The following is a 57,671-nucleotide window of genomic DNA, read 5'->3' as shown; positions in this document are numbered from 1 at the left end:
GATCTACCGGATGCTCGAGCGCCTCGTCGCACGCCGCTACGTGATGCGTTCGACCGGCGGCGATCGCTACACGCTCGGCCTCAAGCTGTTCGCGCTCGCGCACCGGCATCCGCCGATGAACCGGCTGATCGCCGATGCGTTGCCGCCGATGCAACGCTTCGCCGATGCGGTCGAACAGTCGTGCCATCTGACCGTCTACGACCGCGGCAACCTGCTCGTGATCGCGCAGGTCGACGGCCCCGGCACGTGGGGTGTATCCGTGCGGCTAGGCTCCCGTATCGCGCTCGCCGATACCGCGTCGGGGCGCGTGATGCTGTCGTTCCAGGGCCCCGAGCAACGCGCGCACATGCTGGCCGAGCATCGCAAGGTCAAGGGCGAGGCGCCGCTGAACGAGCAGGAACTCGCGTATGCATGCCAGTCCATCCGGCAGTCCGGCTACCTGCGCCAGGACAGCCGTCAGGCCTATGGCGTGACCGATCTGAGCGTGCCGATCCTCGGGTCGTCCGACCATGCGATCGCGGTGCTGACCTGTCCGTACATGCGCCGGATCGACGCGCACATGGCGCCGACGGTCGACAAGGTCGTTGCGGCCTTGCTCCGCACGGCCGATCATCTGTCGATACCCCAAAACACCTCCTGCTGACGGGAAACCCTGCGCGGGAGCCCGGCATGGCGGAAGGTAAGTCGCTGCAAATATATTGCGCAACCTCCATAGGGTCACCTGACACGGCAAAGTACGCCCCCCGCCTACTTTCACACATAAAAATCTACCGCATTTTCAAGATTGAAATTCGACCATCACTTTCATCATAGCATTTACATAAAAAAACCCACCCCAAATCCGATTAAACCCTGGCATAGGGGCGGGGACAGAAAAACAGTAAATATACTAAAAAATAGTGTGTTTCCTCTGTGGAGGGTCGAGTATAAATTCGATTATTGTTCAGCGCCATCCAAGGAAATAGCGCTATCGCGCTCTAATTGCAGCAGCGCTGCGGCCACGCCGCCCCCGTATGCAGGGTCAGCCTTGGCACAATTCGCGATGTGGCGCTCTTTGACGACCGTGCTTGCGTCGCCCAAGGCTCGGGCAGTATTGTCAAATAGCTGTTGCTTCTGGTCCTCAGTCATCAACTGAAATAACGCGCGAGGCTGTTCATAGTGATCGTCGTCAACATAGTGATCGAAGCGTCCAGCTGGCCCATCGATCGATAACGGCGGCTCCGCGAATTCCGGCTGATCTCCCCACATTCCTTCAGTGCTCGGCTGGTACGCCGTCGTTCCACCAAGGTTTCCATCCGTTCGCATCGCACCGTCTCGATGGTAGCTATGAAAGGGGCACCGCGGTGCGTTGACCGGAATCTGATTGAAATTCACTCCAAGGCGATAGCGTTGAGCATCACCGTATGAGAACAGTCGAGCTTGTAACATACGATCCGGAGAGTATCCGATGCCAGGAATGATGTTGGCTGGTGAGAACGCGACCTGCTCGATCTCTGCGAAATAGTTTTCCGGATATCGGTTCAATTCCATTACACCGACCTCGATCAACGGATAGTCCGCCTTTGGCCATACCTTCGTAAGATCGAATGGATTGTGTTTGTGGTGTTGTGCCTGCTCCTCGGTCATGACTTGAATATAAAGTGTCCACTTCGGAAAGTCACCGCGCTCGATCGCGTTGAACAAATCGCGACCATGGCTTTCGCGATCAATCGCGATGACTGCCGCAGCCGCCTCATCGGTCAGGTTCTCAATGCCTTGCTGGGTACGAAAGTGAAACTTGACCCATACGCGCTCATTGACAGCATTAACCATGGAAAAGGTATGGCTGCCAAACACATGCATATGCCGAAAGCTTCTGGGAATTCCACGATCAGACATAACGATCGTCACCTGATGCAACGCTTCTGGCAGCAGTGACCAAAAATCCCAGTTACTATTGGCCGATCGGAGCCCCGTTCTGGGGTCACGCTTAATCGCATGATTCAGATCTGGGAAGCGCAACGGATCCCGGAAAAAGAAAACCGGGGTATTGTTGCCTACGATATCCCAATTGCCTTCTTCCGTATAAAACTTGACTGCGAAACCACGGATATCACGCTCAGCATCGGCGGCGCCGCGCTCCCCTGCCACGGTTGAGAAACGAACAACCAAGTCTGTTTTCTTCCCAACCTCCGAAAAAATCTTGGCTTTGGTATAACGTGTCACATCACGGGTAACGGTGAACGTCCCATAACATCCCCATCCCTTCGCATGCATGCGTCGCTCGGGGATGACTTCTCTGTCGAAGTGAGCGAGCTTTTCGATCAACCAGACATCTTCCAGAAGCGCTGGTCCACGCCGGCCGGCGGTCAAAATGTTGGTGTTATCTGCTACGGGCGCGCCAGTGGCGTTCGTGAAAACCTTCCTGCTACTCATAATCTGCTTTCCCTTACAGAGATCGAATGCATACGACACCGTGACACCCGTACATCAAGATTGACGACAGCTGCCATAGCGAACTACAGACCAACCACGGTGCCGGTCCTTGAGCAATGAGGACTCGCCCCGGACGCGCCATGATTGCAACGCCGCCTCAGCTACACCAGCGCCGCGCCGGGCACCGAAATACTGTGGCGGCGTCGGCATTACTTGGAATGAAGCGCGGTCTTAAGAGCATCGATCGCGAGCTTACGAGCGACATTCGCCGCTCTTGTGTCGCGCAAGCTATCGAGCAACATGAAGTCGTGCGTTGTGCCGGCAATACGGACTGCAGTCACGTCGACTCCCGCTTCGCGGAGTTTCGACGCGTAATGCTCGCCCTCGTCACGCAGCACGTCCGCTTCCGCCGTAATCACGAGCGTAGTCGGGAGTCCTTCGAGTTGCTGCAAGGTCGACTGAAGCGGTGCAGCGTGGTGCTCGGTTCGCTGTGCCGGATCGGAGTAGTGGTCCCAGAACCATTTCATGCCATCGCGAGCGAGATACCAGTGCTCGGCAAACTGAACGTACGACGCCGTCTCGAAATCGGCATTGGCGACGGGGTAGAGAAGTACCTGCGCCTTGAGTTTGAGCCCGCCGCGCTCTTTGTTCATCAACGCGAAAACAGCAGACATGCAGCCACCCACGGATTCCCCCGCTACTGCAACGCGCGACGTGTCCAGACCGTACTTCGCGCCATTCTGGGCAAGCCAGAGACCGACCGCATAGTTTTGCTCGACTTGCGTCGGATATCGAGCCTCGGGGGCGTTTGTGTAGACCGGGAATACGCCGGCCGCCCCCGCTCCGACAGCAAGCTCACGAAACAGTCGGTCATGCGTCTTGTCGTCGCCGAATACCCAACCAGCACCATGGATATAGAAGACAACAGGCAGCGGCGCGGTAGCGCCAATCGGTCGAATGATGCGAGTGGGCACTTTCCCCCACTTTCCGGCATCGATGGTAACCCATTGCTCTTCGACATCCGGTCGATCAACGTTTTTCCCGCTCTGCAGATCACGAAGAATTGCTCGGCCACGTTCGGGCGGCACTTCATAGATGCGGGGATGCGGATCCGTAGCGTCGCAGAGCGCACGAGCTGCGGACTCAAGATACGGTGTGGGCGGAAGAGGGATGGATTCCTGCTTGGTAGTACTCATTTTATGAACTCCTGAAACGACGTTCTGTATCCCTCACGCATCGGCGCAAGGATGACACCGCACTCGCCGAGCCGACCAAAATCGGTCGACAAGACCAACCAGACTTAGTCCAAGAGGAGGTAGAATCTTTGCGTCATGCTCGTCTACGCCCCGTCCACTTTGCTTCGTCACTCGGTGGGTCCAGGTAGAAAGAAGTCCGGTGTGGTGTCAAAAATTCTACGTGAGGGACATCAAGATGGGACGCGTTAATACTGCCAAAAATAGAGTCGAATCTGACAAAATGAGTGCTGCTCCTGAACAAGTGGCAGAAGTTGGTCTACTGATCTATGCGGACTGTCAGATGGCGGCAATTCACGGACTGACAGACCTGTTTAGGATCGCGACCGAGTGGTCCACCCACCTCGGCGCTGCGCTTCGCGGGCGATACATTCGGGTATCGCATTGGAAGTTCGATACGGCCCTGGGCACTGTTTCCTGCGTATGGGACAGCCACCCTGAGCAAGACCATCGGCTAACACACGTTATCCTTCCGCCGAGCGTTGTTATGCCCGACAGAATGCCCTTGACACCTGTAATCGCCTCATGGATGAAGGCCCGTCATGCTGAGGGAGTGACAGTGTGCTCCGTATGTGCCGGCGCCTTCGTTCTGGCACAAACCGGTCTACTGAATGGTCGAACAGCTACGACTCATTGGGCCTTTGTAGACTTGCTCTCAAGCCGCTTTCCTGAGATTGATCTCGTAACACACGATATGGTGATAGACGACGGTGACGTCATTACAGCTGGAGGCATCCTTGCCTGGACTGATCTTGGATTGGCGCTTGTCTCGAAATTGATGGGACCGGCCGTAATGCTTTCGACCGCACGCTTCCTATTGAGCGACGCACCGCGCCGAGACCAACTCGCGTTTCGCACATTCTCACCAAGGTTCGATCACGGCGACACGGAAATAGTCCGTGCACAACATCATATGCATGCCCATCCGGCACAAGATCATTCCATCCAAAATCTCGCTGCTCGAGTACATCTCACGGAGCGAACATTCATACGCCGCTTCACGAAGGCGGCCGGGATGCGTCCTACTGAATATATTCAGCAGATCCGCATCATGAAGGCGCGCGAGGAACTGGAGCTCACGAATAAAACAATCAACGATATTGCCTGGTCGATTGGATATTCAGATTCATCGGCCTTCAGGAAAATATTTCGGAAAATAACTGGAGTCCTTCCTAACATATATCGAGATAAGTTTCGACCACGATAAAGGCCGGGTGACCTGAGACGTTTCTTGTAGCCATCCAGCAAGTGAGTTCTCTTTTATCCCAGGGACGAGGAGGACTCGATGAAGAAGCGATTTATCGACGAGCAGATGCTGGTAATCGACGGCCTGCAGCCGCGCCGATGCCAGGATGCTCATCGAACGCTGGCGGCAGTTCTATAACGAGCGCAGGCCCCACCGCGCTCATCGCTACCAACCTCCGGCCACGGTCCGTCGAGCCTGGCTGGATTCCGACAATATCGACGCGAGACTCACTGCCTGATTGGCTACAAAATCCCGCCGCAGATCAACGTCCCCGCGCGTCTCGATGCCGCTACGTCGCCGACATGACAAACACATGTCATCAGTGAATTCGTTATTTACCTCTTGATCGCCCCCCTGCCCTGCTGGATAGAATACCCAGCCGCTCATAATGAAATACGGAACAGTTAGCACATTCACTAACAATTCGATTACATCAAAAGAAAAGGAGTCCATACATGAGAGACAAGGACACGGCGACACCCTTATCGGAGGAAGTCGCCGGGCTCGGTATCATCGAAAACATTGCGCGGCGCCATTTCCTGATGGGACTCAGTGCAACGCTTCTGGCAGGATGCGGCGGAGACAGTGAAAACGCGTTTGCCGAGGGCGTGCGCGCAGCGCCGGCCAGTAGCGGTCAGTCGTCGGGCACCGTGCCCGTATCGAACGGTAGCGAGGGCGGTACGCCGTCGACCGGCGCCGCTCGAATCCGCACCTTTTCCCATCCCGGCCTACTGCATACCGAAGCGGATTTCGCACGCATGCGCGCCAAGGTCGGCGCACATGCTTCCCCGTGGATCGACAGCTGGAACCTGCTTCTCTCCAACTTCCATACCCGCCTGACGAGCGTCCCGAACCCGCAGCCCGAGATCAGGCGCGGCGGGAGCAACGAGAACTACTGGATCCTCTACGGCGACATCGCCTTCGCCTATGGCCATGCACTGTGCTGGCGGGTATCGGGTGACAAGCGTCACGGCGACAAGGCGGTGGAGTACCTGGACAGGTGGTCGTCGACGCTCACGGCGCTCGGCGGCAACAGCAACGTGGCGTTGGCTGCCGGCATCTACGGCTACGAATTCGCGAACGTGGGCGAGATGATGCGCGGTTACGACGGCTGGAGTGCCGGCGGCCTCGCCGCGTTTCAGAAGATGATGCTCGACGTCTTCCATCCGATCAACCACGGGTTCCTGCACCGCCCCGTCGACCGCCAACGCACGCATTACTGGGCCAACTGGGAACTGTGCAACCTCGCGTCGATGCTGGCCATCGGCGTACTGTGCGACAACGCGGATATCGTCGACGATGCCGTCTCGTACTTCAAGAACGGCGCCGGCAACGGCAGTATCGGCATGGCCGTGTATTTCGTACACCCCGGTTACCTCGGCCAATGGCAGGAAGCCGGCCGCGACCAGGGCCATACCCAGCTCGGCATCGCGCTGACCGGCGCGATCTGCGAGATGGCGTGGAATCAGGGCATCGATCTGTACGGTTACGACAACAACCGCTTCCTGGCGGGCGCCGAATACGTGGCGAAGTCGAACCTCAAGCAGGCGGACGGCTCGTTCTTCCCCGTGCCGTTCGCCACCTACCAGAACGTGGACGTCACGCAAACGGCGTTCGCGACCGGTTCGCAAGGCGGCGGCCGCCCTTGCTGGGCCCTGGTGGCAAACCATTACATCAATCGAAAGGGTCTCGCGGCACCTTACACGCAACGCTTTGCCGAATTCGTTGCGCCGGAAGGCGGCGGCGGCAACTACGGCAGCGCCAGCGGCGGCTACGACCAGCTCGGCTACGGCACGCTCACGTGCACGCGCGATCCGGGCGCACCGGCCCCGACGCCGAGCGGCCTCACGGGCTACGTAAGCGCGAACAAGGTCGTGCTGTCCTGGTGGGGATGCAGCAATGCGAGCGGCTACAACGTCAAGCGCGCGACGCTCGCCGGGGGGCCGTACACCACCCTCCGCACCAGCGTAACCGATTGGCTGACGCACACCGATACGCCGCCCGGGCCCGGCACGTACTTCTATGTCGTCACGGCGCAAACGCCGGCGGGCGAATCGGACGCGTCGAACGAGGTGAAGGTGGCAACCTCGACGCTGTTGCTCGCGCACCTGACGTTCGATGAGGGCAGCGGCCTCACGGCCGCCGACCGGTCGGGCAACGGCCACCACGGCACGCTGAACGGGGCGACATGGGCCCCGGGACGCCGCACCCATGCGGTGTCGCTCAACGGAGCCGGCGCGTACGTCGAACTGGCGGGCGAGATTCTGTCCGACGTAGCGGATTTCACGATCGCGGTGTGGGTGTACTGGAACGACCGCGGGCAAAGCTGGGCGCCGATTCTCGACCTGAGCGGCCGCTTCGGCAGCTACGTCACGCTGATGCCGCGTACCGACTGGCGCACCGACAATCAGTCGATGCGCTTCGCGATCGCGGTGAACGGGTTCGGCGACCAGATGGTCGACGCACCGACGATGCCGGACAAGCAATGGGTGCACGTGGCGGTCACGCTCGCCGGCCCGACGGCGACGCTTTACATGAACGGCAAGCCGGTCGCCGGCAACACGGGCATGTTTCTCGCGCCGTTCCGGCTCGGCGGTCTCACGCATAACTGGCTCGGCAAATCGCAGTACCCCGTCTCGACCTTCAACGGCCTGCTCGAGGACCTGCGCATTTACCGCGGCGCGCTTGGCGCCGCGCAGATCGTGGCGCTGATGAACGGTTGAGGCCGGCCAGCGCACGCCGTCCGGCCACACGGCGGCACGATCGGTGCATCGAGAACCGGTCGTGCCGTTCGTGGCTGCCGTCCGGCGGTGACGTTCGGTCTCCAGGCACCGCCGAACACGCGCACTTCCCTACGCCGTGGACGGATGCGATGCACCGAACAACCGGATCACGACACCGCGCAGCCATCGATTGCCGGCCTCGTGGTGATAGCGCGCATGCCAATGCTGCCGAACCGCGAAGCCTTCGACCGGGATCGGGCAGGCATGAACCGCCAGATCGCTCGCCTGAGCCAGGGTCTGGCCGATATGGCGCGGTAACGTCGTGATCAGGTCGGTCGTCTGGACGATCGCACCCAAACCCAGGAAACCCGGCAACTCCAGCACGACGTCTCGCTCGATGCGCGCCTGCCGCAGCGCCTGTTCGAGCAGTTGCGCCCCCGTTCCCCCCGTAATGGCGACATGGCCTTCGGCACGGTACTGCTTCGCGCCGAGGCGGCCGCGAATCCTCGGATGATGCCGGTTGGCCAGACAGACCCAGTCCTGGTCGTACAGTTTCTGCTGATAAATACCGCCGCCCAGCCACGGCACGTAGCCGATCGCGAGATCGGCTTCGCCGGATTCGAGCGCGCGTTCCGTATTGCCGTCGATCCGTGCGGCTTCCAGCCGGACGCCGGGCGCCTGCGCGCGGACATGGGCCAGCAGCCGCGGGAGCAGCGTGACGTGACTCGCGTCGGTCATGCAGATGCGAAACCGTCGCTGGGCCGTCGCGGGATCGAACGCGATCTCCCACGCGGTGAAGCGCCGCAGGGATTCGAGAATTTCCCGGCAGGGCCCGATCAGCGCGTCGGCTTGCGGGGTCGGCGCCATGCCGCCGGGCGTGCGAATGAACAGCGGATCGTGCAGATGTTCCCGCAAGTGCCCGAGCCAGATGCTGACCGTCGGCTGGCTCTGACCCAGTTGCTCGGCGACGCGCGTGACGCTGCGCACGTCGTACAGGAGATCGAAAAGCTGAAGCAGCTTCAGGTCGGGCAGGTCGGCGGGCATCGTGGCGTTATTGTCCATGGCAATGACGACATTGTATCCATTGCATTGTCGGCATGAGCGGCGACTCCTATCGTGACGCCATACGTCAAGGAGAAGCCATTGAAAATAGCGATTCTGGGGGCCGGCGCACTGGGCTGCGCGATCGGCACCACCCTCACCCAAGGTGGCCACGAGACCTGGCTGATCGACCGCTCGCCCGCGCACGTCGATGCGATGCGCGATAACGGCCTGCGCGTCGACGATACCGGCGGCACCCGCCACGTACGGGTCCACGCGACGACGCGGGCTGCCGATGTCGGCGTGGCCGACCTGGTGGTCGTGCTGGTCAAGTCGTTCCACACCGATGCGGCCATCCGCGGCGCCCAGTCGCTGGTGGGGCCCGATACCGCCGTGCTGTCGCTGCAGAACGGCCTCGGACACGAGGACATCCTGATCGACGTCGTCGGCCGCGAGCGCGTCCTCGCGGGCAAGACCTACGTCGGCGGCGTGCTGCGCGGCGCGGGTCACATCGAATCCGGCGTGATCGGCAAATACACCTATATCGGCGAACTCGACGGCCGCATCACGCCGCGCGTCGAGGCAATCGCCGCCGCGTTCAATGCCGCGGGCCTCGCCACGACGATCAGCGACAACATCGTCGGCACGATGTGGGACAAGCTGCTGGTGAATGTCGCGACGGGCGCGCTGACCGGCCTGACCGGCCTCACCTACGGGCAGCTTTACGACGAGCCGCTGTTGAAGGCGACGTCGCTCGCGGCCGTGGCCGAGGCGATCGCGGCCGCCCAGGCGGCGGGCGTGAAGCTGTCGATGACCGATCCCGAGCAGGCATGGACGTTGGCCGCCGAGGGGCTGCCCGCGAGCTTCAAGACGTCGATGCTGCAAAGCCTCGAGAAGGGCTCGATCACCGAAATCGACTTCATCAACGGTTCGGTCGTGCGCTGGGGGCAGCGCTACGGCGTGCCGACCCCGGTCAATGCCACGCTCGTCGCCTGCATCAAGGGGCTGGAACGCGCGATGGCCGACCGCCAACGGAAGGAGACCGCGGCATGAGCGTCCCGAAAGCCTATCTCGAACACGTAGCGATCTGGGTGAAGGACATCCGCTGGCACATCCGTTTCTTCGAGGACGTGCTCGGCATGACCCTGCGCGAAGTGGACGGCACGCTCGACGCGCCGCGGCAGTACTGGACGCTCGGCGGCCTGCAGTTCATCCACGCGCCGGAACACGACGGCCCGGAAGGCCGCCTCGCCCATCTCGGCGTGATGTGCGAGGACCTGGAGGCCGCGCTGGCCGCGGCACAACGATTCGGCGTGACGGAAATGCCGCAGGGACGGAACTGGCTTCGCCTGCCCGACGGGCTGGCGGTCGAACTGATCCAGGCCAGGCCGGCTTCCTGCGTCGCGCAGGCACTGGCGATCAACCCGCGCGCGGAGGCATGACCATGACGATCGTCGAAAAATACTGGGACGACGCCCGCGAGGGCGACACGTGCACGAGCCCGACTTACACCGTGACCAAGGCGCGCATCCTCGCGTACGCCGACCTCACCGGCGACCATACGCCCGTCCACGTGGACGAGGAATACGCGAACGCCAGCCACTTCGGCTGCCTCGTCGCGCACGGGCTGTTCGGCCTGTCCATCGCCGACGGCCTGAAGACGCAGAGCGACTATCGCTTTCTGCCGGGCATGTCGCTCGGCTGGACCTGGGATTTCCTGCTGCCGATCAAGGTCGGCGACGTGCTTCACGTCAAGTTTCGCGTCGGCTCGATGCGGGCGAGCAAGAGTCGCCCGGGCTGGGGCATCGTCGTGCTGCCGTCGGAGCTGATCAATCAGGACGGTCAGGTCGTTCAACACGGCGAGCACCGCCTGATGGTGCCGCGCCGCCCGGAGGCACTGTAATGCAGGCTCGCCCACTCGAAGGCATTCGCGTCGTCGACTACAGCCACTTCCTTGCCGGGCCGTATGTCGGACGCTGTCTGGCGGCGCTCGGCGCCGAAGTCATCAAGGTCGAGCGCCCCGGGTCGGGCGACGCCGGACGGCAGCACGCGACCGTGCTCGACGACCAGCAAAGCGGCTACTTCCTGCAGCTCAACATGGGCAAGCGCGGCGTGAGCGTCAACATGAAGGACGCGCGCGGCAAGGCATTCATGCAGCGGCTGTGCGACTCCGCCGACGTGTTCATCGAGAACTATCGGCCGGGCGCGCTGGACAAGCTCGGGCTCGGTTATGACGAACTGTCGGCGCGCAATCCGGGACTCGTCTACTGTTCGATTTCAGCGTACGGGCATACCGGCCCCGATGCGCATCGCGCGGGCTTCGGGCTGATCGCCGAGGCCAAGAGCGGGATCATGCAGATGGTCGGCACGCCGGGCGAACGGCCGCCGCTGCTGCGCATCTCGCTCGGCGACATGTACACCGGCATCCATGCGGTCGCGGCCATCAACGCCGCGCTGCTGGGGCGCGTGAAGAGCGGCCGCGGGCAGCACATCGACATGGCGCTGTACGACACGCTGGTATCGATGCACGAATATGCGGTGCAGTGCTACACGCTGCAGGGCGTGCTGCCCGAGCAGACCGGGCACGACATGCCGACCTCGACGCTCTACGGCGTGTTCCGCGCGTCGGACGGCGATCTCGTGATCGCCGCGCAAGTCGACGACGCGTGGAAACGCTTCGCCGAGCTGATCGCGACGCACGGCGGGCCGGCGGATTTCGGCGCCGATACGCGCTTCCACGACAGCGTCGGGCGCAACGCGCACCGCGCGGAGATTCTGTCGGTCGTCGAGCCGTGGGTGGCCGCGCGCTCCGTCGCGTCGGTACTGGACCTGCTGGACGGCATCGACGTGCCGTGCGCGAAGGTGCAGCGCATCGACGAAGTGCTGAACGATCCGCAGATCCAGGCCAGAGGCATGGTCGTCGAGCAACAGCATCCGCGCTACGGGACGCTGCGCCTGCCCAACCTGCCGTTCCGGTTTTCCGATTGCGACACGACGATTCGCGACGTCGCGCCCGATCTCGGGCAGCACAACGCGGAAGTCGCGCGCGCCCTCGGGTTCGATTCGGCCGAGATCGACGCGATGCAGGCCGACGGCGTCCTCTATTCAAAAGCGAGCCAATGATGACCGACCAATACGCGGTGATCGGCAATCCGATCGGGCACACGAAATCCCCGTTGATTCACGGGCTGTTCGCGAAGGAGACGCGGCAGGACATCAGCTATACGGCGATCGAGGGGCCCGTCGCGCCGGCAGGCGCGTTCGCGGCCGCGGTTCGGGCGTTTTTCGAGGGTGGCGGCAAAGGCATCAACGTCACCGCGCCGTTCAAGCTCGACGCGTTCGCGATGTCGGACGAACGCAGCGAGCGGGCGCGGCTGGCGGGCGCGGCCAACGCGCTCAAGTTCGACGGCGGCCGCATCCTGGCGGACAACTTCGACGGCATCGGGCTGGTGCGCGACATCGAAGCGAACCTCAACCTGCCGATGGCCGGCAAGCGTGTACTGGTGCTCGGCGCAGGCGGCGCGGCGCGCGGCGCGCTGTTGCCGTTCCTCGAAGCGGGACCGGCCGAACTGGTCATCGCGAATCGCGACGTCGACAAGGCGCGCGCACTGGCGGAGCAGGTCGCCGGACGCGGTCCGCTCGTCGCCAGCGGCTACGCGGACCTCGCCCGGATGGGGCGTTTCGACCTGGTCGTCAACGCGACGTCGGCCAGCCTGACCGGCGACCTGCCGCCGGTCCCGCCGAGCGTGTTCAGCCCGGCCGGCACGGCCTACGAACTGGCATACGGCAAGCGTCTGACGCCGTTTCTGCGGCTCGCGAAAAACGCAGGGGTCCACGGGATCGCGGATGGCGTCGGCATGCTGGTCGAGCAGGCGGCCGAAGCATTCGCGTGGTGGCGCGGCGTACGCCCGCAGACCAGCGCGGTGATCGATCGCCTGGCCGTGCCCTTTGATTGAACCCGCGACGGAGATTCGCATGAAGAAGATCCTGATGCTGCACGGCATCAATCACAACATGTTCGGCAAGCGCGATCCCGCGCAGTACGGGACGATCACGCTCGCGCAGATCGATGCGCGGCTGCAAGCGCTGGCGACGGAACTGGGCGTGCAGGTGGAGTCGTTCCAGACCAACGGCGAAGGCGCGATGTGCGAGCGCATCCATCGCGCTTTCGAGGAACGCCAGGACGCGGTGCTGATCAACGCGGGCGCATGGACGCATTACAGCTACGGCATTCGCGATGCCCTGGCGATCCTCACGTGCCCGATCGTCGAGCTGCACATGTCCAACATTCATGCACGCGAGCCGTTCCGGCATCACTCCGTCCTGGCCGAGATCGTCAGCGGGCAGATTTGCGGGTTCGGGGTCCAAAGCTATCTGCTCGCACTGAGGGCCGCGGTTTCGGCGCTCGGCGACGAATAAGCCGATTCCCGCATCGGCTGCCGATGCGGGACCGACGCGCATGCGCAGCCGTCGCCAGCGCGCGGCGTTGCGCACCGCGCGTGCTCGCCGCGCGCCGTATCGACGGGCCGCGGTCTGGTCGCACGACGGAGTCGACACATCGGGCAGTGACGACGCCGCGCATCACCCGCCTTGCCCGGCACGCATATCAATATCCGGAGACGACGATGACCACGACCTTGCGAGACGAGCCCAGGGGCAGGCACCAATCGAGAAAAGCCGCCATCAGCGGCTGGATCGGATCGGTGCTCGAATACTACGATTTCTTCATCTACGCCACGGCATCGGCGCTGATCTTCCCGCAGATATTCTTTCCGCACGGTAGCCCCACCACCGCCATCATCGCGTCGCTGGCCACTTACGGCGTCGGCTACGTGTCCCGCCCGATCGGCGCGTTCGTGCTGGGCCACCTCGGCGATACGCGCGGACGGAAAACCGTCCTGCTGTTCTGCATGTTCCTGATGGGCATCTCGACCGTCGGCGTCGGCCTCCTGCCGACCTATCAGCAAGCCGGGCTGATCGCGCCCGCGTTGCTGGTGACGCTTCGCCTGCTGCAGGGTTTCGCCGTGGCCGGAGAGATCACCGGCGCGAGCTCGATGATCCTGGAGCACGCGCCGTTCGGCCGGCGCGGCTACTTCGTCAGCTTCACGCTGCAGGGCGTGCAGGCCGGGCAAGTGCTGGCCGCCGCCGTGTTCCTGCCGCTCGCCTACTACATGCCGTCCGCGCAATTCGACAGCTGGGGCTGGCGCATTCCGTTCCTGCTGAGTGCGCTGGTCATCGTCGCGGGCCTGATCATTCGCCGCGAGGTCGACGAGTCGCCGGCCTTCGACGAAGCGGTGCGCAACCGGTCGCAAGCCGGCTCGCCGGTGGCCGACGCTTTCAGGCACCACTTTCCCGACATGCTGCGCGTGGCCTGCATGTCGATGATGAACGTGATTCCGGTCGTCGCCACGATCTTCGGCGCGGCCTATGCGGTCCAGCCGGCGTATGGAATCGGATTCCAGAAGGATGTCTATCTCTGGATCACGGTGATGGGCAATATCGTTGCGATGATCGTGATCCCGTTCGTCGGCAACCTGTCCGACCGCGTCGGCCGCCGGCCGCCGATCATCGTCGGCTCGCTGGCCGCCGGGCTGCTCGCGTTCGCCTACCTGTATGCGATCAGCATCCGGAACGTGCCGCTCGCCTTCGTGATGTCGATGCTGATGTGGGGCGTGGTGTACCAGGGCTACAACGCGGTATTTCCCGCCTTTTACCCGGAACTCTTCCCGACCCGCACGCGCGTCTCGGCGATGGCCATCGCGCAGAACCTCGGTACCGCGGCCACGGCGATGCTGCCCGCGCTGTTCACCGCGGTCGCGCCGCCGGGTGCCCATCACGTCTGGCTGATCGTCGGTGCGATCGCGTTCGGCATCACCATGATCGCGTCGCTCGCGGCCTGGAGCGCACGCGAGACCAGTCGCGTCCATTTGAACGATTTGGGGCGAGCGAACGCGCAACCGGTCGGCAAGGCAGAATACGACCTGCTGCGCGCCGAGGCACTGTCGCACGATCGCGTCGTGCGCGAACCCGTGCCCGGATCCGTCGGCGGCTAACCGGCGTTCGGCGGGGCGTCGGGTTCGGCGCCCCTTCCGTCCAGCCATTTCAGCTCGCCGCGGCCGCCCTCGCCGCACGAGCAACCTTGCGTAACCGCTGCCCTTATTCGAAGCTCGATGCCCGATACCGTGTCGAAAACCGCCATGCCGGACACCACGCGACCCGCTCGCCTGAACTTCGCGCTCATGTTGCCGCTTCTGCTGGCGGCCCAGCCGGTGGCGACCGACAGTTACCTGCCGGCGCTGCCCGAAATCGCCGCCACGCTGGGCTCCGCCAGTGTCAGCCTCACGGTTTTCGCGCTGATATTCGGTGTCGGGCAATTGCCGATGGGCAGCCTTGCCGACCGGTTCGGCCGCCGCCCCGTGCTGCTGACCGGCCTTGCGCTCTATGCGCTGACCGCGCTGGCCGCTGCGCTGGCCTCGACCGCGGCGATGCTGGTGGCCGCTCGCGCGATGCAGGGGCTGGCCATGGCCGCGATACTGGTATGCGCGCGTGCGACGGTGCGCGACCGGTATTCGGCGGGCGACGGTCCGTACGTGATGGCGCGCGGTTTCATGGGGATGGGGATGATGGCGTTCCTCGCCCCGCTCCTCGGTGCGTATGTCGCCCAGCAAGCCGGATGGCGATGGGTGCTCGCCGGGATGAGCGTGTATGCGTTCGGGTTGCTCGTCATGTGCTGGTACGGCTTCGAGGAAAGCTTCGTGCGCAGCCCGCCGAGCCGGAACTCGACCCGGGAGGTGCGCGAGATACTCGGCAATGCCCCGTTCAGGGTATGGACGCTGCTGGCCGCGTCGACGTACACCGGCATGTTCTGCTTTCTGCTGCTGTCGCCGACGATCTACATCGGGCAGCTCGGCATCTCGCCCCAGCGTTATGGCTGGATACCGGCAACCGGGACGCTCGTCTACGTGCTGAGTACGTTTGGCTGCCGCGTGTTGCTGCGCCGCCAAAGCATGTTGCGAACGGTACGACAAGGCGCGACGTTGAGCCTGTCCGGCGCGGTGATCCAGGCATTGGGGTGCGCGCTGCTTCCCGGCAGCATCTGGCCGCTGCTCGTCGGGCATGGCGTGTATTGCCTCGGCCACGGCATCCATCAGCCGTGCGGGCAGGCCGGGGCGGTCAGCGGCCTGCCCCACCTTGCAGGCCGCGCCGTCTCCTGGTCCGGCTTCATCATGATGTTCTTCGCGTTCAGCGCGGGCCAGACGGCAGCGAGCTTCACCGATCCGCGCTATCACCTGGGCGCGTGGCCCATGGTGGTGCCGATGCTCGTGGTGGGCGTGACGCTGGTGACGATCGCGTTTGCATGGCTGCCCCGGATCAACCACGCAAGCGCGTGACCGCGTGACATGTCGCGGCACGCTCGCCGCTACTCGACGTTGTCCGAAACGTCCGTCATCCGGATCATGTGCGGCTTGACACCCTCGTCTTCCGCCGTGACGGCCTCCTTCGGATGGATCAGTGCCTCGAGCCGCGCTTTCGTCGCGATGAACTCGGGCGTATTGACCTGCGAGAGGTCGCGCGGCCGCGGCACCGGCACCTCGATCAGTTCCTGCACTCCGCCGGGGTTCGCTTTCAGCACCAGGATCCGGTCGGCCAGAAAAATCGCCTCGTCGAGGTCGTGCGTGATGAACAGGATCGTCACGTCGATGTTGCGCCAGATGTCGAGCAGGTGCGCCTGCATCCGCGCCCGCGTCTGCGCGTCGAGCGCACCGAACGGTTCGTCCATCAGCAGGATCCGCGGACGGTTCGCGAGCGCGCGGGCAATCGCCACACGCTGCTTCATGCCGCCCGACAACTGATGCGGATACACGTCGGCGAAACGCGTCAGCCCGACGAGATCGAGCCACTGCAGCGCCTCGCGCTCGGCCTCGCCGCTGCTGCTGCCGTTCATGCGCAGGCCGAACATCACGTTCTTCTTCACCGTGAGCCACGGAAACAGCGTATAGCCCTGGAACACCATCCCGCGATCGGCGCCCGGCCCCTGCACCGGCTTGCCGTCCAGCAGCACCTCGCCGCTCGACTGCGCCTCGAGCCCGGCCAGGATGCGGATCAACGTCGACTTGCCGCAGCCGGACGGGCCGATCACGCATACGAACTCGCGACGGTGCGTGCGGAAACTGATGTCGTCGAGCGCGATGCATTCGCCTTGCGGCGTCGCGAAACGCTTGCCGACGTGCCGCACGTCGAGTATCACGTCGCGGGCCTTCAGCCGCGCGAAGCGCTCGCGCACCGCGTCGGATTGAACCAGGTAATCGGGAACGGCCTGGGGGTTCTGCATGATGCCCTCTGCGAGAAACGGTCGATGGGGTTGCGTCAACGGATGTCACGCCTTGAGCGTGCGGTCCCACGGAAAGAACCGGCGGCCGAGCAGCCCAAGCACGATGTCGGTGCCGAGGCCGATGATCCCGATCATCAGGATCGCCGCATACACGTTGTCGAAATGCTGGTAGCGCGCCTGCTGGCTGATGTACCACGTGATGCCGGAACTGGTGCCGACGAGTTCGGCGACGATCAGGTAGGTCCATGCCCAGCCGAGCAGGATCCGCTGATCCCGATACAGGTCCGGCAGCACGCCCGGAATCACGACATGCGTGAGCAGCTTCAGCCTCTTCGTGCCGAGCGTCATCGCGGCCTCGAACAGCCCGTATTCGAGCTTGCGCGTGGTATTCGCGATGATCAGCACCTGCTGGAACAGCGTGCCGATCACGATGATCGCGATCTTCGGCGCATCGTAGATGCCGAGTATCGCGACCATCAGCGCGCCGAACGCCGGCGCCGGCAGGTAGCGGAAGAACTCCAGGAACGGCTCCTGCAGCCGCGCGAGCGCGCTGAAGGTGCCGCAGACGATGCCGAGCGGCACGCCGATCGCGGACGAGATCACGAAGCCCCAGAAGATGATGCGGATGCTGTGCCACAGGCTCTCGTGCAGCCATACGCCGTCGCGGGAGGCCGGCGGCGTCGTGAACGCCGTGTAGAACGCACGCAGCACCTGATGCGGCGCCGGCAGGTAGACCGGATTCGCGCGCACGCCTTCGGGCACCGCGGCGTGAGCGGCCCGCGCATGCGCGAGCTCGTCGTCGAACACGTCGCGATCGACCTGCATGCCGGTCTGGAAATAGTCGACGCTGCCCGGATTCGTCACGCGCATTTGCGGATGCCAGACGAACGGCACATAGCTGATCAGGCACCAGACGGCGAACGGCAGCAGGAACGACGCCAGCCCGAGGGTCCATTTGCCGCGCGTCGTCAGCTCGCGGCGCACCGCGAGCCAGCCGGTCGTGTTGCGGGTCGTTGTCATGGGAATCTCCATTTCGGTTTCGGGTACCGGTCGCGCGGCTGCCGCGGCAGCGCGCGACCGTGCAATCAGTGCAATGCGCCGCCGGACTGCGCGCGGTAGGCCCGCCAGCCGCCGAAGCGCGTGATGTCCTGCGCGTCGCCCAGCGCGACGCTCTCGCACAGGAAGCCCTGCACCCGCGAATCGTCGGCGAGCGTAAGCGTGCCGATACCGAGCGGCGCCGCGATGCCGGCGACGAAGCTGCCGTATGCCTCGACCGGCATCTCCCAGATCTCGACCGCGATCGGCGCGCCGCCGTCCGGCACGCGCACGAGGCCCGGCTTCGCCACGCCGCCGCTCGCCTCGGCGGAGAGCGCATAGAGGCGATAGGCGGGCGCCGTCGTGGTGGCGGCGACGAAGCGCGCGCCGCGTTCCGTGAGCTGCCCGTTCAACGGTTCGCCGCGAAGATGCGCGCCGACGACGGCCAGCCGCACGACGCCGGCCGATGCGGCACGCGGCGTGACCGCGGCTGCCGATGGCCGGAGGTCGCCGGCGCTCGCGGCGCCGTCGCCCCACGCGTGCGCGAGATCGAGCAGCCGCGCATCGTCGTGCGCGCGACCGACGAACGTGATGCCGAACGGCAAGCCCGCGTGCGGCCCGGTTTCGCACGTGCCCGCCGGCACCGCGATCGCCGACAGGTCGATCAGGTTCACGAAGTTCGTGTAGTAACCGAAGCGCGAATTGATCGCGATCGGATCGGCTTCGAGCGCGTCGACGGTGGCCGTCGTCGCCGAGGTCGGCATCACGATCGCGTCGAGGCCATCCCACGCGCGGGCCGCGTCGATCCGCAGCGCGGCGAGCCGGTCGAACGCGGTGAACGCATCGGCGGCGCTGAAGCGCGACGCGCCGCCGACGATTTCGCGGATCACCGGATGCAGCGCGTCGGGTTCGCGCGCGGCGAACGCGCCGATCGCGGCGAGCCGCTCGGCCACCCACGGGCCTTCGTACAGCAGCCGCGCGGCGGCCAGGAACGGGCCGAAGTCGATCTCGACGAGTTGCGCGCCGGTCGCGCGAAGCCGCTCGAGCGCCGCCGCCCAGGCCGCGCGATACGATGCGTCGCCGAAGAATTCGAGCTGATCGGCCCGCGGCGTGCCGAAACGCACTTGCCCGAGCGGCCGCGCCGCGTGCGCTCGCAGGCCGTCCGCGCCCAACAGCGGTTGCCACGCGCGCCCGTACGGGTCGCCTTCGGTCACGCCGTGCGCGGCGGCGAACACCGTGCGCGCATCGTCCGCCGAACGCGCGAACACCGATACGCAATCGAGCGACCGGCAGGCCGGCACCACGCCGAGCGTGCTCAGCACGCCGCGCGTCGGCTTGAGCCCGACCAGCCCGTGGAACGCGGCCGGCACGCGCCCCGAGCCGGCCGTGTCGGTGCCGAGCGAGAACGCTGCGACGCCGAGCGCGACCGCCACGGCCGATCCCGAGCTGGAGCCGCCCGACGCGTAGCGCGGATCGAGCGCATTGCGGCACGCGCCGTAAGGCGAGCGCTGCCCCGAGAGCCCGGTCGCGAACTGGTCGAGATTGGTCTTGCCGACGGGAATCGCGCCGGCCGCGATCAGCCGTTCGACGACGGGCGCGCTGCGTGCCGGCGTGTAGGCGTACGCGGGGCAGCCTGCCGTCGTCGGTATGCCGGCGAGGTCGATGTTGTCCTTGATCGCGAACGGCACGCCGTAAAGCGGCAGCGACGCCATGTCGCGACCGGCCAGCGCGTCGGCATACGACGACATCTCGTCGCGCGTCAGCGGCCGGATCCACGCATGGTGCGGATCGCCCGCGTCGAAATGCGCGGCAATCGCATCGACGAGCGCATGCGGCGTCAGGTCGCCCGCCGCGTAGCGCGCGCGCAGCGCGGCAATCGATTGCAGCCCCGGCAGGATCGAGTGCTCCGTCGTGCTCATGCCACCTCCTCGGCGGCACCCGCCTTCATCACCATCAGCCGCTGCCCGGCCACCACCGCCGCGCCGGGCGCGCAATCGATCGTCTCGATCGTGCCGTCTTCCGTTGCCGTCACCGCCACCTCCATCTTCATCGATTCGACGATCGCGACGACCTGCCCTTCGGTCACGCGCTCACCGGCTTCCACCAGCACCTTCCATACGCTGCCCGACACGTCCGCGGCGATCGCCCGCTGCGTATCGTCGAGCGTGGCTGCCGCCGGCGCCGCATGCGCGTCGTCCTGCTCCGTCTCGCCGACGTATTCCGCATGGCCGGCTGCCCGCCACCGCTCGCGTTCGGCGTCGAATGCGGCCTGCTGCGTCGCCTTGAACGCCGCGATCGAGTCGGCCTCGTCGTGCAGGAAGCCGTTGTAGGCGCGCAGATCGAACACGGAATCCTCGATCTTCAGCGTCGCGCGGCCCGCGATGAAATCCGCGCGCAACTCGCTCAATTCGGCCTCGCTGACTTCATAGAAACGGATCTCGTCGAAGAACCGCAGCAGCCACGGCTTGCCGGCTTCGAATTCGCGCGTGCTGCGGTGACGGTTCCACATCTGCACGGTACGGCCGACGAACTGATAGCCGCCGGGCCCTTCCATCCCGTACACGCACAGATACGCGCCGCCGATGCCGACCGCGTTCTCCGGCGTCCAGGTCCGCGCGGGGTTGTACTTGGTCGTCACGAGCCGGTGGCGCGGATCGATCGGCGTCGCGACGGGGGCGCCGAGATAGACGTCGCCGAGTCCCATCACCAGGTAGCGCGCGTCGAACACGATGCGCTTCACGTCGTCGATGCTCGCAAGGCCGTTGATGCGCCGGATGAACTCGATATTGCTCGGACACCACGGCGCGTCGGGCCGCACCGACTGCATGTAGCGCTCGATCGCGACGCGCGTCGACGGGTCGTCCCACGACAGCGGCAGATGCACGATGCGGTTCGGCACGCGCATGTCGGCCACGTCGGGCAATTCGCGCTCGGCGGCCTGCAGATGCTCGAGCAGTGTTTCGAGCGACAGCACGCTTGCATCGAACTGCACCTGAAGCGAACGGATGCCCGGCGTCAGGTCGAGCATGCCGGGCAACCGGTGCGCGTCGAGCCAGCACATGAGGGCGTGCACGCGAAAGCGCAGGTTCAGGTCGAGCACGAGCGGCCCGTATTCGACCAGCACGTTGCGATCGCCCGAGCGCCGATAGACGACGCCGACGCCGCCGGCCGACGGGTCGCGATGCAGCACGCATTCGCCGGGCGCCGCGCAGGCCGCAGCGGCGACGTCGCGCGTCGGCTGCACGATCGCGGCAGCCGGTTTCCCGGCCGACGCGCCCGCACGCACGAACTGCACGGTATCGCCCGGCCGCAACTGCCCGAGCTTCCACAACTCGTCGCGCACGACCGTCACCGGACACACGAAACCGCCGAGGCTCGGCCCGTCCGGGCCGAGAATCACCGGCATGTCGCCGGTGAAGTCGACGGCACCGATCGCATACGCGTTGTCGTGGATGTTCGACGGATGCAGCCCGGCCTCGCCGCCGTCCGCACGCGCCCACCGCGGCTTCGGCCCGATCAGCCGCACGCCGGTGCGGCTGGAGTTGTAGTGGACCGTCCATTGCGTGCCGTGGAGCATCGCGATGTCGTCCGGCGTGAAGAAATCCGGTGCACCGTGCGGGCCATCGAGCACGCCGAGCGTCCACGCATGCGTCAGCGCGGGAACGTCGGCCGCCGACAGCGCCGCGCCCGCGTCGCCGCGCCCGGCGTCCGCGTGCAGATGCAGCACGTCGCCCTTGCGCAGCGCGCGGCCCGCATGGCCGCCGAACTGGCCGAGCGTGAAGGTCGCCTTGCTGCCGAGATAGTCGGGCACCTGCAGCCCGCCCTTGACGACGAGACACGCACGCACGCCCGCGCCCGTCACGCCGCCGAGTTTCAGCACCGCGCCCGCCCGCGCGCGGACGACCTGCCAGAACGGCACGGGCTCGCCGTCGAGCGTGGCCGCGAGCGGCGCGCCGCCGAGCGCGAACAGCGTCGCGGTATTGAAGCGCAGCGTCGCGCCGACCATCGTGAACTCGAGCCCGGCCGCGTCGCGCGGGTTGCCGATCAGCGCGTTGGCGAGATCGAACGCGCGATCGTCCATCGGACCCGACGGCGGCACCCCGACACTCCAGTAGCCGACGCGCCCCGGGGACTGCTGCACGGTGGTCTGCACGCCGCCGTCGAGCACGTCGATCGTGTGCGGCGCGAACGCGAAGCGCGACAGAAAGGCGGTCGTCGGCGCGCCGCGCGCAAACGTGTCGGAGCCGGCCACGGCACGCAGGTAGTCGAGATTGGTCTCGATCCCGTACAGCTCGGTCTGTTCGAGCGCGGCCCGCAGCGCGGCCAGCGCGTCGCGCCGCGTGTCGCCGCGCACGATCAGCTTCGCGAGCAGCGGATCGTAAAACGCGCTGATCTCCGTGCCTGCCTCGATCCAGCCGTCGACCCGCACGTTTTCGGGAAACGCGACGTGCGTGAGCAGCCCGGCACTCGGCTGGAACTGCTTGTGCGGATCCTCCGCATAGAGCCGCACCTGAATGCTCGTGCCGCGCGGCGCAACGGCAAGCGTGTCGAGCGGCGGCAGGTCGCCTTCGGCCTGCAGGATCATCCATTCGACGAGATCGACGCCCGTCACCGCTTCGGTCACGCCATGCTCGACCTGCAGCCGCGTGTTCACCTCGAGGAAATAGAACCGCCGCGCGCTTGCGTCGAACACGAACTCGACCGTGCCGGCCGACGCGTAACCCACCGCGCGCGCCAGCCGCACCGCGCTCGCGTGCAACGCGTCGCGCTCGGCGTCGGTCAGGTCGGGCGCGGGCGTTTCCTCGATCACTTTCTGGTTGCGACGCTGCACCGAGCAATCGCGTTCGCCGAGCGAGATCGCGCCGCCACGGCCGTCGCCGAAGATCTGCACCTCGATGTGCCGCGCGTGTTCGACGAACTTCTCGAGATACACGCCCGCATGCGCGAAGTTCGCGGTGCCGAGCCGCACGACGGATTCGAACGCCGCGGCGAGCTGCGCGGCATCGCGGCACAGCGACATGCCGATGCCGCCGCCGCCGGCGGTGCTTTTCAGCATCACCGGGTAGCCGATCGTGTCGGCTTCGGCGAGCGCCGTCGCCACGTCGTCGAGCAGCCCGGTGCCCGGCAGCAGCGCGACGCCCTGTGCGGCGGCGAGTTCGCGCGCGGTGTGCTTGAGACCGAACGCGCGCATGTGATCGCCGCGCGGCCCGATGAAGCGCAGGCCGGCCGCTTCGCATGCGTCGGCGAAACCGGCATGCTCGGACAGGAAGCCGTAGCCGGGGTGCACCGCCTGCGCGCCGGTCTCGCGCGCGGCCGCGAGGATCGCCTCGACGTTCAGATAGCTGTCGGCTGCCGGTGCCGGCCCGACTCGCACGGCCTCGTCGGCGCGCGCCACGTGGCGCGCGTCGCGATCGGCGTCCGAATAGATCGCGACCGACGCGATGCCGAGGCGCTTCAGCGTGCGGATCACGCGGCAGGCGATTTCGCCGCGGTTCGCGACGAGTACTTTGGAGAATCTCATGCGGCCTCCCAGATCGTCAGCCGCACGGGCGTCGGGTTGTAGCCGTTGCACGGATTGTTGAGCTGCGGGCAGTTCGAGATCAGCACCGTAACGTCCATCTCCGCGCGCATCTCGACGTATTTGCCGGGCGCGGAGATGCCGTCCTCGAACGTGAGCCCGCCGCGCGGCGTGACGGGTACGTTCATGAAGAAATTGACATTGCCGACCAGGTCGCGCTTGGTGAGCCGCGCGCCGGTTCCGCACGTGCAGTGCGCGATCGCGTTGAGGAAACTGTCGCGGCAGTTGTGCATGTAGCGTTTGTCGAGCGCATAGCGCACCGTGTTGCTCTCGGCCGCGCAGGCGCCGCCGAGCGTGTCGTGGCGGCCGCACGTATCGGCGACGATCGTCGCCATCGGATTGCCGCGGCTCGAGACGAGCACGCTGCCCGCGCTCAGGTACAGGTTGCGCTGCGCACGGATCGTGTCCTGCGCACTGTAGCGCTCCTCGGGATCGTCGGAGCGGTAGAACAGCGTATCGACGGCCTGGTTGCCCTCGAGGTCGAGAATGCGCAGGACCTGCCCGCGCTTCAGGTCGTACAGCCACGGGTCGCCCGCGTTCAGCGTGACGTCGTGGATTGCGTCGCGCGGGTCGAGACGGCTTTCGATGATCGGCATGGCCTCGCTCCTTATGCGAACAGACGGTCGGTGTTGGCGAAGCCGCGCGTGTTCTCGGCGCACGCGCGCCGGCACGGGTCGTCGTCGGGCGCCGCGCCATCGGCCGGATACGCGCGGTACGCGATCAGCTTCACGGCCTTCGGCGCATAGTCGGGGCGCGGATCGAACGGATGCGGCGCGGTCGAGAACGCCGCGAGCGTGTTCATCTCGAAGCGCAGGTCCAGCGCGCTGCCGGCCGGCGAATGTCCCGCGACGAAATCGAGCGCGCCGTCCTCGCGCGTGTCCAGCTTGCTGAAGAAGTTGACGTTCGCGGCCAGGTCACGCGCCGACAGCCCGTATTTCGCGAGCTCGAGCACGAGACTGTCGCGGCCGTTGCGGATCATCGCGTTGCGATCGGCCTGGTACGACGTCGTGCCGTACTTGTGCGCAAACAACCGCGCATCGCCGACGCCGCCGAGCGGGTCGTGCCAGCCGAGCGTATCGGCGGTGATCGACGCGATCACGCGCCCCATATCCGTGTACAGCGCATGGCCGCGCGTGAGATGCGCGGTGTGCTGCGCCTTCAGCGTGTCGGCCATGTTGTAACGTTCGAGCAGGTCTTCCTGGCGATGAAAGACGGCAGACAGGTTTGCGCCGCCGTCGACGTCGACGATGCGCAGCGCGAGACCGCGGCGCAGGATGCCGGACCAATGGGTTCCGGCAGGAATCAGCGTTTCCCACGCGACGTGCGGCGGTGGCGCGAGGACAGAGACGGGGGTGGCTTGGGGGCTCGGCGACATGGCGGCTCCGGGGTCGGTTGGACAAAAGGCGTGAGAGGGCGACCGAACGACATCGCGACCTCCCGGGCTTTTATCCCTCCGTGGAGCCTCGCCGTTTCCTCGCATCGAGGCAAAGGCAAGACCGGATTGCTCTCGGACCAGGCATCGCGCGGCGTACGCCGCACGACCGGAACCCTAGCGATCCTGAAGATGATGCAAATTGCTTCGCACCTCTCGAACGTCGATCAAGCGAATTGCGTGCCAACGTCCTCGCCCCGACCGCACGACGCCGCATGGCGGCGCGCCGACACCCGGCATGCGCGAAGCCGCCGCGTCCGCTTGCCCCCGCACCGGGCGCGCGGCGCACCACACACACGCGAACGCGCACCGGCGCAGTGCGTGCAATGCGATCGCGCATGGTGCGATACACGGTGGCACGGGCATTGCTGAATCGGCACACCGTCACTCGATGTCCCGCCCCTCATGAACAAGCTCGACCTGCTCCGGCGCGTATTGACCGCGCTGTTCGCCGCCCGCTTCATCGAACTTCAGCGCGCCACGCGCCGCCGCTGAAACGCGCCGCCGCGTGCCGTTGGCACGCTTCTCGCTCGGCATGACGCCGAGAGGTGCGGCGGCGTCGCATCTTAGGGGTGCTAGGGTTCCGGTTCACCGAACGTCTGGTCCGAGAGCAGCCCGGCGCGGGTTCGTCCGATCGCGAGAGCGGACGCGCATGCGCTACACGGCGGGACAAAAGCCCGGGAGATTGGCGATGGCAACGGCCATCGTGCCTCTCCGTGGCCGCTTTTTCCGTTCCGCATCCGCAGGAACCGGTCACGCAGTCGGACCGTGCGTTCGCGCGCGGTCCGTATCGACGATCCCGATCCCGGTCTCCTGGAGAACAACGATGACCCGTCCCGCCCCGGCGTTCCGCCGCCTGTCGTCCTTCCGTTTTGTCCGCCACGCAGTGGGGGCCGCCGTCGCGGCTGCCGCGCTGTGGGCGGCCCCCGCCGCGCAAGCCGCCGCCCCGCTGAAGATCGGCTACAGCGACTGGCCCGGCTGGGTCGCGTTCCAGGTCGCGCTCGACAAGGGCTGGTTCAAGGAAGCCGGCGTCGACGTCGATTTCGAATGGTTCGATTACTCGGCGTCGCTCGACGCGTTTTCGGCGGGCAAGCTCGACGCGGTCGCGGCGACCAACGGCGATGCGCTCGTCACCGGCGCGTCCGGCGCGAAGAACGTGATGATCCTGCTGACCGACTATTCGGCCGGCAACGACATGATCGTCGCGAAGCCGCCGTTGCGCACCGTCGAGGCGCTGAAGGGCAAGAAGGTCGGCGTGGAACTCGGCCTCGTCGACCACCTGCTGCTTGAAACCGCGCTGCAGAAGCACGGGCTCAAGAACAGCGACGTCACGCTCGTGAATGCGAAAACCAACGAACTGCCGCAGGTGCTCGGCTCGTCGGCCGACATCGCCGCGGTGGCCGCGTGGCAACCGAATGCGGGCGAAGCGTTGAAGCGCGCGCCGGGCGCGCGGGCGATCTTCACGTCGGCCGATGCGCCGGGGCTGATCTACGACGCGATCACGGTCGCGCCGACGAGCCTCGCCGCGCGCCGGGCCGACTGGGCGAAGGTGGTCAAGGTCTGGTATCGCTGCGTCGCGTACATCAACGATCCGAAGACGCAGGGCGACGCGGTCAAGATCATGTCGGCACGCGTCGGACTCGCGCCGGAACAATACCTTCCGCTGCTGAAGGGCACGCACCTGCTCGACGAGGCCGCCGCGAAACGTGCGTTCCGCAAGGGCGACGGGCTCGACTCCCTCTACGGCTCGACGCGCAACGCGAACGCGTTCAACGTGCGCAACGCCGTGTACAAGCAGTCGCAGGACGTCGACGCGTACATCGATCCGCGGTTCACCGCGCCGCATTGACGGCGGCCGGCCCGCGTGCCGCCCCGGTTACCGATCCGGCCGTTCCCGACGAACGGCCGCGCGGTGGCCGCCGCGGGCCGACTGTCGAATCGGCGCACGCTGCCACCAGCCGGTCGCGAGCAACAGCGCAGGATCTCTAACGCAGAAATCCGGATGCACCATCCCACAGCAGTTTCAGGGCCGTGACCAGCAGCAGGCCATAACAGGCTCGGTACATCTGACGCTGGTTCAGCCTGTCATGCAGGCGCCAGCCCAGCCAGACGCCCGCGGGAATGGCGGGAAGGCAGATGGCCATCAACGCCCAGACAGCGCCCGTCGGCCTCGCCAGCGCCAGCCAGGGCAACGCCTTGAGGAGGTTGCCTACCGTGAAAAACATGCTGGTCGTCCCCGCATACATCTGCTTGCCGAGACCGAGCGGCAGCAGGTACATCGCCAACGGCGGCCCTCCGGAGTGCGCGACCATCGTGGTAATGCCCGAGGTCATGCCGGCTGCGACCGCTTTGCGCGACGAGCGCGCACGCACCACGACTTCACCCCCTCGCATGAACCACATTCCGACGAACGTCAGTGTCACGATGGCCATCACGATGGCGATTGCCCGGTGGTCCAGCCCGCGAAACAGCACATAACCGATCCCGATGCCGACGACCAGTCCGGGCACCAGCCACACGAGGTCGGGCTTGGACCAGGTCGACGGCTTCCAGTACCGCAGACCGAACAGATCCATTGCAATGAACAGCGGCGCAAGCAAGCCGCCCGCCGTGACGGGATCCATGACGAGCGACAGCAGCGGGATGCCGACGATGGCGAAACCGCCACCGAAGGCGCCCTTCATGAAGCAGATCAGGAAAACACCGGCGAAAGTGATGAGGATGACAGTGACGTTCAGTTCCATGTTGCCTCCCTTCCCTTCACCTCGGTAACGGGAAGCGTATTCAGTGAGATCGACCCCGCAAACGACGGCGCATGCAGTCCGGCCCGCCGGGTCGGTTTGACGTTCGCGCTGACCGTCAGTGCGGCGATCTGCCGGAAATCGCGGGTCTGGCTTGAATCGACAACGCATCGTAGTTCGCCATGTCAGTACAATCAAATTATTGTCATGAATACATCCGGCGATGTCTTGGACGTGCAGCAGCCTGCCGGGCCGGCTCCCTTCAGGTCTTTTCCGGGCCGGCAAGCGTCATCCGGATCGCTGGTTTCGGCGTATGTAAATCTGTCGAATTGCGCCGTAATTTCTGATCCTGGAGGCGCGTGACCTGCACAAATGTCGATGCGTAAAGGCGAGCGACTGCGACAAGACGCGAGAAGCGTTGGTATCACGCGCGATGTTTGGAAGATAATCGGTACATTCAAACGATTGTATTGAATCGACATGCCTCGACTTCGCTACAAGGAAGTGGTTGACCGGTTCGCGGCGGACATCCACGAAGGTCGACTGCGTCCCGGAACCCGACTGCCGACCCACCGCGATCTCGCCGCCCGAGAGGGCCTGTCGCTCGCGACCGCCACGCGCGTCTACGCCGAGCTCGATGCAATGGGATTGGTCAGCGGTGAAACCGGCCGCGGCACGTTTGTGAAGGAAGTACTTCCGCGCGGTCATGGCGTCGATCTCCAGGCCTGGAACGACGGCGCGATCGACCTGAACTTCAACAACCCTTCCATGCCGGGTCAGGGCGAGCTTCTGAGAACGGCGCTGCGAGAGCTGGCGGGATCAGGCAACCTGGACGCATTGCTTCGCTACCATCCCCATGGCGGGCGGCCGCACGAGCGGGAGACCATGGCCCGCCATCTGACGAGCCGCGGCTTGTCGGCGTCACCCGAGAACACGGTGCTCGTGAGCGGCGCACAGCACGGGCTCACGGCGACCGCCATGGCATTGCTCGACCCCGGCGACGTCGTCGCGGTGGACGCGCTGACGTACCCCGGTTTCAAGCTGACCGCCGAGGCTTTCCGGCTCGAACTCGTGACGATTCCAGGTGCGGCAGACGGCCCCGATCTGGATGCCCTGGCGAAATTGTGCCGGCGAAGACGGGTGCGCGCGATGTACACGATGCCGACCCTGCATAACCCGCTGGGATGGGTGGTGAGCGCCCGTCAAAGGCGTCATCTGGTGTCCATTGCCCGGCAACACGGACTGATCCTGATCGAGGATGCGGCTTATGCCTTTCTGGAGAAGCGTCCGCCGCCGCCGCTTGCGATGCTTGCGCCCGAACTGACGGTGTACGTGTCCAGCTTGTCGAAGAGCGTCGCGACGGGGCTGCGCATCGGCATGGTCAGCGCACCGCGCGACTGGGTCGGCAAACTGGAACGCACGATCCGGGCGACCGTCTGGAACACGCCCGCCGCCATGACGGCGATTGCCTGCGGCTGGATCGAGGACGGCACCGTTGCAAGGCTCGAAGCGGAGAAACGGCGTGACGCTTCCCTGCGCCAGGCCGTCGTGAGCGAAGTCCTCGGTCATTTGAAGCCGGTCCGTCACTCCTCGTCGTACTTCGTCTGGCTGCCGCTGCCACACGAGGTTCGGGCGGATGCCGTTGCGAAGGCGTTGCTGCGTGAGCGCATCTCGGTGTCGACGGCACATCCCTTTGCTGCGTCGAGACACGTTCCGCACGCCGTTCGCCTGGCACTGGGTTCGGTCGACCTCGACACGCTCCGGCGTTCCCTCGAGACAGTCGCGAACGTGGTGAAAGACCATACTGATCGGTAGTCCGTCTTGTCCCGGCCGGCATTGCCGGCCTGCGAACGCCGGATCTCGTCCCACCTGCCGGTCACCTCCCGCCGCCGCATCGAGTCGCCGTCCGGCGTCGGTCCGATTCCGTGCCACGGCCCGACGCCCCGAAGTCACCGCGCAAAGAACAAACGGGGCGCACCGGATCGCCTCTCCCGATCTCGACTGCAAGCCATGGCTCGCCTTCCCGCAGCGTCAATCCGTTCGCCGCCGGGCTCGCAACCGGACGCAGGTCGACTCCGCGTCGCGAGGCGCCGGGCGATACCTTCATCGCCCGGCGCGCTCATGCCTCCGTCGTCACGCTGGCGCTGGGTTCGAGCGCGGAACGGCTTTCTCCTGCCGCGGGCCGGATCTTGAACCAGATCGAGTACATGGCCGGCAGAAACACCAGCGTCAGAATCGTTCCGGCGAAGGTTCCTCCGATCAGCGTATAGGCCAGCGTGCCCCAGAACACGGAATGGGTCAGCGGAATGAACGCCAGCATCGCGGCAACCGCCGTCAGGATCACCGGCCGCGAGCGCTGCAGGGTCGCCTCCACCACCGCATCGAACGGCATCATGCCCGCGTGCGTGTTCACCTCGATCTGGCCGATCAGGATCAGCGTGTTGCGCATCAGGATGCCGGACAGCGCAATGAGCCCGACCAAGGCGTTGATGCCGAAGGGCTGATTGAACAGCAGAAGCGTCGGCACCACGCCGATCAGACCCAGCGGACTGGTCGCGAACACCATCATGGTCGCGGCAATCGAGCGCGTCTGGAAAATGATGATGAGCAGCGTCAGCGCGATCATGATCGGGAACAGCGGCGCGAGTGCATTGGTCGCCTTGTTGGCCTCCTCGATGGAGCCGGCCTCCTCGATCCGGTAGCCGCCCGGCAGCTTCGCGATGATGGGCTGCAGCTGCGCGAGCATCGCGGTCGACACATCGGGCGGTTGCAATCCTTCGGCGATATCGCCGCGCACGGTGATCGTCGGCGTTCGATCGCGACGGCGCAGGATCGGATCCTCCATGCGGATGTCGACCTTGCCGACCTGCGAGAGCGGCACCCGCTGCCCCGCGGTACCGACCAGCGTGAATCCTTCGATCCGTTGCGGGTCGAGCCGGGTGTCTCCCGCCGAACGCGCGACCAGTTCCACCGAACGAATGTCCTCGCGCACGTGCGTGATGGGAATCCCGGTCAGCAGGAATTGCAGTTGCTGCGCGACCGAACTGGACGTCAGCCCGAACGACCCGAGACGAGTCTGATCGAGCGTGAAGTGCACGGTGGGTACGCGCGGCCCCCAGTCGGCGTTCACCGTTCGCATCATCGGGCTGGCGTTCATCGTCCGTTCGACCTGTGCGGCGATCGTGCGCAACGTCCCCGCGTCCGGGCCCATGACCCTGAACGCGACGGGGTAAGGCGAGTAAGGGCCGAACACCAGCTGCGTGACGCGAACCTGCGCCCCGGGCACCAGGCCTGCGGCGACGACCTTGCGCAGACGGAATTTGAGCGCTTCACGTTGACGCTCGTCGTTCGTGCGGATCACGATCTTCGAGAAGGACGAATCCGGCAGCTCCGGAGACATCGCCAGATAGAAGCGCGGCGCGCCCTGCCCGATGTACGAGGTCACGATCTGCGCTTCCGGCTGCTTCGCGAGCCACGCCTCGACCTTTTCCGTTGCCGACGCGGTCTGCTCGATCGAAGTCCCGTAGGGCATCTGCACTTCGACGAGCACTTCCGGGCGATCGGACGTCGGGAAGAACTGCTTCTTCACCAGTCCCATGCCCATCACGGCGATCACGAACGATGCCACCACGATCCCGGCGACCATCCACTTGCGGCCGATCACGCGCCCGAGGAAACGGCGAAAGCGCTGGTAGTTCCGCGTGTTGTAGATCGCCTCGTGGCCGCCTTCGATCACGGCGATGTCGGGCAACAGCTTGACGCCGAGGTACGGCGTGAAGACGACGGCCACGACCCACGACGTGATCAACGCGATGCCGACGATCCAGAACATGTTGCTCGTGTATTCGCCCGCCGTCGAGCGCGCGAAGCCGTTCGGCATGAAGCCGACCGCCGTGACCAGCGTGCCCGACAGCATCGGCGCGGCCGTGTGGCTCCACGCATAAGCCGACGCCTGGACGCGGTTGTAGCCCTCCTCCATTTTCACGACCATCATTTCGATGGCGATGATCGCGTCGTCGACGAGCAGGCCCAGCGCGAGAATCAGCGAACCGAGCGTGATGCGGTCGAAGCTCTTGTCCGTGGCGGCCATCACGACGAAGACCCCCGCGAGCGTCAGCGGCACCGCCGCCGACACGACGATGCCGACGCGCCATCCCATGCTCGCGAAGCTCACGACCATCACCACGAGCAGCGCGACGAAGAACTTGACCATGAATTCGTCGACGGCCGAATGGATATTGACGGCCTGGTCGGTCACCTTCGTGAGGCTCATGCCGAGCGGCATCCCGCCGTTGATCGATGCGACCTCCGCGTCGAGCGCCTTGCCGAGGTTGAGCCCGTTCCAGCCGTCCCGCATCACGACGCCGAGCAGCAACGCCGGTTCGCCGTTGTTGCGAATCTGGAACGTGGCCGGGTCTTCGTAACCGCGTTCGACGGTCGCCACATCGGAAAGCTTCAGCGTGCGGCCCTGAACGACGATCGGCGTGTCACGAATGGTCTGCAGCTTGTCGAACGCGCCTTCGACGCGAATGAAGACCTGCGCGCCCGCCGTATCGATCGAACCGGCCGGCGTCAGAACGTTCTGGTTGTTCAACGCGGCGAAGATCTCCTGCGGCGTCACGCCGAGCGTCGCGAGCCGGTCGTGCGAAAACGAGACGTAGATCCGTTCCGCCTGCTCGCCGATGATGTTCACCTTCTTGACGCCCGGCACATGAAGAAGCCGCTGGCGCAATCCCTCGGCGTCGCGCACCAGCACTCGTTGCGGCTCGCCTTTCGCCTTCAGCGCGAACAGCGCGAACGTCACGTCGGAGTACTCATCGTTGACGAGCGGGCCGATCACGCCGGGCGGCAGGTTGCCCGCTTCGTCATGCAGCTTCTTGCGCGCCTGATAGAACTCCTCGGGCACGTCCGCGGGCGGCGTACTGTCGAGCAAGGTCACGGTGGTGAAGGCCAGCCCCGGACGCGTATAGGTCTCGGTCCGGTCGTACCAGCGCAGTTCCTGCATGCGCTTTTCGAGCGGCTCGGCCACCTGGTCCTGCATTTCCTGCGCGGTCGCGCCGGGCCACGCCGTGATGACCGTCATCGACTTGACGGTAAAGGGCGGATCTTCGGCCCGCCCCAGTTTCAGGAAGGCCACCACGCCGGCGATCGAAATCAGGATGATCAGAAACAGCGTGACCGAGCGCTCCCGCACCGCGAGCGCCGACAAGTTGAAGCCGCTCATCGCGCCGCTCCTTGCGCGGCGACGGATGCCGCGATCATCTTGTCACTGGCGAGACGCACCTGCTCTCCGTCGTGCAACAACTGGGCACCGAGCGCGACGACCTGATCGTCGTCGCGAAGGTCGCCCGTCACCGTCGCACTGTCGTCGCTCAATGCGGTGACGCGCACCTTGCGCCAGGTCACGCGCGACTGGGCCCGGTCGACCGTCCAGACCCCGGTGCCCGTGCCTGGATCGAACACCGCGCCGACCGGTACCACCATGCCGGCGGGTGCCTGGCCGGCATCGCCTGCGAGATCGAGCGTCACGGTCGCGCCGAGCGGCGCATTCGACAGCGCGCCCTGGAGAACGTATCGCGCCTCGTAGGTCCGTGTCAGCCGATCGGCGGAGTCGGAGAGCTGGCGCAGGACGGCGGGAACGGGCTTCTGGGCCGCGCCGTACAGCGTCGCCTCGGCGATCGAGCCGGATGCGGGACGCAGCGTCTCGGGAAGCTGGACGACGGCCTCGCGGGGGCCGGCATGCGCGAGCCGCACGACGATTTGTCCCGGCGCGACGACCTGGCCGGGCTCCGCCAGCGTCTCGACCACCACGCCGTCGGCGTCCGCCATGACGACGGCGTAGCCGGACGCGTTGTTGGCGAGCACCGCCTGCGCCTGCGCCGCGACGAGCTGGGCCTTGGCGGAGTCGGCCGCCGCCTTGAGCTGGTCATAGGTCGATGCCGAAACCGCGCCGGCCGCGACGAGATCCCGATAGCGCGCCTCGTCGGCGGCCGTCTGCGTCGCGCGCGCCTGGGCGGCATCCACGAGCTTCTGCTGCGCACGGGCCTGCAGCCCCAGGTCGATCGGATCGATGCGCATCAGCGGCTGGCCGCGCTTGACCGTCTGGCCCGCGTCGACCAGCCGCTCGATGACCTTGCCCTGAACCCGGAAACCGAGATCGCTCTGAACGCGGGCGCCCACGACACCCGAAAACGACCGGCTCGCCCCCGCCGCGCCGTGAACGGCGCTCGTACGCACAAGTGGCGCCTCGGTGCGCGGATCGGCGGCCGGATGCTCGCCGCATGCCGCGAGCGCAAGCGAAGCCACGCCCAATGTGTAGACAAAATGATGGCGCCGGAACATGAGGTCCCCTCTCGCAAAGAACAGGAGCCCTCATTCTGATACTAGTGACCAATTCAGTCAACAGTCACAACAAGATTCATGGCGCGAGACTTCTGAGTACCACGCCGTCGGCGTCCGCCATGACGACGGCGTAGCCGGACGCGTTGTTGGCGAGCACCGCCTGCGCCTGCGCCGCGACGAGCTGGGCCTTGGCGGAGTCGGCCGCCGCCTTGAGCTGGTCATAGGTCGATGCCGAAACCGCGCCGGCCGCGACGAGATCCCGATAGCGCGCCTCGTCGGCGGCCGTCTGCGTCGCGCGCGCCTGGGCGGCATCCACGAGCTTCTGCTGCGCACGGGCCTGCAGCCCCAGGTCGATCGGATCGATGCGCATCAGCGGCTGGCCGCGCTTGACCGTCTGGCCCGCGTCGACCAGCCGCTCGATGACCTTGCCCTGAACCCGGAAACCGAGATCGCTCTGAACGCGGGCGCCCACGACACCCGAAAACGACCGGCTCGCCCCCGCCGCGCCGTGAACGGCGCTCGTACGCACAAGTGGCGCCTCGGTGCGCGGATCGGCGGCCGGATGCTCGCCGCATGCCGCGAGCGCAAGCGAAGCCACGCCCAATGTGTAGACAAAATGATGGCGCCGGAACATGAGGTCCCCTCTCGCAAAGAACAGGAGCCCTCATTCTGATACTAGTGACCAATTCAGTCAACAGTCACAACAAGATTCATGGCGCGAGACTTCTGAGTACCAGGTTCGCAAGTTGGGTCGTCGCCTCTTCCGCACCCTCGAGGTTGTACTGGAGCAGCAGCGGATTGAAATAGGGCTTCATCACCAGAAAGATCCCGTTCACCGCCTCGTCTTGCGGCGTCTTGCGTTCGAATTCGCCGGTTTCGCGCCCGAGCCGCAGGATCTCGGCGACGAGTTGCCGGATCTGGTCCTCATAACCCTGGACCGATGGCCAGGGCGATGCGGCCGACACGGCGGCGATGTCGTAAAGCTTGCGATCCTGGAAGAAGAGCTCGCTTCCGGATGAAAGCAAGGTCTTGAACATACAGCGAAATTTTTCCGTCGCGCTGTGCGCGCCGTCGATGTTTTCCTTGACCGCGGTGATCATCGCGGCGAGCCGATTCGCGCAGATGACTTGACCGATCGCCTGCTTGGAATCGAAGAATTTGTAGATATAGGCTTTTGAAAACCCGATTTCCTTCGCGAGGTCGGAAACGGTGGTCTTTTCGTAGCCGTAGCGGCTGAAGTATTCCGTTGCGGCGTCGACGATCTGCGCGCGAACTTCGTGGTCCGAGGGGCCGCGGGACGGGGAGGCGGAGGGAGTCGGTTTGTTCATGTCTCAAGCTTAGCCGCTCACTCGCGAGTTGACAACTTGTGACCATATTGTATATTGGTCACACTATCCGCTCTGCCGTTGCGCTCCCGAGATGATCATGCCCCTGCACCGTCCACTTGTTCTCCTGGCCAGCGTCGCCGCCCTTTCGGCGTGCGCCGTGGGTCCCGACTACCACCGCCCGGATGCGCCGCTGGCGCAGCACTACCTGACCCAGCCGTCCGCCGGCACGGCACAGGCTCCGGTTGCCGATCTCTCCGCCTGGTGGGAAAGCTTCAACGACCCGCTGCTCACGCGTTACGTTTCGCTGGCGCTGGCGCAGAACCTGGACCTGGCTCAGGCCGTCGCGCAAATCACTCAGGCACGCGCGCGCCTCGGCGCGGCCAACGCGGCGCTCCTCCCGTCGGCCTCGGTTTCCGCGTCGGCGGCACGCGCCTATCAGTCCGTCGACACGCCGTTGGGGCAATTGCTCAATGCCACGCCGGGTTACGCGCGCTGGGGCACCGAGTACGAAACCAACCTGGAGGCCGGTTGGGAGATCGACATCTTTGGCGGTCTGCGCCGCCAGCGTGAAGCCGCGCTCGCCGATTACTCGGCGACGCAGGCGGCGGCGGTCGCCACCCGCCTTGCCGTCGCGGCCCAGACCGCGGACCTCTACGTCACGATCCGGGGGCTCCAGGCCCGTCTGGACATCGCGACCCGGCAGGTGCAGACGCAGCAGACACTGCTCGCGGACGTGAAACTCCTGTATTCGAAAGGTGCGGCGGCCGACTATCAGGTTCAGCAGGCGCAAGGCGCGCTCGATCAGGTTCAGGCCAGCGTGCCCGTCCTGCTCGCGGCGCTCGACGCGGCGTCGAACGCCCTCGACGTGATGCTCGGCACGCCTCCCGGCACGCACCGCGCGGAGCTGAGCCCGCCCGCCATGATCCCCGTTGCGCCGTCGCTCGCGGAAATGGGCACGCCGGCCGATCTGCTGCAAAGACGTCCCGACCTGATCGCCGCCGAACGTCACCTCGCCGCGGCCAATGCGCGCATTGGCGCCGCGATCGGCGAGTACTACCCGACGGTCTCGCTGAACGCCTTCCTCGGCAGCGCGACCGCCGCCGCCACCGGTACCTTGTTCTCGAGCGGCGCCAACCAGGCGGCCGGCCTCGTCGGGCTGCGCTGGCGCCTGTTCGATTTCGCGCGCATCGGCGCCGATGTCGAAGCGGCGAAAGGCGCCGACGCGCAGGCGCTCGCGGCCTATCGGCAGGCCGTCCTCCGCGCGTCCGAGGACGTCGAGAACTCGCTCTCGTCATTGGTGAATCGACAGGCGCAGGCGGCCACGCTGTCGCATGCCGAGTCGTCGTTTTCCCGCGCCAAGGATGCGTCGATGACCGCGTACCGCAGCGGTGCGGCGAGCTTCATCGACGTATTGCACGCGAACGAGACGCTGCTGCAGGCCGCCGACGCGCGCGCGCAAGCACAGACGGAATCCGCGCGGGCCGCGATCTCGACGTTCAAGGCGCTCGGCGGCGGCTGGGACCCGGCATCGCACGTCGGTCAGACGTCGTTGAGTTCACGCTGACGAAGCCGCCCTGCGTTGGCGCGCGCAACGACGCCCGCGCACCGTCCGGTTCCGCGCGAGTGCGAATCGCACCATTGCCGTGCGCGTCGCACCCGCGATCGGACAGCGTCACGCGCGTGACTGCACGCATCGCGCGGCCGTCATCGAATTGCGCTAAATTGGGCCTGATTTCATTTGAGCCCGCCGTCGGGCAAAGGCACGCCACGCCCGACCGGGCGCACTCCAGGGCGCGATGAATGAACGACAAGGATCCTGTCGATTACGGTCAACCGGTTGCAGACGACACGCTCGCCAGACGGTTTCTCCTGCGAGATGCACCGACCGTGCGGGCCGGCGTTTTCTCCCACGGGCAACCGATTTCGTTCACCCGGTTGATCAACCCGCGGCCCCAGCCGGGGCGCTCGCTCACGCCGCAACCGGAGGAAGCCTTCGTCTTCCAGATGCCGCTGATACTCGGCCCCGATCCCGGCCTCCGTTATTCAAGCGGCAATCTCGACGCATCCGCGTCGTGCAGTCCCGGCAGTTGCTTTCTGCTCGACCTGCGCTCGAGCCCGACGCGCCGTCTCGACATGCCGTTCGATACCATGCGGCTCTATCTGGCCCAGGGCGCGATCGAGGAATTCACCGATCAAAAGCGGCGCCGGCGCATAGGAGGACTCGTGCAGCCGCATCTCGGCGCCAGCGACCCGGTGCTGCTCAGTCTGTCGCATACGCTGCAGACGGTCCTGCAGCAGCCCAACCTGACGAGTGCGCTGTTCATCGATTACCTCGCGCTGGCGTTCTGCGAACACGTCGTCACACGCTATGGCCGAGCCGATCCGGCGCTCCGGCCGCGCCGCTCCGGACTCGCTCCTTGGCAGATGCGGCGCATCGAGGATTATTTCGCGTCCCACCTGCACGACAATCCGTCGATCGCCGATCTCGCGCGCGAGTGCAATCTCTCCACCAGTTACTTCGGCGAAGCCTTCAAGCAGACCACCGGCAGCACGCCCCATCAGTGGCTGCTCAAGCGCCGTATCGAGCGCGCGAAATCGCTATTGCGGGACACCGATGCGAGCCTGGCCAGCATCGCGTCGGACTGCGGATTTTTCGACCAGAGTCATTTCTCGCGCGTGTTCTCGCGTCTCGAGGGGTGCGGGCCGAAAGACTGGGCGCAGCGCAACCGATAGCACCGCACCGGTGCAAACGTCACGGGCGGCGCATGTGTGTCCGCTCGACATGCGCCGACGCACCCCGCACCGCCGCCTCCTGATCCGGATTCAGCCCCTGCCCCCGGTATTCGACGGTCGTCCGCGAATCGTCCAACGAACCGGTGTTTTATACAAGATCGCGCGGGCACCCCGCGGGTACGCTTCTCTCACATCGACTCGTCGATGCCTCCGTGGCACGTCACTCGTCGAACGGGTGGCCATCGCGGTCCGGCCGTTTCATGTCGGCGCACCTGCCGAAATTGCACGTTGATTTTCCCGTAAAGCCTCGCGCGGCCGCCCGCCCCGAAACGGCATGGCGCTGCGCCGGTCCGCCCACCCCTCCTGGAGTCGACGCATGAAAAATCGCGATACGTCTACGCGTCTCGATCACGCAACCGGTGCGCCCGTCGCCGACAATCTGAACATCGAAACGGCCGGCCCGCGCGGTCCCGCGCTGCTGCAGGATATCTGGCTGATCGAGAAACTCGCGCACTTCGACCGCGAGGTCATTCCCGAACGACGCATGCACGCCAAAGGATCGGGCGCGCATGGCGTATTCACGGTCACGCACGACATCACGCGCTACACCAAGGCGAAACTCTTTTCGGAAATCGGCAAGGCAACGCCGGTATTCATGCGCTTTTCGACAGTCGCCGGCGAGCGCGGCGCCGCCGATGCCGAACGCGATATCCGGGGCTTCGCGGTGAAGTTCTATACGGAAGAAGGAAACTGGGACATCGTGGGCAACAACACGCCCGTGTTCTTTTTCCGTGATCCGCTGCGTTTTCCCGATCTCAATCACGCGATCAAGCGCGACCCGCGCACCGGACTGCGCAGCGCAAACAGCAACTGGGACTTCTGGACGCTGCTGCCGGAGGCGCTTCATCAGGTCACGATCGTCATGAGCGACAGGGGCATCCCGCGCAGCTATCGTCACATGCATGGATTCGGCAGCCATACGTTCAGCCTCGTCGATGCCGACAACCAGCGGACGTGGGTGAAATTCCACTTCCGTACGCAGCAAGGCATCGAGAATCTGACCGACGGCGAAGCCGAACAGCTCGTCGGCAAGGACCGAGAAACGCATGGCCGCGACCTTTACGAAAGCATCGAACGCGGCGAGTTCCCGCGCTGGACCCTCTTCATTCAGGTGATGAACGACGACGAGGCCAGGGCGCTGCCGTTCAACCCGTTCGACCTGACCAAGGTCTGGCCGAAAAGCGATTTCCCGCTGATCGAGGTCGGCGTGCTCGAATTGAACCGCAACCCGGGCAACTACTTCGCCGAGGTCGAGCAGGCCGCGTTCTCGCCCGCGAACGTCGTGCCCGGCATCGGCTTTTCGCCGGACAAGATGCTGCAGGCGCGGCTCTTCTCTTATGGCGACACGCAACGTTATCGGCTGGGCGTGAACTTCAATCACATTCCCGTCAATGCGCCGAAGTGCCCCTTCCACAGCTACCACCGCGATGGCGCCATGCGCACCGACGACAACCTCGGCGGCACGCCGTCCTACTACCCGAACAGTGCCGGCGAGTGGGAAGTGCGGCCCGATCTTCACGAGCCGCCGCTGCGAATCGAGGGCGACGCCGCACATTGGGACCACCGTGTGGACGTCGATCACTTCGCGCAGCCCGGGAATCTGTTTCGCCTGATGAGTCAGGCGCAGCGACAGGTGCTGTTCGACAACACCGCCCGGCAGTTGGCCTCCGTCCACGCGCCTATCCAGGAACGCCACATCCTCCATTGCGCGAAGGCGGACCCCGAGTACGGCGCGGGCGTTCGCGAGGCCCTCGCGAGAATCGGGGCGACGGCTGCGGCGAAGTAACCGGCCGTTCGCGTGCGGCGTTCGCCAGGACGCCGGCATCCGCTCACATTTCGATGGAGAACCGTCATGTCGCAGGTCATTCAGGATGTCGCCGTGCCCGACAGTCAGCTTGCACGGGAAATTACCGAGTTCGTGCGCGACACGTCCACCCCGCTGCTCTTTCATCATTCGAGCCGCGTCTATTTGTTCGGCGCCCTGGAAGGCGTGCGTCGCGGCCTGAAATTCGATCCGGAACTGTTGTACGCGGGCGCCATGTTCCATGACATCGGCCTCACCGGCGCGTACAGCAGCGCCACCGAACGCTTCGAAGTCGACGGAGCCAATGCGGCCCGCGACTTTCTCTCGGGCCGGGGCATCACCGCGGCCGACATCGATCTCGTCTGGACGGCCATTGCGCTGCATACCACGCCCGGCATTCCGCGCCATATGCACCCGGTCGTTGCGCTGGTGACCGCCGGGGTCGAGATGGATGTGCTCGGCCTTTCGTACCACGCGTTCTCGCACGAGGAACGCGAAGCCGTCACGCATGCGCATCCGCGCCCGCCGCACTTCAAGGAAGAGATCATTCAGGCGTTCTACAACGGCATCAAGCACAAACCGGAGACCACGTTCGGCAACGTGAAGGCCGACGTGATCGCCGACAAGGAGCCTCACTTCCATCGGGGGAATTTCTGTTCCGTCATCCGCAATTCGGCATGGCCGGGTTGACGATGCCATGTCCCGCGCATCGACGGCCGGCCAGTCGCGCCGCGCCAGGCGATCGCGACCGCATGCAGGTCCGCACAGGCAGAAAACACCGGCGATCGCATCGTGCGAGACGGCTGGCCGGTGTCCATCAACGGAATCATTCACACTGAGGTGAACATCATGGGCAAGCTTGCAGGAAAAGTGGCCGTTGTAACCGGTGCGTCGAAGGGTATCGGCGCCGCCATCGCCAAGGCGCTCGCGGCAGAGGGCGCGTCGGTCGTCGTGAACTACGCCAGCAGCAAGGCCGGCGCGGACGAGGTCGTGTCCGCCATCACCACGGCCGGGGGAAAAGCGGTTGCCGTGGGCGGCGACGTGTCGAAGGCCGCCGACACGAAAGGCATCGTCGATGCGGCAATCGAAACGTTTGGCCGCCTCGACATCCTCGTCAACAACTCGGGCGTCTACGAGTTCGCGCCGATCGATGCGTTCACGGAAGCGCAATACCGCAGGCAATTCGACATCAACGTGCTCGGGGTCCTGCTCACGACACAGGCCGCCGTCCAGCACCTGGGCGAAGGCGCCAGCATCATCAATGTCAGCTCGGTCGTCTCGACGCTCACACCGGCGACGACCGCCGTCTACAGCGGCACGAAAGGCGCGGTGGATTCCATCACCGGCGCGCTCGCGCGCGAACTCGGGCCGCGCGGCATTCGCGTGAATACGATCAACCCCGGTGTGATCGTGACCGAAGGCGCGCAAAGCGCCGGCGTGATCGGATCGGAGTTCGAGAGTTCAGCGGTCAGCCAGACGCCGCTCGGGCGCGTGGGCAGACCGGACGACGTGGCATCGATTGCGGCTTTCCTCGCTTCCGACGACGCAAAGTGGCTGACGGGCGAACACATCATCGCCAGCGGCGGCATGCGCTGACGCAGGTTCGCTCGCGATACCGCGTGCGTGCCGTCGGCCCCGCCGTCGACGCAATGCATATGACGATCGCTCCGGATTTCCCGCGGTTCAGCGGGTTGCCACGTCGATTCGGAGCGTGACGACTGCAGTCACTGAAACGAAACGACGATGCCCGCACTTCGTGAGTGCGGCCCGCATGCGCGGGTCGCTGCTCACCGCCACGCCGGAAACCAGCGGGCGCCGGTGCGACGCGCCGTTCGCGATCGCCAACTCGACACGATGCTCCGTATTGCCCTGCCCGAGACTTCCTTCAAATCAACCTGATCAGGAACGTGCCATGAGCTATTTCAACTCCACGGACGGTACCGAGATTTTCTACAAGGACTGGGGGACAGGCACGCCGGTCGTCTTCTCCCATGGGTGGCCGCTCTGTGCCGACGCCTGGGATGCACAAATGCTGTTCCTCGGCACCCGAGGCTATCGTGTCATTGCACACGATCGCCGCGGCCACGGCCGTTCCGGTCAAACGTGGGACGGGAACCACATGGATCAGTATGCCGACGATCTCGCGGCACTCCTGAACCATATCGATCTGCGCGGCGCGGTGCTGGTCGGGCATTCGACCGGTGGAGGCGAGGTCGCACGCTACATCGGCCGCCACGGAACCGGACGCGTCGCAAAGGCGGTGCTGATCGGCGCGGTTCCGCCGATCATGCTCAAGACCAACGATAACCCCGGCGGTCTGCCGATCGATGTATTCGATGGACTGCGCGCCGGCGTGGTGAACAATCGTTCGCAGCTCTACAAGGAGCTCGCCGTACCGCTTTACAACTTCAACCGCCCGGGTGCCGACGTGTCACAAGGCACGATCGACGCCTTCCAGGTGCAAGGCCTGATGGGTTCGATCAAGGGGCAATTTGATTGCATTCGTGAATTCTCCGAGATCGACTACACCGAAGATCTGAAAAAAATCGACGTACCCCTCCTCATTCTGCACGGCGACGACGACCAGATCGTGCCGATCGACGCATCGGCACGACGGTCGGTTGAAATCGCCCCGAATGCACGGCTCAAGATCTATCCCGGCGGCTCGCACGGCATGGCGACGATCAACGCGAGCGCCGTCAACCTCGATCTACTCGATTTCCTGCAAAGCTGAATCGTCTGACTGCGATGGGCCGGTGCAGCGCTTTGCACCGGCCTCGCGCAAAAACTGTCCGCCTGGCAGCACCGTTTCTCACGCTGCACCCAGCATCCAATGGCGATATTGAAGCTATGGAAAACACTCCAGGTATCGACGATCTCGCAAACGGCATAAGCGACCGGCATCGCTGGGACAGGATCCTCGACGCCCTGCGATCGCCTCCGGCTGCACCGCTTACACCGGGAGCGGACGGGCGTGCATGCAGGACCGATTCGAACCTCGGGGCGGTCCGCATCGTGATTCTCGAGCGCCCGTCAGCCGACACCGTGCTCGTCTCGTGGAGCAGTTCAACGACGTGTCGATACGGCGAGCAGACCTGGCAGAGAGTGATTGCCCGGAAGGACGGCGTTTGCATTCTGACGGGCGAATCGATTGCTCGAGGGGACGCGGTCTTTCGTCCAAAGCGCGCGAGGAACGCGATGTGCAGCAACGCGACGGCGATGATCAAGGCGTCGGCCATCGATTCGCCGCCTTGCCGGGGCGCTCAGACATCAGTCAGGTCGGTCTCTGAACCCAGGGCCTCGACGCCGACCCGGCCTGGCGATCGGCACGCGGATGTTTTTCCCGAACTCGAACCGCACTTTGCCCCACTCTTCTCCGAGGCTTGAGCCGGAGACGGCCGTGGGCCAAAAAGGAGACATCGCGTGGATCAATCGCTCGAACGCGCCATCGCGAGCATCGTTCAAACTCGCGCTGGAAAACATCCGATGCCGGTTGTCCATTCCTTTTTTGACGAGGCGACGTCAACCGCGAGTTATGTCGTTCACGATCCGATCTCGCTTGCAGCCGCGATCATCGACCCCGTCCTCGACTTCGACGCACCGACGTGCCGATGTTCGGAGGCGTCGGCCCGGGCTATCGTCGCGTATATCGAATCGGAAGGCCTCTCGATCGCATGGTTGCTCGAAACCCATGTCCATGCGGATCATCTGAGCGCCGCGTCCTTTCTGCAGGCGCGTGTCGGCGGTGCGCTCGCAATCGGACGCGCGATCACCGCGGTACAGCGACGCTTCGGCAGCTTGTTTAACGCTGGACCGGAGTTCCGGTGCGACGGCTCGCAATTCGATCATCTGTTCGATGACGGAGAGCGATTCACCATCGGGGCGATCGAGTGCAGGGTTCTCGACGTTCCCGGACATACGCCGGACAGTGTCGCCTACGTCATCGGCGATTCCGTGTTCTGCGGCAACACGATGTTCATGCCGGATTACGGGACGGCGAGAGCCGACTTGCCGGGCGGAGACGCCAGGCGGCTTTTCCGCTCCATTCGGCGACTGCTTTGCCTTCCCGACGAAGCAAGACTGTTCCTGAGTCACGACTACAAGGCGCCCGGCCGGGACGCCTACGCGTGGGAAACGACAATCGGGGCCGAACGCACCACGAACGTACACGTTCGTGACGGGATTACTGAAGACGCGTTCGTCGCGGCACGTACCGCACGAGATGCGACGCTGACCTTGCCGAAGCTGATTCTTCAAGCGATGCAGGTGAACATGCGGGCCGGCGCTCTTCCGCCTTTGGAAAACAACGGCAAGCGCTATCTGAGAATTCCGTTGAACACGATCTGATGCAATCGGCGGTGAACCTGGCGTTCGGCGGGTCGGTGCTCCTGGGCTCTCTCGGAGCGCGGGTTCACTGGATCTTGAGCCACGGCTGGACTGGACCCTGACCGTGTATGCGAGCTGAGCCTGGCATGCACGGCATGCGGGGCGCTACCGCGATTGAAGTTCGAGTCGATACGCCTGAAAATAAGCGGCATTACTTCGTTATCCTTCCGTTATGCGGCATCGACAATCAGCGGCACATGATGTCGAGCGGCCGTTGTGTGGTCGCGCGAAGGATGCTTTGCGACCCGGGCGACATTCGTCGCGGCTCCTGCAACGGCCCTTCGTCGCCGCCAAGCGGTCGTTCGCGGGACATACGACGAACTGCAAAGCCCGTGGTTAGTTGCGGCACATGCAAAGCTCGAACTCGTGTCCGTCGGGGCTGCTCAATACAATGCTTTTCATGGACGCGATCTTCAATCCGTCCATCACGATGGCGGCGCCGTTTTCTGTAGCCCGTTTCACGAATTCGTGAAGTGCACCTTCTTCGAACTCAAAGACCGGGACGGAGCTGCTACCTTTTATCTCGTCTCCAAAATCGTTTAACAAAAGGCCCAGTCTGTTTGTGCCGATCAAGAATTCAGTCCACTTGCCGGACCGTTTCAGCGGTTCATATCCGAGAAGTCGCTCCCAGAAAGAAGTGGACGTCTCCATATCACTCACCTTCAAATACACGGTCCGAAGTTTCATGACGTGCCCCCGAAATGGATGCCAACCGAATGTATCAGATGCCAAAATAATTGGCTTTCAACAGCATCGGCCAGATTCATGCAGTGATTGAAGCTTGACTGAGCTTGAGGTCGAAAGCGTACTGTCTGAACTCGGTGCTTCGCCCGGCCGGCCGCCCGGTACGCCGGGAATCGGTCTAGAAATCAGGGGGTACTGCCGGAACGCTTGGTCCACTGCGTGAGTGGACAAATTTAATGCGGACGTAGACGAGTTGTGTCATTCGCGCCGAGCTATGGGGAATTCGATTCGACTCGCGTCGTCCGGTCGAATCGCCGTCTGGCCGCCCTGCTGAACAGCCATGAAGCGCCCGTATCCTGCCACGTCGAAAAGGGTCTCGATCACTTCGACGTGCACTCACGCTGCACGATCCGCACAGTCATCGGTATCGAACACTGGAAGCGATGATGAAGGGGAAACATATCGTGAACGGAGTGATCGATGTCGGGTTGCCGTTCCTCCCTTCGGCCAACACCTGGTGAACACACCACCGAGGACCTCAACGAAGGCGCCCTCACGCTTGCCGAAGCGGTGGGCGCAGGGAAGCTCGACTAGACACCGCTGCCACCCGGACGAGCGGCGACAGCGCATGCGGCGCTTCATCGCGCGACGCTGTGCTTCGGAAACCTCATCGCTATGACAAGGCCGCTGTCGGCCGCGTTGGAAATCTGCAGCGTGCCGCCGTGATGGCGAACGAGGCGGCGGACGATGGCGAGGCCCAATCCGCTGTGCGCGGTGCCGCCGCGCGCGGGATCGAGCCGGACAAACGGACGCAGCACGCGGTCCAGGTCAGGCTCGGACACGCCGGCCCCGTGATCTCGCACCACGAGTTCGTAGTGCTCGTCATGCGCTCGCGTGGCGATCTCCACGGGCGGCTCGCCATAGGTCAGCGCATTCTCGACAAGGTTGGAGAGAATGCGGTCGATATCGACCATGGGCAGCATGAAGTCGAGCCCCGCGTGCAGATCGAGCGTGACAAGCGCATCGGTATGCGCTTCGCCGCCCGGACTCGGTGCGTCGGTGTAATCGCGACGGCAATGCGTGTCCACGCTGATTTGCGGCGACCCTTCGGGGCTCTCGTGCGCAAAGTCGAGAAACTGCGTGATGACACGCGACATGGATTCGGTATCGCGCAGAAAGCCCTCGCGATCGCTACGGTCGGTCAGCAGGTCTGCCCGCACCTGCATGCGTGTGATCGGTGTCCGCAGGTCGTGCGCGATACTCGCGAGCATCACGGCGCGCTCGCGCTCTGCCTCGGCCAGCTCGCGCGTCATGTCGTTGAAGTCGCCAATCAGCTCGCGCAGTTCGCGCGGCCCGCGTGTGCGCACGCAGTTCAGATGATGGCCAGTGCGATGCTCACGCGCGGCTGCGGCAAGATCGCGGATGGGGCGGTTCAGGTGCCACGCAAGCACGACGGCAACCACGATAGCGAACACCAGCGTCAACGCCAGCACCCCGGTGAAACGACTCAGTGGCACCTCGGCCCGCGGGAGCACGATGCCACGCGTGCTGCCTGCGGGGAGCACGCGCAGCGTGCCGTCGCTATCCATCGCCACGTGGATGCCCGACGGCAGCACGTGCCGCAGCTGCCGTTCGATGGGCCCGAGCGTGTCGATGCGAAAGCGCTGCGCTTCGGCGGCCGGCAGTTGCTTCAGGTCCACGAACGAAATACCGAGAATGTTCGCCACAGACCGTTCGCTGCCGCCATCGTGCTCGCCCATGCGGGCGGCAGCCTCCATGACGCGCGAAATATGGAAAGCGGTGAGGCTCGCGCGGGTTCGGTCGATCAGCAGCAGCGACGTGAGGTGAACCAGCACGAGCAGGCCCACCGTCGTGATGACGAGCCGGCCGAACATCGAATCAAATGGATTCTTCATCGGCCGGGATGTCGGGAATGAACATGTAGCCGACGCCGCGCATGGTTTGCAACCGCCGGGGATTGGACGGATCGTCCTCGATCAGGCGACGCAGGCGCCATACCGGCACGTCGATGCCGCGCTCCGTCACCTCGGCATCCGGACCGTGGAGCAGCTCGATGAGCCGCGCACGCGAAAGCGTCTCCATGGGGTGCGAGGCCAGCACCTCGAGCAGCGCGTACTCGCCGCCCGTGAGCTTCACGGGTATGCCTTCCCTCAGCAGCGTGCGCGTCGAGAAATCCAGTTCGAAACGGCCGAACCGGCACGGGGCGCGCTTCTCCTGCACTACCGTGGTTGGCGGCTGGCCTTGGCGGCGCAGCACCGCGTGGATGCGCGCGAGCAGTTCCTGCGGCATGAACGGCTTGCCCAGATAGTCGTCCGCACCCAGTTCGAGCCCCAGCACGCGCTCCACGCCTTCGGCGCGCGCGGTCAGCATGATGACGGGAATCGTGTCGCCGCGCGCGCGCAATTGCTTGAGCGCGGTGAGGCCATCCACGCCCGGCATCATGAGGTCCATCACGATGATGGACGGCCGCTCGCGTTCGAGCCGCCGCGCCAGATTGGTGGCGTCGTGCAAGACGGAGAACGCGCTGCCGCGTTGCTGGAAGAACTTGCGCAGCAGGTCGCGCAGCTCGGCGTCGTCATCAACGAGCAGGACCTGCAGCGTGGAATCGGGAAAGGGGGGTGCGTGCACTTCGGGTATTCGGGTGGGATGAGAACGGATTGATGGTAGCCCGGAGAAGGCTCGACTGGCTTTCGAAATATTACTGAGTATTGGCGCTCGCCAGATGTATGTGCCGCACCGCCTGGTGTTTCGTTTCGTACGCAGCAAGCATCCCCGTCTCTTTCGTCTGTCTTCTCGGGTCACTGGACAGTAAGTTTCCGTAAGCACGGAAATAGGCGACGTCGGTAGCGTTACGCCTTGCCCAGCACCGGTTCCGCTGAGCTGCCATTGAAGCGCTCGGTGCCATCCCGTTCCCGCATCGCGATGTCCAAACAGGTCAAAGATGAAGACGTCAATCCTCTCTAACCACGCGCACCACCGCACGATGTGCAGGCCGCGGCGCTTATTTTCCGCGCTCTCGATATTCGCCATACTCGGCACCGCGGGCTGCAACAAGCCGACAGGCGCGCCCTCCGGCTTTGCCGCACAAACCGCCGCGGTCGGCGTACTCACGCTCGCGCCGCAGCGCATCGTCGAAACCACCGAACTCTCCGGCCGCCTTTCCTCGCTGAAGGTTTCCGACGTCCGCCCGCAGGTGGGCGGTATCGTCTTGAAGCGCCTGTTCGTGGAAGGCAGCGACGTGAAGGCGGGCCAGGTGCTCTACCAGATCGACCCGGCCACCTACCAGGCGACCTACGACCAGGCCCGCGGCACGCTCGAAAAAGCGCGCGCCACGCTGGCCTCGGCGAAAACGAAAGCGGATCGCTACACGGAACTCGTGAAGATCAACGCCGTGAGCAAGCAGGATTACGACGATGCCGTCGCCGCCGTTCGCGAAGACGCAGCCGACGTCACGGCCGACGAGGCGTCGCTCGAATCTGCGCGCGTCAACCTCGAATACACGCGTGTGCGCGCCCCAATTTCCGGGCGCATCGGTGCATCGAGCGTGACCGAGGGTGCGCTCGTCACCTCCGACCAGACCACTGCGCTTGCCACCATCCAGGCGTTCGACCAGATGTACCTCGACGTCACGCGCCCCAGCACGGAATGGCTGAAGCTGCGCAAGGCCTTCGCTTCGGGGCGCCTGAAGAAAACGGGCAGCGACAGCGCCGCCGTCACGCTCGTAATGGAAGACGGCACCGAATACGCGCACCCCGGCGCGCTGCAGTTCTCCGGCGTGACCGTGGACGCCACGACGGGCTCGGTCACGCTGCGCAGCACGTTCCCGAACCCCGAACGCGAATTGCTGCCCGGCATGTTCGTCCGCGCCCGTCTGGAAGAAGGCGAAAACGACAACGCGATACTCGTGCCGCAGATGGCCGTGACGCGCACATCGGACGGCAAGGCGAGCGTCTACGTGGCGGACGCGACCGGCAACGCGCAGCAGGTGCAGGTGGTGGCCGACAACGCATTCCGCGACCAATGGATCGTGACGTCGGGTCTGCACACCGGCGACCGCGTGATCGTGAGCGGCCTGCAGAGCGTGCATGCGGGCGCGCCGGTCAAGGTGGCGGCCGATACGCCGCAGACGCAGGCGAACGCGGCACCCGCGACAGACACGGCCTCGCCCGTGTCGGCACAACGCTAGGCGGGGAACGGCATGGCAGAGTTCTTCATCAAGCGTCCCATTCTCGCGTGGGTGATGGCCATCGTCATCACGCTGGTGGGTGCGGCGGCGGTCACGAGTCTTCCCGTCGCGCAGTACCCCACCATCGCGCCGCCCTCGGTGCAGGTGACGGCCACCTACCCCGGCGCCTCCGCCGACACCGTCGCCGCAACCGTGACCCAGGTGATCGAGCAGAAGCTGAGCGGCATCGACAACGTGCTGTACATGTCGTCCACGAGCAGTTCCGCCGGGCAGGCCACCATCACGCTGACGTTCAATCCCGGCACGAATCCCGACATCGCGCAGGTGCAGGTTCAGAACAAGGTGACGCAGGCCACGCCTACCTTGCCCGAAACGGTGCAGGAGCAAGGCGTGCAGGTGGCGAAGGCGTCGACGAGCTTCCTCATGATCGTCGCGCTCTCGTCGCCGGGCGGCACCTGGAATTCGGTGGATCTCGGCAACATCATCGCGACCCGGATCGAAGATCCGCTCGCACAGTTGAACGGCGTGGGCGACGTGACGCTGTTTGGCGCGCAGCACGCCATGCGCATCTGGCTCAACCCGGTGAAGCTCCACAGCTTCGGACTCGCGCCCTCCGACGTGACCACGGCTATCACGAACCAGAACGTCGAGCTTTCCACGGGACAGGTAGGCGGCTCGCCGGCAACGGACTCGCAGGCCATCAACGCAACCATCCGCTCGTCGAGTCTGCTTACGACCGCCGACCAGTTCGCCAACATCCTGCTGCGTGTGAACAGCGACGGCTCGCGCGTGCTGCTGAAGGACGTGGCGCGCGTGGAGGTGGGCGGCGACAGCTACGACACCTCGTCGCGTCTGAACGGCAAACCGGCATCCGCACTCGCCATCAAGCTCGCCACCGGCGCCAACGCGCTGGACGCAGCCAACGCGGTGCGCGCGAAGCTCGCCGAAATCCAGCTGCAATTGCCGCAGGACGTAGCGATCAGTTACCCGTACGACACCACGCCGTTCGTGCGCATCTCGATCGAAGAGGTCGTGAAGACGCTGCTCGAAGCAGTCGTACTGGTTTTCCTCGTGATGTACCTGTTCCTGCAGAACGTACGCGCCACGCTGATTCCGACCATCGTGGTGCCCGTTGCGCTGCTCGGCACGTTCGGCGTGATGTCGATGATCGGTTTTTCGATCAACGTGCTCTCGATGTTCGCGATGGTGCTCGCCATCGGCCTGCTCGTGGACGACGCCATCGTGGTGGTGGAAAACGTCGAGCGCATCATGAGCGAGGAGAAACTCGGCCCGAAGGAAGCCACGCACAAGGCGATGGGGCAGATTACCGGCGCGCTGGTCGGCGTGACCACCGTGCTCACCGCCGTCTTCATTCCGATGGCGTTCTTCGCGGGCTCCACGGGCGCGATCTACCGGCAGTTCTCCATCACCATCGTCTCGGCGATGCTGCTGTCGGTCATGCTTGCGCTCACGCTCACGCCGGCGCTGTGCGCCACGCTGCTCAAGCGCGCCGACGTGGAGCACCACGAAAAGCGCGGCTTCTTCGGCTGGTTCAACCGGTGGTTCGCGAGGAGCAATGCGGGCTACAGTTCCTCGCTCGCACGCGTGGTCGCGCGGCCCGCGCGTTACATGCTCCTCTACGGCGTGATCGCCGGCGTCGTGGCGCTGCTCTACGTCACGTTACCCTCCTCGTTCCTGCCTGACGAAGACCAGGGCTACTTCATCGTGTCGATCAGCGCGCCCGCGGGCACGCCGGCCTCGCGCACGCTGAAGACGGTGGAGACGGTGGAACAGTACGTGCTGAAAGACGAGCCGGGCGTCAAGCAGGTCATCGCCATCAACGGCTTCAGCTTCAACGGTCAAGGGCAGAACAACGCCATCGCGTTCGTGACGCTCAAGGACTGGAGCCTGCGCGGTTCGCGCGACAGCGCGTCGGCCATCATCGCGCGCGCCAACCAGCATTTCGCCGGCAATCGCGACGCGCGCATCTTCGTGCTGAATCCGCCCGCCATTCAGGAACTGGGTACGCAAAGCGGCCTCGACTTCGAGATCGAAGACCGCGGCGGCGCAGGACACGACAAGCTGCTCGCGGTGCGCAACCAGTTTCTCGGCATGGCGTCGAAGGAACCGACGCTCGCCATGGTGCGCCCGTCCGGCCTCGAAGACACGCCGCAGTTGCAGGTGGACATCGACCGCGAAAAAGCCAACGCGCTGGGGCTTTCCATCTCCGACGTCAACGACACGCTGCAGACCGCGTTCGGTTCGTCCTACGTGAACAACTACATCGACACGGGGCGCGTGCAGAAAGTCTACGTGCAGTCGGACGCGCCGTATCGCATGATGCCTGCCGACCTTGGCGACTGGTATGTGAAGGCAAGCAGCAGTTCGTCGGGTTCGTCATCCTTATCGTCTTCGAGCACCGCCACGAGCACGACAGGCTACGACTCGACGATGGTGCCATTCTCGTCGTTCGCCAAGAGTCACTGGACGTTCGGGCCGCCGCAGATCGAGCGCTACAACCGGCAACTCGCCACGGGCATTTCGGCTGCCACGCGGCCCGGCGTGAGCACCGGCGAGGCCATGAACGCGATCGAGCAGCTCGCGCACAAACTGCCGCCCGGCTTCGCTCTGGAATGGACCGGACAGTCCTACCAGGAGAAGCAGGCCGGCTCCCAGGCCACGACGCTCTATGCGATCTCGCTCGTCGTCGTGTTCCTGTGCCTCGCGGGACTCTACGAAAGCTGGTCGATTCCGCTCGCGGTGCTGCTCGTCGTGCCGCTCGGCGTGCTGGGCGCGTTACTTGCCGCTCACGGGCGCGGACTTTCGAACGACATCTACTTCAAGGTGGGGCTGCTGGCCACCATCGGGCTTTCCACGAAGAACGCCATTTTGATCGTCGAGTTCGCGAAGGATCTGCAAGCGCAGGGGCACCGCCTCGTGGACGCCGTACTCGAAGCCGCCCACATGCGGCTGCGCCCCATTCTCATGACTTCGCTCGCGTTCGTGTTCGGCGTCCTGCCGCTCGTCATCAGTACGGGTGCCGGCGCCGGCGCACGCCATGCCATCGGCACGGGTGTAACGGGGGGCATGATCGCGGCCACGGTGCTTGCGATCTTCTTCGTACCGGTCTTCTTCGTCGTGGTGCGCAGACTGTTCAAGGAACACGGTCACGCCACGGACTCCGCCGACATCAACGAGGGCAACGCATGAAACGCACACTGATCGCCCTTCTTTGCGCGGTCGCACTGGCAGGCTGCACGCTCGACCCGACGTACCGGCGCCCGGCCGCGCCCGTCGACAGTGCCTGGTCCACCGTCCCCGTGCCGACGCAACCGAAAGCGGCACAGCCCACCGCTGAGGCACCGCTGGGTGCCGACCTCGGCTGGCGCGACTTCTTCAGAGACCCGCGCCTGCAAAAGCTGATCGAAGTCGCACTCGCGAACAACCGCGACATGCGAGTGGCCGCGCTCAACGTGGCGCAGTACGAAGCGCAGTACCGCATCGCGCGCGCCAACATCGGGCCCGCCATCAGCGCATCCGGCTCGGTCACGCGCGAACGCGTGGAAGGCTCCACGAGCTCATCCAGTTCGAGCAGTGCGAACGTGGGGCTCACGTCGTGGGAAATCGACTTCTTCGGCCGCCTGCGCAGCCTCAAGCGCCAGGCGCTGGAGCAATACCTCGCCACGGACGCGGCGCGCACGAGCACGCAGCTCAGCCTGATCGCGACGGTCGCTACCGACTATCTGCAGTTGCTCTCCGACGAAGCTACGCTGCAGGTCACGCAGAACACCGTGGATGCGGACCAGCACACCTACGACCTCACGGTGCGCATGATGAAGATCGGCAGCGCGTCGCTGCAGGACGTGCGCCAGGCCGAAAACTCGCTGGCCAGCGCGCGCTCGAGCCTGGCCTCGTACACGCGTGCGGTGGCGCAGGACCGCAACAACCTGGTGGCCGAAATCGGCGCGCCGCTGCCCACCGATCTGCCGCAAAGCGGTGCGCTGATGGAAAGCGAGAACATGTTCGCGGACATCGGCGAAGGCGTGCCGTCGGATCTGCTCACGCGCCGCCCCGATATCGTCGAAGCCGAGCACACGCTGAAGGCCGCCAACGCCAACATCGGCGCAGCGCGCGCCGCGTTCTTTCCGAAGATCGAGCTGACGGCTTCCGCGGGCACCACGAGCAGCAGCCTCTCGAACCTCTTCAAGGCGGGCACGGGTGCGTGGACATTTGCGCCGTCCATTTCGGTGCCCATCTTCGACTTCGGCTACAACCGCGCCACGCTCGACGTAGCGAAAGTCGAGAAGGATATCGACATCGCCAACTATGAAAAGGCCATCCAGACGGCGTTCAAGGAAGTGTCGAATGCACTCGCGGGACGCACGACGTACGTCACGCAGGTGGCTGCGGACCGCGACTACGTGAACGCCGCTCAGCAGTACTACGACCTCGCGCGGGCACGCTACCGCAGCGGCACCGACAGCTTCCTGACCCTGCTCGACGCGCAGCGCACGCTCTACACTGCGCAACAGCAACTGATCACGGACATGCTCGCCAAGCAGTCGAACCTCATCACGCTGTACAAGGTGGTGGGCGGCGGCTGGTCGGAGACGAGCGCGATGGCGCAACGATAGTCATACGAACGGTCGATGGGTCGTTTGCTTCGACAATGACCCATCCGATTCGCCCGCACGCCTTGATCCTGCCTCGACTCCACGGCCCGTTTACCGGGCCGGTCTCGGCAGCCGGCCGCCGAGCGGGTGATCGGGCATCGTTGATTTTCACGGGGCATCGCTGCATGTCGAACGGATAGGTGTACAGATTCCTAGTGTGCGATCAGACCGCCTCGATCTGGCATGACGAGAGACGCGATTCAGTCACGAGCGAGCAAATTGGAAAACAAGAGACGATCAATGCGACGAGCCGGTCGATCGCACCTAACGAGAGAAATGTTTCTGCCGTTGCCAACGGAAAAGATCCATGCGCTGTCACTGGAGAACCACCTCGCCCTGGCCACCGTGCGGGGTGGGCGCGGGGACCTCGACCAGGTCATTTGCCTGGTTCGCGTGGTGTACCTCGCGTTCTATCTGCGGGATGCGACCTCGACTGGCACGGACCTTGATCTGTACCGGCGCGCGGAAGCAGCACTCAATGCATGCGTCACGCGTGTGGATCGAGGGGAGCGCTGCCTGCTGCTCGATCACGAACTGGCGATCGTCGAGCAGATCCTCGTCATCCATGACGAGCAGTTGGCCGCCATCCCGTGGCTGTTTTCTGAATCCAGATAGTGCTGATATGCGAACGGCCTAGCGGAGACGCCAGCAGCATTTGTTGAGACCACCACATCGGGCGCCGACGCCCCTTTGAAATAGAGGAGAAGCGTTCGCACAGGAGCGAACGCTTCAGTGCGGTTGATGCTCTTCAGAGGAATGGAGATTGAAAGCGTCCCATGCGTTACAGTCTGCGTGATATTCTTCTCGGCATCGAAATCCTCCGCAGGACCATTTCCGATACGAAAGGTCTGTAGCGCCGGCGGAGTGTCGTTTTGTGCTGTTGCATCGATCTGAAGATCCACTCTAGCGATATCGCGCGCGCTGAAATTCTGCAGTTCGACTTTGACAAGGCTCAAAGCCTTAAGAGAGTTCCCCTTCTCATCCTTATACAACAGCGTAACGCCTGGAATCTGAAAAAAACCAGTCACGTTGTTTTCTTTCACTATCTGGAAGTCAACATATCGTGTCGCTTGGTCACTCGCAGATGACGCTAGGCTCGCGTACATGGTCGAATAGTATGTTCCGATTGCGGCGAGCGCGGCTGACAGGGCCATCGAAATCAGAAATGTTACCTTCGACTTCCATGAAGATGGCGCAACTGTGTTAGGCGTCGACATAACTATCCCAAATCACTTAGTAACGGCACGCCGCACAAAATCTTTAGGTGTATTTCGACCGAAGGCCTACCTGCACCCTACGGCTCGACTGTCGACGAATCGCGGACGGCTGTCGAACGTCCAGTTATGGCGCGCTGCAGCTCATCATGACCGATTGAATCCGCAACCCGAAGCAGCCATGCGGTTTCCTCCCGGGCAGCCATTCAATTCGATCGGTTCGAGATCGATTGTTGGACGGGCGCCCGAAAATTGACGGCAATCCATCAAGCTCTTCCGACTGGCGATTATCGGTTGACACCCGCCATGCTCACCACTCGAGAGCGGGGTCGATCTCGTTGGACGACAAGCCGAATACCGCCATTCTGGCCCGATGGTCCGGCGAACCCAAATAAGAACGTAGCTGCCGGTTTACCGCATTGCGCAACGCGCTGTTTTGCGGGTCGAACGAGAATGCGCCGAGTGGGGGCCTCTGTTGCTTGCCATTCGCTTCCGGCTCGTGCGGCACGGCCTCAAGCGCTGAGGCTCCAATCCGATCCGCAACAATGCGATTTCCCAGCGCCGTACTCGCGTACGCGTCGATCGTGCCGGAGAGAACCGCATCAATCGCGTCGGCTTGGTGCGCGAAGACGGCTATCTGGTCATCGCTTATGCCCGCCTCTTTTGCCGAGTCGTGCTGAACCTGTCCGGCAATGATGCCAAGGCGGGCGTCGGAGCGTTTGGCGAGTGACGTGTAGTTGTTGAGGCCCTTCGGGTTACCGGCCCGAACCAGAAAGCCGTCGCCGATCCCCCATACAGGTTCGCTGAATGCGACCGATCTGGCGCGTTCAGGCGTAATGAAGAGCGGAACGTTCATATCCCAGCGTCCAGTTGCAACGCCGGGCAGCAGTTCACTGAATGCGTCAGGCGATGCTCGATCCGCGTGACGCCAATCGCCCGAAGAACGACACCGGCCAGTTCAATATCGGCACCCGAAGCAGTTCCTCCGGGTTCCGTCCATCCAAAAGGGGGTTCGTCGATGTACGCAATCGTTACCTTCATCGCCATGTCTCGCGAAATGGGACGGCCACCGCATCTGGCGCCGATTGGTCATGATTCTACCCATACACACGGATGTTCGTTCCTGAGCGGAATCCATCAGTAAAAGCCAAGCCAATACTGCCCGACAGTCCTCCCAGGTGGGTCGGATTGCGACGCTTCTCCTTAACGATTCGCATACCGAATCGTATATGGATCATGCCTCGACGGTTGCGTATCGAACGCCGACACACCGACTCGATCCGCACCATGTTTGCCGCGCCCGGCACGACGAAACGCGAAACCACAATGAAACCCGCATGCGAATGCCGCGAAGCTGCATGAACGAATCGTCAGTCCGACGCGTCAACCTTGCGTATGCCTCAATTCGCCGCCGATATCTTGCGGCAGCCTCAGCAAGTTGAAGATCGGACAGACCGCCTCGACCGCCTGGTGCAACGCGCGAATGGCTTCGGGCGGCTCGGGCGACACGATGTCGAGCGTATAGCGGATGTTGTGCGGGAATACCGGAACATGCTCGAACCCCGGCTGCTGTGCGAGCGGATGCTGGTCGCCGGTGACCTCGACCTCGATCGAGTCGACCTTCAGGCCACGCTCCGCGGCCTGAATCAACGTGATATGCGTGAGGCAACTGCCGAGCACGCCAAGCTGCAGCTCCGGCGATGCGGGCCCGAGGTTATAGCCCGCGAAGTCCGGCGGACTGTCGCTGATCACCTGGAAGTCGCGAATCCGGATCTCGCGCACGCCGCTGCGACCGAGCGCGCGCACGGTCGCCTTCAGCGGCGTCGCCTTGAATTCGGGATCGTTGCGGGCCGCCTGCTGCTTCGCGAGCCACGCATCGCGCTTTTGTACGAGATAGTCGTTGAGAGTCGTCATGGTCGAATCATGGGTAGATTGCGCGGATCGCTCGCTGCATTCGCACGCGATCAGTCGACCGCCGGAATCCATGCGGCAGTCGCCGCGTCGCTTGCCCGGAATGCGGGGAACTTCGCGCCGAGCTCGGCCACGGTGCGAATGTCGTTTTTCACGAGATCGTCGCGCGTGATCAGCGTCGGCTTGACCGCGATGCGCGCGCCCGGGTTCTGGCCGGCGACCAGCAGTGCGGCCGCGCGCACCGACACGGCGCCGACGACCGCGGGATTGGTCGCGGCCGTCGCGACCCACGCGCTGTTGGGCGCACGAATCGCCTCGATGTCGGCCGTCGAGATGTCGGCACTGTAGATGCGAATCTTCGACGACAGCTTCGCTTCGTCCGCGGCGAGCTTCGCGCCGCGCGCGAACTCGTCGTAAGGCGCAAAGACGACGCGGATATCCGGATTCGCTCGGTACGCCGCGGCCGCCTGATTCGCGACCGATTGCGCGATCGGCGTGTCGACGGTGCCCCAGCGCGCCTTCTCCTGCACCTT

44 protein-coding genes, 3 pseudogenes and 2 riboswitches (2 of these 49 running past the window's edge) are annotated in these 57,671 nt (G+C 64.7%); of the genes and pseudogenes, 26 read left to right on the top strand and 21 right to left on the bottom strand.

Translation table 11 applies throughout. The annotated features are described in order from the left end of the window. Positions 1-643, top strand: the 3' portion of a protein-coding gene (locus AC0KUR_RS32760) for an IclR family transcriptional regulator (protein WP_473376941.1). It extends 179 nt beyond the left edge of the window; 643 of the gene's 822 nt are visible here — the last part of the coding sequence; its start codon lies off the left edge, out of view; its stop codon occupies positions 641-643. Positions 644-936: 293 nt separating this feature from the next. Here AC0KUR_RS32760 and AC0KUR_RS32755 read toward each other — a convergent pair whose 3' ends face one another. Both AC0KUR_RS32755 and AC0KUR_RS32750 read right to left on the bottom strand, forming a co-directional pair. Beyond that, positions 937-2,415: a catalase gene (locus AC0KUR_RS32755; RefSeq protein WP_034190467.1), complete on the bottom strand. Its 1,479-nt coding sequence runs from the start codon at positions 2,413-2,415 to the stop codon at positions 937-939. Between the two features lie 209 nt (positions 2,416-2,624). Further along, positions 2,625-3,611, bottom strand: coding sequence for an alpha/beta hydrolase (locus tag AC0KUR_RS32750; protein WP_124671162.1), 987 nt, complete (start codon positions 3,609-3,611; stop codon positions 2,625-2,627). A gap of 280 nt (positions 3,612-3,891) precedes the next feature. On the opposite strand from AC0KUR_RS32750, the gene AC0KUR_RS32745 reads away from it, so the two are divergent. From AC0KUR_RS32745 to AC0KUR_RS32735, 3 genes and pseudogenes are all read left to right on the top strand, one after another. Next, positions 3,892-4,875: a GlxA family transcriptional regulator gene (locus tag AC0KUR_RS32745; protein ID WP_473376940.1), complete on the top strand. Its 984-nt coding sequence runs from the start codon at positions 3,892-3,894 to the stop codon at positions 4,873-4,875. 127 nt (positions 4,876-5,002) lie between these two features. After that, positions 5,003-5,152 (top strand): annotated as a pseudogene (locus AC0KUR_RS32740) (integrase core domain-containing protein); the annotation flags it as partial. A gap of 217 nt (positions 5,153-5,369) precedes the next feature. Continuing rightward, positions 5,370-7,637, top strand: a complete 2,268-nt coding sequence (locus tag AC0KUR_RS32735) for a LamG-like jellyroll fold domain-containing protein (RefSeq protein ID WP_473376939.1) — start codon at positions 5,370-5,372, stop codon at positions 7,635-7,637. A 129-nt stretch (positions 7,638-7,766) separates the two neighbouring features. Here AC0KUR_RS32735 and AC0KUR_RS32730 read toward each other — a convergent pair whose 3' ends face one another. After that, positions 7,767-8,699: a LysR family transcriptional regulator gene (locus AC0KUR_RS32730; protein ID WP_034190464.1), complete on the bottom strand. Its 933-nt coding sequence runs from the start codon at positions 8,697-8,699 to the stop codon at positions 7,767-7,769. Between the two features lie 81 nt (positions 8,700-8,780). On the opposite strand from AC0KUR_RS32730, the gene AC0KUR_RS32725 reads away from it, so the two are divergent. From AC0KUR_RS32725 to AC0KUR_RS32690, 8 genes are all read left to right on the top strand, one after another. Then, positions 8,781-9,731, top strand: a complete 951-nt coding sequence (locus AC0KUR_RS32725; RefSeq protein WP_473376938.1) for a ketopantoate reductase family protein — start codon at positions 8,781-8,783, stop codon at positions 9,729-9,731. Continuing rightward, positions 9,728-10,120 (top strand): VOC family protein, encoded by a 393-nt coding sequence (locus AC0KUR_RS32720; RefSeq protein WP_034190462.1) that lies wholly within the window; start codon positions 9,728-9,730, stop codon positions 10,118-10,120. The genes AC0KUR_RS32725 and AC0KUR_RS32720 overlap by 4 nt, the downstream gene beginning before the upstream one ends. A 2-nt stretch (positions 10,121-10,122) precedes the next feature. Next, complete coding sequence (locus AC0KUR_RS32715) at positions 10,123-10,581, top strand: MaoC family dehydratase (protein ID WP_034190461.1); 459 nt, start codon at positions 10,123-10,125, stop codon at positions 10,579-10,581. Next, complete coding sequence (locus AC0KUR_RS32710; RefSeq protein WP_034190460.1) at positions 10,581-11,801, top strand: CaiB/BaiF CoA transferase family protein; 1,221 nt, start codon at positions 10,581-10,583, stop codon at positions 11,799-11,801. Before AC0KUR_RS32715 ends, AC0KUR_RS32710 begins: the two co-directional genes overlap by 1 nt. Next, entirely contained in the window at positions 11,801-12,634 is an 834-nt protein-coding gene (aroE, locus tag AC0KUR_RS32705; RefSeq protein WP_059562215.1) for a shikimate dehydrogenase, read from the top strand. The genes AC0KUR_RS32710 and aroE overlap by 1 nt, the downstream gene beginning before the upstream one ends. Positions 12,635-12,653: 19 nt before the next feature. After that, positions 12,654-13,097, top strand: coding sequence for a type II 3-dehydroquinate dehydratase (gene aroQ / locus AC0KUR_RS32700; RefSeq protein WP_034190458.1), 444 nt, complete (start codon positions 12,654-12,656; stop codon positions 13,095-13,097). A gap of 206 nt (positions 13,098-13,303) precedes the next feature. Beyond that, on the top strand, positions 13,304-14,731 hold the full coding sequence (locus tag AC0KUR_RS32695) for an MFS transporter (protein ID WP_124609965.1): 1,428 nt from the start codon (positions 13,304-13,306) through the stop codon (positions 14,729-14,731). 144 nt (positions 14,732-14,875) lie between these two features. Beyond that, positions 14,876-16,069, top strand: coding sequence for an MFS transporter (locus AC0KUR_RS32690; RefSeq protein WP_343728022.1), 1,194 nt, complete (start codon positions 14,876-14,878; stop codon positions 16,067-16,069). A 29-nt stretch (positions 16,070-16,098) separates the two neighbouring features. Here AC0KUR_RS32690 and AC0KUR_RS32685 read toward each other — a convergent pair whose 3' ends face one another. From AC0KUR_RS32685 to AC0KUR_RS32660, 6 genes are all read right to left on the bottom strand, one after another. Continuing rightward, on the bottom strand, positions 16,099-17,010 hold the full coding sequence (locus AC0KUR_RS32685; protein WP_049028185.1) for an ABC transporter ATP-binding protein: 912 nt from the start codon (positions 17,008-17,010) through the stop codon (positions 16,099-16,101). Positions 17,011-17,055: 45 nt separating this feature from the next. Next, a complete protein-coding gene (locus AC0KUR_RS32680) occupies positions 17,056-18,030 on the bottom strand; it encodes an ABC transporter permease (protein ID WP_473376937.1) in 975 nt (324 codons plus the stop codon). Between the two features lie 65 nt (positions 18,031-18,095). Next, positions 18,096-19,964, bottom strand: coding sequence for an allophanate hydrolase (atzF, locus tag AC0KUR_RS32675; RefSeq protein WP_473376936.1), 1,869 nt, complete (start codon positions 19,962-19,964; stop codon positions 18,096-18,098). Further along, positions 19,961-23,566 (bottom strand): urea carboxylase, encoded by a 3,606-nt coding sequence (gene uca / locus AC0KUR_RS32670; protein ID WP_473376935.1) that lies wholly within the window; start codon positions 23,564-23,566, stop codon positions 19,961-19,963. The genes atzF and uca overlap by 4 nt, the downstream gene beginning before the upstream one ends. Then, the gene (locus tag AC0KUR_RS32665; RefSeq protein ID WP_034190452.1) at positions 23,563-24,219 is read right to left on the bottom strand and encodes an urea amidolyase associated protein UAAP2; all 657 of its coding nucleotides are present in this window, start codon (positions 24,217-24,219) and stop codon (positions 23,563-23,565) included. The genes uca and AC0KUR_RS32665 overlap by 4 nt, the downstream gene beginning before the upstream one ends. Positions 24,220-24,230: 11 nt before the next feature. Next, entirely contained in the window at positions 24,231-24,998 is a 768-nt protein-coding gene (locus tag AC0KUR_RS32660; protein WP_034190451.1) for an urea amidolyase associated protein UAAP1, read from the bottom strand. A gap of 57 nt (positions 24,999-25,055) precedes the next feature. Next, a riboswitch (guanidine-I (ykkC/yxkD leader) is annotated at positions 25,056-25,187 on the bottom strand. A gap of 432 nt (positions 25,188-25,619) precedes the next feature. Further along, positions 25,620-25,741, top strand: a riboswitch (guanidine-I (ykkC/yxkD leader). A gap of 140 nt (positions 25,742-25,881) precedes the next feature. On the opposite strand from AC0KUR_RS32660, the gene AC0KUR_RS32655 reads away from it, so the two are divergent. Beyond that, positions 25,882-26,904, top strand: coding sequence for an ABC transporter substrate-binding protein (locus AC0KUR_RS32655; protein ID WP_124609961.1), 1,023 nt, complete (start codon positions 25,882-25,884; stop codon positions 26,902-26,904). 136 nt (positions 26,905-27,040) lie between these two features. Here AC0KUR_RS32655 and AC0KUR_RS32650 read toward each other — a convergent pair whose 3' ends face one another. After that, complete coding sequence (locus tag AC0KUR_RS32650; RefSeq protein WP_473376934.1) at positions 27,041-27,799, bottom strand: sulfite exporter TauE/SafE family protein; 759 nt, start codon at positions 27,797-27,799, stop codon at positions 27,041-27,043. 477 nt (positions 27,800-28,276) lie between these two features. Here AC0KUR_RS32650 and AC0KUR_RS32645 point away from each other — a divergent pair, with 477 nt between their 5' ends. Then, a complete protein-coding gene (locus AC0KUR_RS32645; protein ID WP_034190448.1) occupies positions 28,277-29,611 on the top strand; it encodes an aminotransferase-like domain-containing protein in 1,335 nt (444 codons plus the stop codon). Positions 29,612-29,915: 304 nt separating this feature from the next. Here AC0KUR_RS32645 and AC0KUR_RS32640 read toward each other — a convergent pair whose 3' ends face one another. The 4 genes and pseudogenes from AC0KUR_RS32640 to AC0KUR_RS32625 all read right to left on the bottom strand — a co-directional run bounded on the left by AC0KUR_RS32640 (position 29,916) and on the right by AC0KUR_RS32625 (position 35,466). Then, positions 29,916-33,020, bottom strand: a complete 3,105-nt coding sequence (locus tag AC0KUR_RS32640) for an efflux RND transporter permease subunit (protein WP_473376933.1) — start codon at positions 33,018-33,020, stop codon at positions 29,916-29,918. Continuing rightward, complete coding sequence (locus tag AC0KUR_RS32635) at positions 33,017-34,138, bottom strand: efflux RND transporter periplasmic adaptor subunit (protein WP_473376932.1); 1,122 nt, start codon at positions 34,136-34,138, stop codon at positions 33,017-33,019. The genes AC0KUR_RS32640 and AC0KUR_RS32635 overlap by 4 nt, the downstream gene beginning before the upstream one ends. 82 nt (positions 34,139-34,220) lie before the next feature. Beyond that, positions 34,221-34,772, bottom strand: a pseudogene (locus tag AC0KUR_RS32630) (efflux RND transporter periplasmic adaptor subunit); the annotation flags it as partial. A gap of 76 nt (positions 34,773-34,848) precedes the next feature. Further along, the gene (locus tag AC0KUR_RS32625; RefSeq protein ID WP_049035844.1) at positions 34,849-35,466 is read right to left on the bottom strand and encodes a TetR/AcrR family transcriptional regulator; all 618 of its coding nucleotides are present in this window, start codon (positions 35,464-35,466) and stop codon (positions 34,849-34,851) included. Between the two features lie 97 nt (positions 35,467-35,563). Here AC0KUR_RS32625 and AC0KUR_RS32620 point away from each other — a divergent pair, with 97 nt between their 5' ends. The 8 genes from AC0KUR_RS32620 to AC0KUR_RS32585 all read left to right on the top strand — a co-directional run bounded on the left by AC0KUR_RS32620 (position 35,564) and on the right by AC0KUR_RS32585 (position 44,410). After that, the gene (locus AC0KUR_RS32620) at positions 35,564-37,030 is read left to right on the top strand and encodes an efflux transporter outer membrane subunit (RefSeq protein ID WP_473376931.1); all 1,467 of its coding nucleotides are present in this window, start codon (positions 35,564-35,566) and stop codon (positions 37,028-37,030) included. A 236-nt stretch (positions 37,031-37,266) separates the two neighbouring features. Beyond that, entirely contained in the window at positions 37,267-38,199 is a 933-nt protein-coding gene (locus AC0KUR_RS32615) for a helix-turn-helix domain-containing protein (protein WP_082744782.1), read from the top strand. 376 nt (positions 38,200-38,575) lie between these two features. Next, positions 38,576-40,045: a catalase gene (locus AC0KUR_RS32610; protein WP_034190445.1), complete on the top strand. Its 1,470-nt coding sequence runs from the start codon at positions 38,576-38,578 to the stop codon at positions 40,043-40,045. 66 nt (positions 40,046-40,111) lie between these two features. Then, entirely contained in the window at positions 40,112-40,753 is a 642-nt protein-coding gene (locus AC0KUR_RS32605; RefSeq protein WP_034190444.1) for an HD domain-containing protein, read from the top strand. Between the two features lie 159 nt (positions 40,754-40,912). Beyond that, entirely contained in the window at positions 40,913-41,659 is a 747-nt protein-coding gene (locus AC0KUR_RS32600; RefSeq protein WP_473376930.1) for a glucose 1-dehydrogenase, read from the top strand. A 316-nt stretch (positions 41,660-41,975) separates the two neighbouring features. Further along, complete coding sequence (locus AC0KUR_RS32595) at positions 41,976-42,797, top strand: alpha/beta fold hydrolase (RefSeq protein WP_473376929.1); 822 nt, start codon at positions 41,976-41,978, stop codon at positions 42,795-42,797. A 14-nt stretch (positions 42,798-42,811) separates the two neighbouring features. Next, positions 42,812-43,450 carry a DUF3331 domain-containing protein gene (locus AC0KUR_RS32590; RefSeq protein WP_473376928.1) on the top strand — a complete coding sequence of 213 codons (639 nt, stop codon included), beginning with the start codon at positions 42,812-42,814 and terminating at the stop codon, positions 43,448-43,450. A gap of 36 nt (positions 43,451-43,486) precedes the next feature. Then, on the top strand, positions 43,487-44,410 hold the full coding sequence (locus AC0KUR_RS32585; protein WP_473376927.1) for an MBL fold metallo-hydrolase: 924 nt from the start codon (positions 43,487-43,489) through the stop codon (positions 44,408-44,410). 375 nt (positions 44,411-44,785) lie between these two features. Here AC0KUR_RS32585 and AC0KUR_RS32580 read toward each other — a convergent pair whose 3' ends face one another. The 3 genes from AC0KUR_RS32580 to AC0KUR_RS32570 all read right to left on the bottom strand — a co-directional run bounded on the left by AC0KUR_RS32580 (position 44,786) and on the right by AC0KUR_RS32570 (position 47,782). Next, on the bottom strand, positions 44,786-45,136 hold the full coding sequence (locus tag AC0KUR_RS32580) for a VOC family protein (protein ID WP_049036377.1): 351 nt from the start codon (positions 45,134-45,136) through the stop codon (positions 44,786-44,788). Between the two features lie 635 nt (positions 45,137-45,771). After that, complete coding sequence (locus AC0KUR_RS32575) at positions 45,772-47,049, bottom strand: ATP-binding protein (RefSeq protein WP_473376926.1); 1,278 nt, start codon at positions 47,047-47,049, stop codon at positions 45,772-45,774. Then, positions 47,033-47,782 carry a response regulator gene (locus AC0KUR_RS32570; protein ID WP_176730085.1) on the bottom strand — a complete coding sequence of 250 codons (750 nt, stop codon included), beginning with the start codon at positions 47,780-47,782 and terminating at the stop codon, positions 47,033-47,035. Before AC0KUR_RS32570 ends, AC0KUR_RS32575 begins: the two co-directional genes overlap by 17 nt. 313 nt (positions 47,783-48,095) lie before the next feature. Here AC0KUR_RS32570 and AC0KUR_RS32565 point away from each other — a divergent pair, with 313 nt between their 5' ends. From AC0KUR_RS32565 to AC0KUR_RS32550, 4 genes are all read left to right on the top strand, one after another. Next, positions 48,096-49,340 carry an efflux RND transporter periplasmic adaptor subunit gene (locus AC0KUR_RS32565; RefSeq protein ID WP_473376925.1) on the top strand — a complete coding sequence of 415 codons (1,245 nt, stop codon included), beginning with the start codon at positions 48,096-48,098 and terminating at the stop codon, positions 49,338-49,340. A 12-nt stretch (positions 49,341-49,352) separates the two neighbouring features. Further along, on the top strand, positions 49,353-52,550 hold the full coding sequence (locus AC0KUR_RS32560) for an efflux RND transporter permease subunit (protein WP_473376924.1): 3,198 nt from the start codon (positions 49,353-49,355) through the stop codon (positions 52,548-52,550). Beyond that, positions 52,547-53,974, top strand: a complete 1,428-nt coding sequence (locus tag AC0KUR_RS32555) for an efflux transporter outer membrane subunit (protein WP_473376923.1) — start codon at positions 52,547-52,549, stop codon at positions 53,972-53,974. Before AC0KUR_RS32560 ends, AC0KUR_RS32555 begins: the two co-directional genes overlap by 4 nt. Positions 53,975-54,289: 315 nt before the next feature. Continuing rightward, complete coding sequence (locus tag AC0KUR_RS32550; protein ID WP_473376922.1) at positions 54,290-54,628, top strand: hypothetical protein; 339 nt, start codon at positions 54,290-54,292, stop codon at positions 54,626-54,628. On the opposite strand, the gene AC0KUR_RS32545 is transcribed toward AC0KUR_RS32550, so the two are convergent. From AC0KUR_RS32545 to AC0KUR_RS32530, 4 genes and pseudogenes are all read right to left on the bottom strand, one after another. Further along, complete coding sequence (locus AC0KUR_RS32545) at positions 54,541-55,056, bottom strand: hypothetical protein (protein WP_473376921.1); 516 nt, start codon at positions 55,054-55,056, stop codon at positions 54,541-54,543. The genes AC0KUR_RS32550 and AC0KUR_RS32545 overlap by 88 nt on opposite strands. Positions 55,057-55,537: 481 nt before the next feature. Beyond that, positions 55,538-56,268, bottom strand: a pseudogene (locus tag AC0KUR_RS32540) (transporter substrate-binding domain-containing protein). Positions 56,269-56,610: 342 nt separating this feature from the next. After that, a complete protein-coding gene (locus tag AC0KUR_RS32535) occupies positions 56,611-57,141 on the bottom strand; it encodes an OsmC family protein (protein WP_473376920.1) in 531 nt (176 codons plus the stop codon). Positions 57,142-57,191: 50 nt separating this feature from the next. Continuing rightward, a protein-coding gene (locus AC0KUR_RS32530; RefSeq protein ID WP_473376919.1) for a substrate-binding domain-containing protein crosses the window boundary here: on the bottom strand, positions 57,192-57,671 show its end. The gene runs 591 nt beyond the window's last position; 480 of the gene's 1,071 nt are visible here — the last part of the coding sequence; its start codon lies beyond the right edge, outside the window; its stop codon occupies positions 57,192-57,194.

It is taken from the genome of Burkholderia sp. YHN3-13 (assembly GCF_055810675.1).
The sequence above is the reverse complement of the archived record's forward strand: the minus strand, read 5'-3'. Positions and strand labels throughout refer to the sequence as shown.

Bases quoted from the DNA above. Each gene is read 5' to 3' on its own strand.
- AC0KUR_RS32755 (WP_034190467.1), bottom strand. From the start codon at position 2,415: ATGAGTAGCAGGAAGGTTTTCACGAACGCCACTGGCGCGCCCGTAGCA.
- AC0KUR_RS32750 (WP_124671162.1), bottom strand. From the start codon at position 3,611: ATGAGTACTACCAAGCAGGAATCCATCCCTCTTCCGCCCACACCGTAT.
- AC0KUR_RS32745 (WP_473376940.1), top strand. From the start codon at position 3,892: ATGAGTGCTGCTCCTGAACAAGTGGCAGAAGTTGGTCTACTGATCTAT.
- AC0KUR_RS32735 (WP_473376939.1), top strand. From the start codon at position 5,370: ATGAGAGACAAGGACACGGCGACACCCTTATCGGAGGAAGTCGCCGGG.
- AC0KUR_RS32730 (WP_034190464.1), bottom strand. From the start codon at position 8,699: ATGGACAATAACGCCACGATGCCCGCCGACCTGCCCGACCTGAAGCTG.
- AC0KUR_RS32720 (WP_034190462.1), top strand. From the start codon at position 9,728: ATGAGCGTCCCGAAAGCCTATCTCGAACACGTAGCGATCTGGGTGAAG.
- AC0KUR_RS32715 (WP_034190461.1), top strand. From the start codon at position 10,123: ATGACGATCGTCGAAAAATACTGGGACGACGCCCGCGAGGGCGACACG.
- AC0KUR_RS32710 (WP_034190460.1), top strand. From the start codon at position 10,581: ATGCAGGCTCGCCCACTCGAAGGCATTCGCGTCGTCGACTACAGCCAC.
- aroE (WP_059562215.1), top strand. From the start codon at position 11,801: ATGACCGACCAATACGCGGTGATCGGCAATCCGATCGGGCACACGAAA.
- aroQ (WP_034190458.1), top strand. From the start codon at position 12,654: ATGAAGAAGATCCTGATGCTGCACGGCATCAATCACAACATGTTCGGC.
- AC0KUR_RS32695 (WP_124609965.1), top strand. From the start codon at position 13,304: ATGACCACGACCTTGCGAGACGAGCCCAGGGGCAGGCACCAATCGAGA.
- AC0KUR_RS32690 (WP_343728022.1), top strand. From the start codon at position 14,876: ATGCCGGACACCACGCGACCCGCTCGCCTGAACTTCGCGCTCATGTTG.
- AC0KUR_RS32685 (WP_049028185.1), bottom strand. From the start codon at position 17,010: ATGCAGAACCCCCAGGCCGTTCCCGATTACCTGGTTCAATCCGACGCG.
- AC0KUR_RS32680 (WP_473376937.1), bottom strand. From the start codon at position 18,030: ATGACAACGACCCGCAACACGACCGGCTGGCTCGCGGTGCGCCGCGAG.
- atzF (WP_473376936.1), bottom strand. From the start codon at position 19,964: ATGAGCACGACGGAGCACTCGATCCTGCCGGGGCTGCAATCGATTGCC.
- uca (WP_473376935.1), bottom strand. From the start codon at position 23,566: ATGAGATTCTCCAAAGTACTCGTCGCGAACCGCGGCGAAATCGCCTGC.
- AC0KUR_RS32665 (WP_034190452.1), bottom strand. From the start codon at position 24,219: ATGCCGATCATCGAAAGCCGTCTCGACCCGCGCGACGCAATCCACGAC.
- AC0KUR_RS32660 (WP_034190451.1), bottom strand. From the start codon at position 24,998: ATGTCGCCGAGCCCCCAAGCCACCCCCGTCTCTGTCCTCGCGCCACCG.
- AC0KUR_RS32655 (WP_124609961.1), top strand. From the start codon at position 25,882: ATGACCCGTCCCGCCCCGGCGTTCCGCCGCCTGTCGTCCTTCCGTTTT.
- AC0KUR_RS32650 (WP_473376934.1), bottom strand. From the start codon at position 27,799: ATGGAACTGAACGTCACTGTCATCCTCATCACTTTCGCCGGTGTTTTC.
- AC0KUR_RS32645 (WP_034190448.1), top strand. From the start codon at position 28,277: ATGCCTCGACTTCGCTACAAGGAAGTGGTTGACCGGTTCGCGGCGGAC.
- AC0KUR_RS32640 (WP_473376933.1), bottom strand. From the start codon at position 33,020: ATGAGCGGCTTCAACTTGTCGGCGCTCGCGGTGCGGGAGCGCTCGGTC.
- AC0KUR_RS32635 (WP_473376932.1), bottom strand. From the start codon at position 34,138: ATGTTCCGGCGCCATCATTTTGTCTACACATTGGGCGTGGCTTCGCTT.
- AC0KUR_RS32625 (WP_049035844.1), bottom strand. From the start codon at position 35,466: ATGAACAAACCGACTCCCTCCGCCTCCCCGTCCCGCGGCCCCTCGGAC.
- AC0KUR_RS32620 (WP_473376931.1), top strand. From the start codon at position 35,564: ATGCCCCTGCACCGTCCACTTGTTCTCCTGGCCAGCGTCGCCGCCCTT.
- AC0KUR_RS32615 (WP_082744782.1), top strand. From the start codon at position 37,267: ATGAACGACAAGGATCCTGTCGATTACGGTCAACCGGTTGCAGACGAC.
- AC0KUR_RS32610 (WP_034190445.1), top strand. From the start codon at position 38,576: ATGAAAAATCGCGATACGTCTACGCGTCTCGATCACGCAACCGGTGCG.
- AC0KUR_RS32605 (WP_034190444.1), top strand. From the start codon at position 40,112: ATGTCGCAGGTCATTCAGGATGTCGCCGTGCCCGACAGTCAGCTTGCA.
- AC0KUR_RS32600 (WP_473376930.1), top strand. From the start codon at position 40,913: ATGGGCAAGCTTGCAGGAAAAGTGGCCGTTGTAACCGGTGCGTCGAAG.
- AC0KUR_RS32595 (WP_473376929.1), top strand. From the start codon at position 41,976: ATGAGCTATTTCAACTCCACGGACGGTACCGAGATTTTCTACAAGGAC.
- AC0KUR_RS32590 (WP_473376928.1), top strand. From the start codon at position 42,812: ATGGGCCGGTGCAGCGCTTTGCACCGGCCTCGCGCAAAAACTGTCCGC.
- AC0KUR_RS32580 (WP_049036377.1), bottom strand. From the start codon at position 45,136: ATGAAACTTCGGACCGTGTATTTGAAGGTGAGTGATATGGAGACGTCC.
- AC0KUR_RS32575 (WP_473376926.1), bottom strand. From the start codon at position 47,049: ATGAAGAATCCATTTGATTCGATGTTCGGCCGGCTCGTCATCACGACG.
- AC0KUR_RS32565 (WP_473376925.1), top strand. From the start codon at position 48,096: ATGAAGACGTCAATCCTCTCTAACCACGCGCACCACCGCACGATGTGC.
- AC0KUR_RS32560 (WP_473376924.1), top strand. From the start codon at position 49,353: ATGGCAGAGTTCTTCATCAAGCGTCCCATTCTCGCGTGGGTGATGGCC.
- AC0KUR_RS32555 (WP_473376923.1), top strand. From the start codon at position 52,547: ATGAAACGCACACTGATCGCCCTTCTTTGCGCGGTCGCACTGGCAGGC.
- AC0KUR_RS32550 (WP_473376922.1), top strand. From the start codon at position 54,290: ATGTTTCTGCCGTTGCCAACGGAAAAGATCCATGCGCTGTCACTGGAG.
- AC0KUR_RS32535 (WP_473376920.1), bottom strand. From the start codon at position 57,141: ATGACGACTCTCAACGACTATCTCGTACAAAAGCGCGATGCGTGGCTC.